This is a genomic window from Filomicrobium insigne, from assembly GCF_900104305.1.
GTDB classification, from domain to species: domain Bacteria; phylum Pseudomonadota; class Alphaproteobacteria; order Rhizobiales; family Hyphomicrobiaceae; genus Filomicrobium; species Filomicrobium insigne.
In genome coordinates this window covers 574157-631827 of sequence record NZ_FNJC01000003.1, presented here as the reverse complement: position 1 = coordinate 631827, position 57671 = coordinate 574157, and the positions used below count along the sequence as shown (strand labels likewise).

The window sequence follows — 57671 nt, the reverse complement described above, 5'->3', positions numbered from 1 at the left end:
AGTCACTGACAATCTTAATTTTGGCAACCCGGAGCGACCCGAAATTATGGGGCAGATCGTCGGTGCCATTAAGGGAATTGGGGAAGCTTGTCGGACGCTCGACTACCCGGTCGTGTCCGGGAACGTCTCCCTTTATAATGAAACAAATGGCGTTGGGATTCCGCCGACGCCGGCCATTGGCGGCGTGGGGCTCATTCCTGATGTCCAAAAAATGGCTTCCGTCGATCTCAAGCGGGAAGGTGAGCTTCTCGTCCTGATCGGCGAAGAGAAGGGTTGGCTTGGCCAATCGCTCTACCAACAGCACGCTGCGGGAAAGCTCGAGGGCGCCCCGCCGCCGGTCGATCTAGCTGCGGAGCTCAAGGCGGGGCGGCTTGTGCGCGCGCTGATCCGTGAGCGCGTGTGCGATACCGTGCACGACTGCTCGGACGGTGGTTTGTTGGTTGCCGTAGCGGAAATGGCTCTGGCGGGTGACATGGGTGCAGAGCTTTTCGTTTATGAAGGCAAGCTACCGGGGCATAGCGTCTGGTTCGGTGAGGATCAGGGGCGCTATGTGGTTTCTGTTGCTCCGGCGGCGGCTGAAGAAGTTCTCGGCCGGGCGCGTCTGCTGGAGTTGCCAGCCCGGATCGTTGGGCGTACCGGAGGGGCGTCGTTGACGCTGGCGGTTGAGGCGTCATTGCCGCTCAGTGAGCTTCGCATGGCACATGACTCCTGGCTTCCCAATTATATGGCTGGTGTTTAAGGCTTTTTACTTGGCCTGGCAGTGACGGTGGCTCGCTTTGCTCTAGCGACATCTCTATAATTTGAGGCCAAGGGGTGCTTTGCGCCCGTATGCTAATCAGCTAGAGGAGAAACGGTACGATATGCCGATGACAGCCAATGAAATCGAGCATCTGATCAAGGAAGCGTTTCCCGACGCTGTCATCGAAATTCGGGATCTGGCGGGCGATGGCGATCACTTCGCTGCGCACGTCGTAACGTCAGCTTTTAAGGGCAAAAACCGCGTCCAGCAGCACCAGATGGTTTACAGCGCGTTGCAGGGACGAATGGGTGGCGTGTTGCACGCGCTGGCATTGACCACGGCGGTGCCCCAAGATTGACTTTAACTGAAGCGACACCCAAGTTCGATGCTGGCGGATTGTCGAGATCCTATCGGCGAATTACGCCGGTGCAGATTTTTAAGGAAGGGCGGAGATGAGTAGCCAAGACGTCAATGACTGGATCCGCAAGCAGATCGCGAATCACGACGTGGTCTTGTTTATGAAGGGGACGAAGCAGTTTCCGCAGTGCGGATTTTCGGGCCAAGTTGCGCAGATCCTCGGTTATCTGGGCGTTGATTATCAAGACATCAACGTTCTCGACGACATGAGTGTGCGTGATGGCGTCAAAGCCTTTTCCAATTGGCCGACGATCCCGCAGCTCTACATCAAAGGCGAGTTCCAGGGCGGTTGTGACATCGTCCGTGAGATGTTCCAGGACGGCTCACTGATGCAGGTGCTCGACGAAAAAGGCATCCTCTACGACAAGTCGAAATTGATGGCCTGATCGGCTGTCATCCGCCTCATATCTGCTCGTTATCTTGACCTCGGGGAGTGCAGTTGTCGCTATTTGCTCTCCCCGGACGTCGTTACCGTTGAATCGTCCTAATTTTATCCCTCAGCATGCTTTAATGGATGTGGTCGTTTCGACGGCCGCGTACAGTCGCGCGCACTTTCAGGATTGTGGGGAGGACGAACTCAGAGGATGTGGCTTGGAGGCCGGCGTTTTTTCCTAAGCCTGGCTATACTCGGTGCGAGCGTATGTCTTGCGCTTGGGATCACATTGCCGGTCATCCGACTTACCCAATACATGTTCTGGTCGACCCAGCACTCCTTGCTTTCGACTGTCGAGGTTCTGCTTGCTGATGGCCAGCTCTTCCTCGGGCTGACGGTGCTGGTCTTCTCGATTATCTTTCCCGTAGTGAAGCTCTTGTACTTGTTGCTCGTTTCGACGCTTCCACATGAGGAGATTCTTCGTCAGCGCTGGCGTTTGAGGGCTCTCGAATGGCTCGGCAAATGGTCAATGCATGACGTGCTCGTACTGGCGTTGATGATTTTCTTCATCAAGAGCCAGGGTGTTTACGACGCGACGAGCCTTAACGGCGTGTACTTTTTCACCGCTGCCATCGTTCTCATGATCCTAGCCTACGCGTGGCTTCCAGCCGTGGCCAAGGACAGGGCTTTGATCGCTGCGCGTGCTTCCGGCACCGTACTGCCTGACATGACGCCGGCGGGCGCTTCCAGCCGAAGCCAGCTTCCGCAGATTTCAACGCAGGAAAAACCGGTTCAGCGCCGAACTACGATGCGCAATTTCGTGCTGTCGTTTTTGATCATCCTGGCGACTGTGTTCTTCGCGCTCGGGGTGATCCTGCCCGTCATCCGCTTCACGACGGTCTATGTCTGGACCAACGAACATTCTCTTGCGACGATCATCTACGCACTCTATCGGAACGAGGAGTTTTTCCTTTGCGCCGTTTTGTTTGTCTTTTCGGTGCTCTTTCCGTTCCTGAAGCTGTTCTACCTGCTGACGCTCGTTACCTCTCCAGACCTCAGTCCCGAATTTCGCGACAAGTCGATTTCGACGATGGAATGGCTTGGGCGTTATTCCATGACCGACGTCATGGTACTGGCGTTGATGATCTTTTATGTGAACTCGTCGGGATATACGGAGGCGCGCGTTCTTCCGGGCGTCTATTTCTTTGCAGCCTCGGCGCTTATCACCATGCTCGCTTACGGCTGGGCCAGCACGACTGCACCCGTTCCTTCTCCGTCGGCGAGCAGCCGTGTGGATGTGGAGCCCGACACCGATAGCAGTCGTAGCCCGCAGCGGCGTCCTGCGCAGGTTCCTGAGCTTTAATTCGGAGAGAGAATTGGCGGCGGAGCCGTTAAGTCACTCCGCCGGCCAGACGAAATATCAGTCTTCGCGATAGACGCGTTCACGACGTTCGTGACGCTCTTGCGCTTCGAGCGAGAGCGTCGCAATGGGCCGTGCGTCCAGACGCTTCAACCCGATCGGTTCGCCGGTCTCCTCGCAATAGCCATAGCTTCCGTCATCGATCCGGGCCAGGGCCGCGTCGATCTTGGAAACGAGCTTGCGCTGGCGATCGCGTGCGCGGAGTTCTAGCGCCCGGTCGGTTTCAGACGTTGCTCGGTCTGCAAGGTCAGCATGCTGCGTTGCATCCTCATACATGCCCGCCAGAGTCTCGCGCGTTTCGCGGATAATCTCCTCTTTCCAGTTTAGTAGTTTCCGCCGGAAATAGGCGCGCTGGCGATCGTTCATGAACGGCTCGTCGTCGCTTGGGCGATAGCCCTCTTCGAGCACTATCGACGACGCCGCAGCGCGCTGCGCGTCTTGGCCGCGCGGGGCATTCTCACTTGCCGTCTTAGTCGTGTCCCGCTTGCTCATCAAAGCCTCCAGGAGCAGATCGTTGACGTTCCTGTACCCATCAACAAGGGCTCCGTGCATGTTTTGTGCCCGGTATGTATGTGAACCTCTGTGACTGTCAAGAATTTGTAGATGGGGCAAGAAATATCGTTGAATTCTGGTGCAGCGCTACAATGCGAAGCGCGCACGCTCAAGGTATTTTTCTGCCCTCCCCCTCACATGCGGGTGATCCCTTGGTGGCATGTTCGCCTGCTGCGCTGGCGTTCTGAGTATTTCGCGGGGGTGGCGTTTTCTCCAATTGGGTCATAAAAGTGGAATTAACGAGGCTGGCAGCTCCGATAGTGGGAAACCGGCCCATATAAGGGATGACCATGAAATTCGAAGGTAGCTCGTCGTACGTCGCGACGGATGATCTGCGTATCGCTGTGAATGCCGCCATCATGTTGGAGCGGCCACTGCTCATCAAGGGTGAGCCGGGAACGGGAAAAACGGTTCTCGCACTTGAAGTTGCGAAGGCGCTCGGGCTGCCGATTATCGAATGGCACGTTAAATCCACGACAAAAGCGCAACAAGGCCTCTACGAGTATGATGCCGTCTCGCGGCTGCGTGATAGTCAGCTCGGAGAGTCGCGGGTTAATGACATCAAGAACTACATCCGCAAAGGCAAACTCTGGGAAGCGTTCGACAGTGAAGTGCGGCCCGTTCTGCTGATCGATGAGATCGATAAAGCAGATATCGAGTTCCCCAACGATCTTCTTCAGGAACTCGACCGGATGGAGTTTCACGTCTACGAAACGGGGGAAGTTGTGCGTGCCGCGCAACGCCCCGTCGTCATCATTACCTCGAACAATGAGAAAGAGCTCCCCGACGCCTTTCTGCGGCGGTGCTTCTTTCATTTCATCAAATTTCCGGACCCGGACACGATGCGTGAAATCGTGGATGTCCATTTTCCCAATCTCAAACAACAGCTCGTTTCGGAGGCGCTCCGGGTATTTTACGAACTCCGTGATGTTCCAGGCGTGAAGAAAAAGCCGTCGACGTCAGAGCTCCTTGATTGGATTAAGTTGCTCTTGAACGAGGACATCGGTCCGGAAACGCTACGTGAAAGCGATCCACGCAAGCTCATTCCACCGCTTCACGGGGCCCTGCTCAAGAACGAGCAGGATGTTCATCTGTTCGAACGGTTGGCGTTCATGGCGCGGCGCAAGGGCGAAGCTTAAGGCGTTTGTCTGCCCTGGACTACATCTTAAACATACGCACAAGCGCGCTCATCCTACGTTCAGGATCAGCGTGATATTTCTTTGTCATCACAAGTTCTTGAGAGCCAAAGGAGCTCAATACTCGGATGGCGGGAGAAATTATCCGTAACAGCATCATTCTGATTGTCGGCTTAATCGTGATTGGAGCCGGGATCCTCGTGTTACTGCCAGCTTGAAGGTCGAACGTGCGTTGCAGTGCATATCCGTCGCTGGATCTTGCACTGCGTCACGACATTAGCGACTTATGGGGAGGTATGAGCGAGGCCTTCTATTGAGACTCCCCCAAATTTCCCGAGACACCCGTTTCACGCTAGAGCACGCCGGTGCGTATGTTGGCGACTTGATCACGCCCACTCTGCGGTTGGGTGTGACCGGGCTTTCGCGTGCCGGTAAGACCGTTTTCATCACGGCCCTCGTCAAATGTCTCTGTGAGGGTGGTGCCAATCCACCTTTCGCTCGGCTCTCCGGTATCGAAGGATTGCGCGCCTATCTTGAGCCGCAACCGGACGACGATGTCCCGCGCTTCCAGTATGAGGATCACCTCAATGCGCTTCAGAGTGAACCGCCTCATTGGCCGCAAAGTACGCGCCGTATCAGTGAACTGCGGCTTACGTTGGAGTGGCCTTCGCGCGGCGGACTATTCGAGTTTCTCGGACTTTCTCAACGGTTGCATATCGACATCGTCGATTATCCGGGTGAATGGCTGATTGATCTGGCGCTGCTGGACCAATCCTATCAAGAGTGGTCCCAACACGCGCTTTATACGGTTCAGCGGCCGGTCTTTTCCGCCTTGGCCAAGCCGTTTTTGGAATTTCTGTCGACCGTTGATCCGGAAGGCGTCGCGGATGAGCAAGTGGCGATCCGAGGCGCGGAACTTTACACTCAATTTCTTCAGTCGGCGCGCAATTCAGGCACGCCCTATGCGGGACTTGGCCCTGGTCGTTTTCTTTTGCCGGGGGATCTTGAGGGGTCGCCACAGCTCACGTTCTTTCCCACGAAGACGGAAGGCGGCGCGGTTGAGTCTGAAAGCCTGCTGGCGCTACTCGAAAGGCGTTTTGCCAGCTATCGCAAGAATATCGTCAAACCGTTTTTTGAAGCACACTTCAGCCGGATCGACCGTCAGATCGTCCTTGTCGATGTGCTCAGTGCTTTAAACGGGGGGGCAGAAGGGTTACGCGCCCTCGAAGACGGCCTTGAAGGCGTTATGCGTGCCATACGTCCGCGTTCGGAGAGTTGGCTGGCCTATATCCTGGGGCGACGTATTGATCGCATCGCCTTCGCCGCAACAAAAGCTGATCACGTGCACCGCAACGCTCATAGGCAATTGGAAGATATTCTTTCCAAGTCGGTCTCTCGGGCTGCAAAGCGCGCGGAAGCAGCGGGAAGTGCTTTCCAGTGCATTGCTTTGGCCGCTCTGCAGGCGACAACCGATGTTCATAAGGACATTCAAGGGGAGCACCTTTTTGGAGTGCGTGGGATACCGGAAGCTGGCGAGCGGATTGGTGGGAGAACGTTCGATGGTTCACGCGGCGCCGTCGTATTTCCCGGTGACCTCCCGGAAGATGCGCTTGACGCTTTTGATGAGGATCGGGCCCGCCCGGAACATTTCGGGTTCGTAAAATTCAGGCCGCCGACGCTTGAGCGTCGGGAAGCCGGAGCCCAGGTAAACGCCTGGCCACACATTGGGCTAGATAAGGCTTTTGCGTTCTTGTTCGAGGATCATTTGCCATGACCGGTGGTGCACGCGGAGGACGAAAGCCACAAGCCTTCGCCCCCGACGATCCCGATTTCATCGTTACAGAAGAGATTCCGCACAGGCAAAGCGATGCCGGCGGGGCGCCTTCAGATGCGACAAACACGGATGCCGGTGACACCAGCGTTTCTTCACTTCGGACGACGACGCGTAGGAGCCTTGGCTGGGGAACCTTGTTGCTGGGCTCGCTTGTGAGCCTCGGGCTTCTCGCCGCCACGCTTTGGGTAACGGACTTTGTCACCGCCACCCTGGCGAGAGACGATTGGGTTGGCTGGCTCGCGCTTGGACTTGCGTCTTTGGCAGCGCTAGCGGCAACAGCACTCATTCTTAGAGAGCTCATTGGATTTTTCCGCATGGCGCGTCTGGCGCGATTGCGCCGCGATGCGGAAACGGCTTTGCGCACGCGCGACGCGGCGATGGAGCGACGCGTTGTCCAAAGCCTGAAGACCCACGTGGCGCGGTCGCGAGACGGCCGCTGGGATGTTCGGCGGTTTCGCGAAGAAGAACGTCACATGCGGGCACCGGGAGCCTTGCTTAGCTTAGGGGAGCGGGTTCTTCTCGCTCGGCCAGACGCTCAAGCCCGCCGGCTTGTGTATGAATCCGCGCGCCGCGTCGGGGCTGTAACGGCTCTTGTTCCGATCGGGTTTATCGTTGTGGGGTTCGTACTTTTTGAAAATCTTCGCATGGTGCGGCGGCTGGCAGGCGCTTACGGGGGGCGTCCAGGGTTTTTCGGGGGCCTGCGTTTGTTTGGCTGGATTATCGGGCATATGGCGGCGACGGGCGTGATCGCCTTGACTGATGACCTTTGGGGGCAAGTGCTCGGGCAGGATATGCTGCGCCGAATATCTCGGAAATTAGGGGAAGGCGCCTTTAATGGCGCCATGACAGCACGGCTTGGGGTTGCGGCGATTTCAGTCTGTCGGCCGGTTCCCTTTACCGAAACCAAGCCGCCGCGGGCTCGTCACATTTTTTATGAGGCTTTTCCAGAGCTACGACCGGCCTTCGGCGCAAAGGGCACATCCAAAAACCGCGACAGTCAGGGGGAAGACTAAACTTTTGGTCGCCGTGGCCTGATTTTCCTAAATGGTACACCCTCACGACAAGCGTGACTTGTGTGCAACTGAGGCGAATCATTCAGGCTTACAAATAGTAGGCGCCTATTTCCTCATTGTCATTATTCTGCATAAGTCGTGGGCGAGCGGTGATTGTGTTGGGAGGAAGCCTCACATCGCTTTGGGACCTTGGGTTGCGTTGCATCGCGTGCTCCGCGCTTAAGAGTAGAGTAGACGGGAGAAGGTAAATGCATAAGTTTAGCTTAGGCGCGCTGGTCGCAGCCGGCCTTCTGGCAGGCGGCCTGACATCCGGCAGCGCATCCGCGGCAGATCTTGGGGGAGACTGCTGTGCAGACCTCGAAGAGCGTGTTGCAGAACTCGAAGCGACCACGGCCCGCAAGGGTAACCGCAAGGTGTCGCTCACAGTCTCCGGCTGGGTCGGGCAGCAGGTGATGTTCTGGGACGACGGTGTAGAATCCAACACCTACGTAACAGACCTGGGCACCACGCTGGGTTCTCATTTCAAGTTCACTGGCCAAGCACAAATTTCGTCAGAGTGGAGCGCCGGTTACGTGCTGCACATCGAAGCGATTTCGAATGACAGCTTGGGTGTCAGCCAGGACGTTCCCAACACGGGAGGCTCGGTTCTCGGCAACAGCGCGCAGCTTCTTCAGTCCTACTGGTTCTTGAAGAGTGAGCGTCTGGGTAAGCTGTCTGTCGGTCAGCAATCTCAGGCCTCTGACAACGCGGCGATCCTCGTGGACGGTTCGGGCTCACTGGTTCCGGCGAACTGGGTGGCGTTCGACGTCAACAGCTTCTTCATCCGCGACAGCGCTGGCAACCTTACGGACGTTACGTGGGGTGCGGCCGGTCCTTGCCATGGCATGGGCGGCGCTTGGGGTGACTGCAACGGCCTGACAACGAATTCCGTTCGCTACGACACGCCCGTATTCGGTGGCTTCTCGGCGTCTGCCTCCTGGGGCGAAGACGACTTCTGGGATGTTGCCATCCGCTACGCCGGCGAATTCAGCGGCGTAAAGATCGCTGCAACTGCTGCCTATAACCAAGTTACCGATGCGGGCATGGGTGCTGGTAACAACGAGACGCTGAGCTATTTCCAGGCCGGCCTCTATTTGCAGCACATGCCTTCAGGTTTGTTTGTTCTCGGCAACTACGGATATCTCGAGTCCGAAGACTTTGCTGAAGAATCCGAAACTTGGTACGTCAAAGCTGGTTGGCGCACGCGCTTTAACTCGCTTGGCCACACGGTCTTCTACGGCGAATACCTGAACAATCAGGCTGATGATCTAGCAGGCGGCCTTATCAAGGATCCTTTTGCTGGCTTTAACGCCACGAGTTCAGAGCTCGATGTCTGGGGTCTGGGTGTCGTGCAGGAGATCGACGCAGCTGCGATGTCAGTCTGGGTCAAGTATCGTAACCTTGAGTATGATGATAACTCGGGTGTCGGTTACGATGACTTCCACTACGTCGGTGCAGGTGCTCTGATCTCCTTCTAATCAGAGCGCAAACCACCAGAAGCGAATAACGTTGAAGCGGTTCCCAGATTTTGGGGACCGCTTCTTTCTATTTTAGAGCGCGGTGATTGTTTTATGGCGCGGGCTCACGGTTTCCCCATGCAAGCTCGATTGTCACGCTGCTCGAAACGTGAGCGATCCATACGATCCTTATGTTCGGCGTCGGAGTTGTGCAGTTCCATTTCTTTATTCGAAGCGAGATCCGTCATAGCGCTGCGCTATTCGCATGTGCGCGCAGTGCTTTCTGTCGTAAGAGACACTCTCGTTAGCTGGCCTGCATGACGTCCTTGTTTCCGTGCTCACATGCCGAGGTGTGCATTTGTGCATCACTTTTCGGCTTTTCAGGACGTTCAAGCACCTTCTGCGGCATACGCCATGCTCATATTTTGCACAGCATTCCGCATTTATTACCCAACTCTTAACCGATTTGAGTCTGTCGTTGATGTTGCCGGTTGGTTTTCTCTTTTTCCTTCGGCGCCAACGCGTTGCGTGATTTTCGTTTGAAGCGAGTGGTGAAACCCCTCAAACGTTATGTTGCTGCCTTGCCACTATTTCATCCACCGGCGATTTAATTCACCACTCATTGTTTGTGGCGGGAATGAGAATCAACCAACCTCCGGGCAAGCGGTATTGCCATCTTTAGATTGATTTGGATGCCGCGTTACGAGAGCGCGGCATAGTTTTGCGTTTGTGTATTCGGCGTCCGCCATCTTGAAGCCAACGCTGACTAGGAGACGGTCAATGAATAAATTTAGTCTGAGCGCCCTGGTGGCCGCCGGCCTGTTAATAGGCTGGCTGACGCCGAGCGCGTCGGCTGCAGACCTTGGGGGAGACTGCTGCGCCGATCTTGAGGAGCGCATTGCTGAACTCGAGGCCACGACAGCCCGTAAAGGCAACCGCAAGGTGTCCCTTACGATTTCCGGCTGGGTCGGACAGCAGGTGATGTTCTGGGACGACGGTTTGGAATCCAACACTTACGTCCACGACCTCGGCACCACGCTGGGTTCGCACTTTAAGTTCACTGGCGGCGCTCAGATCAACTCTGAGTGGAGCGCTGGTTATGTGCTGCACATCGAAGCGATTTCCAGCGACAGTTTGACGATCAGCCAAAATGTCGACAACGGCCCTGCTGCTCTGACTGGCCGTCCGCAGGATGCTCAGGTTCTTCAGTCCTACTGGTTCTTGAAGAGCGAACGGCTCGGTAAATTGGGCGTCGGTCTTCAATCTCAGGCGACCGACAACCTCGCAATTCTGGTTGACGGCTCCGGTTCGCTGGTTCCAGCCAACTGGGTGGCCTTCGACGTCAACAGCTTCTTCATCCGTGACGGTGCCGGTAATCTTACTGACGTTACGTGGGGTGCTGCTGGGCCCTGCGCCGGCATGGGTGGTGCCTGGGGTGACTGTAACGGTATTCCCCGGAACGTCGTTCGCTACGATACGCCGACCTTCGCCGGCTTCTCGGCTTCGGCATCGTGGGGCGAAGATGACATGTGGGATGTCGCTGCGCGTTACGCGGGCGAGCATGGTCGCCTTAAGTTGGCTGCCGCCATCGGCTACAACGAAACGACCGACATGGATATGGGCGCTCTCAACAACGAGACGACGCGTTACTTCCAGGCAGGTCTCTACGTTCAAGACATCTCTTCTGGCCTGTTCGTGCTGGGTAACTACGGATACCTGGACTCGAGTGAATTCAGCGGAGATTCACAGACTTGGTACGTCAAGGCCGGTCTGCGTCGGAAATGGCACGCACTTGGCCACACCGTGCTTTATGGCGAATACCTGAACAACGAAGCAGATGGTACACGCTTCGTAGCTGACCCCGGCGTAGCTGGTTTCGGTATCCCGTCTGACTCCGGTCTCGACGTCTGGGGCCTGGGTGTCGTGCAGGAAATCGATGCTGCCGCAATGTCGATGTGGATCAAGTATCGCAACCTCGAGTATGATGATAACTCGGGCGTTTCCTATGACGACTTCCACTACGTTGGCGCGGGTGCTCTGATCAACTTCTGATCTTAGACACGCACAAGCACTTAAACGAGAAGCCGCTCATTTGAGCGGCTTCTTTGTTTTGTGATAGGGGTCGATACCCTGTATTCTTGATGCGTTCTCAGTTTTGTATGGCAAGGTGCGATAGCTCGTGTTCGTAGACTTCTTCCATCAACTCAAGGCCGCAAAGGTCCCGGTCACTTTGCGTGAGTACCTCACTCTGATGGAGGGTCTTGCTGCGGATATCGCCGGTCGGCGGGTGGAGGATTTCTATTATTTGGCGAGAGCAACTCTCGTGAAAGACGAGCGCCATCTCGATCGCTTTGATCAGGTTTTCGGACAGACCTTCAAAGGCTTGGAAACCTTATCTGATGGCGTGGCGGAAGTTGAGATCCCCGAAGAGTGGTTGCGCTCTCAAGCCGAACGCTACTTCTCCGAAGAGGAGAAGGCGCAGATCGAAGCTCTCGGCGGCTGGGAAAAGATTATGGAGGAGCTCCGTAAGCGTCTCGCCGAACAAAAGGGGCGTCACTCCGGCGGGTCAAAGTGGATCGGCACCGGGGGAAAATCACCGTTCGGCGCGGATGGCTACAACCCCGCCGGCGTGCGGATCGGTCAGAAGGGCAACAGGAATTTTCGCGCCGTCAAAGTCTGGGACAAGCGCGAGTTTCGCGATTTCGATGACACGCGGGAACTTGGGACCCGGAACATCAAGGTGGCGCTCAGGAAGTTGCGCCAGTTTGCTCGAGCGGGCGCTGCGGAAGAACTCGATCTTGAAAGCACGATCCGCCACAGCGCCGATAAGGGCTATATCGATGTTCGGTTGCGCCCGGAGCGCCGCAACGCAATCAAGGTACTGATGCTCTTTGACGTCGGCGGGTCTATGGACTGGCACGTCCAAGGCGCTGAGGAACTGTTTTCAGCCGCCCGGAGCGAGTTCAAACATCTTGAGTACTACTACTTCCACAATTGTCCTTACGAGTTTGTTTGGCGGGACAACGAACGTCGTTGGACGGAGCGCACACCAACGTGGGACGTGCTTCATACTTACCCTTCTGACTACAAAGTGATCTTCGTCGGAGATGCCTCGATGAGCCCATACGAGGTCAGTATCGCCGGCGGCTCTGTTGAGCATATGAACCCGGAAGCTGGCGCCGTCTGGCTTCAACGTGTCCGGGATACCTTTCCCAGCTGTGTTTGGCTCAACCCTGTAAGCGAAGATGTTTGGGATTGGACGCCGTCCATCAAAATGGTCCGGCAGCTAATGGGGGGACACATGTATCCCCTTAATCTGGATGGCTTGGAACGGGCTATCCGCGAGTTGATGCGGTGACCGTGTCGCAACTTTACGTAACGAAAAGTTACTTCTCAGCCCTCTGAAATGGCGATTCTGGGGAAGGTTCGTGGCTTGTTCGCCCATACTCATTGACGCCTTCAAGGAGCTAGGGCAAACCTTTGCGACGCCTAAAATTCTCGGAGGACCTCCCATGTCTGCTCGGTTGGTGATGAGCGCATTTCTCGTGCTCGGGCTTGCAGCCTGTTCCTCCGCAGGTGGCGTGACCACGGGCTCACTGATTGGTGGCGATGATCAGAAAGCCGCAGCGGCTGCGCCCCAAGTCAGCAATGACCCAACAGCACGCGCACTGCAGGTAGGGAGCCTGTCAGCCCGGGCGTCCAAATGCGGCTATAACTTTGATGCTGCGGCCTTGAAGTCGAATTACCTCGCGTATGAAGCCGCACAGGGCGTTCAAGTCACGGATCTTGGCCGGCTCGAGGTGATCTACGAGACGGGTTACAACGGCGTCGGGAAAGCTGCGGCAGCTGACCCCAATTACTGCAATGCCACCCGGACGGCGCAGATCAAGACGGATCTCGCACGGCATCTCGCGGGAGATTATTCTGCACCGCCTCAACAGGTTGCAAAGGCCGAGGAGCAGGGTTTTCTGGGCGGGTTCTTTGACGGCGATACCGTCGATAGCGGCCCATCATTTGGCTCTGAGAGCTGGTGGGAGAGCCAGCGCGACAAGCTTCCCTGATTGCATTGCTATTTGCTGGCGCGCATCTCGCTCGGCTCTACTCTTAGCGAACCCGTCGAATTGGGCGCGAGGGACTTTTGCAGCAATTACTGTGGCTGGAAACTCTGCTGAAGGCGACGGGCGGGGCTGTGTTGCTGCTGCTGCCGCTGACGGCCTGTCGCATACTGGGACTTCCTAAGCCTCAAACGGGTTTTTGGCCGCGCCTTCTCGGCGCGCTGCTTCTTGGTGTTGCTGCGGCATCGTACGCCGAGGGTGTTGGCTGGCGTGGCATCGGGCCTACGGGCTTAATCCTTATTAACTTCATCTCGGCTAGCGCGATCTTCGCGCTCTTGGTCCTCCAACGCGCGGCAGAGACTGCCCGTGGCCGGCTGGTGCTGAGCGTACTCGCCGGGTTGCTTGTGCTGCTGAGCCTCTTGGAAATCGCTCATATCTAGCGCACCCCAGCGGCTGCACGGCGTTTCCTTTCCGGGTTGTGTGTACGCGTGACGCGACGGCATGAAGTTTGCCGGGTTCATGGGCAGATGTTCCAAAGTAATACGGACAGCCCCCATGTACGCCTTCGCTTCCGCAGACAGCTTTTTCGGCTCCTCTAATTTCGATCGCGCCGATAGCCCGATCTTTACGCGAACTTGTGAAAGTTGCCGTAATCTGCAGAACGGCTCCTGCCTCGGGTCGAGGTGCCACAATCGCAAAGGACAGCGCAAAGGCGCACCACAGTATGAGGCAAGTCTCTTGCTCGAACTTGTTACGGACCGCGCCGAATTTGATGCGCTGGCTGAGGAATGGGCGGAGCTCTATGACCGCTCCGGGGCCTTCAGCAATCCGTTTCTTTCTTTTGGCTGGTGTTGGAACTGGTGCAATCACTTCCTTGGTGAAGGCTCCGGCACGGAGCTGTGCATCCTGACGGGACGTCGGTTCGGACGGCTTGTGATGGTCTGGCCCATGGTGCGCCAGCGTGTTTTCGGAATGACCAATCTGACCTGGCTCGGAGCGCCCGTATCTCAGTATGGCGATGTGCTCGCCGAGAAGTCTTCCGATGATCTCGAATTGCTGGAGATGGGCTGGGACTATCTGCGCCGTGAAGTGAGCGCGGATTTCATCTCGCTTGGACGGGTGCGCGACGACGGCACCATCACGCCGCTTCTAAAGAAGCTCGGCGTACAGGTTACGCGACAGGATTCGGCGCCTTACGTCGATCTGGCGAGCGCGGACAGCTTTGATGCTTACGCGGAACGTTATTCGTCCCGTCATCGGAAAAAGCGCCGGCGCTCGCTGCGGCAGCTGGAAGAGAAAGGCGTTGTCAATCACGCGTTTCATTACGACGGCGCCGAGGCGCGCGTGCTGACGGAGCGCATCATTGAGATGAAGCATCGTTGGCTCAAGGAAAAAGGCATCGTTTCGAGCGGGCTGTCAGATCAGCGGACGACAGCGTTCTTCGCCGACGTTGCCGAAGGGGTTGGCGGGTATTCTACGGGTTGCCGTGTCATCGCGCTTACCTGTGGCGACGAGCTCGTTGCGGGAGAGATTTCCTTCGCGAGCAAAGACAACGTCAGCGGCCATATCGTTGTGTTCAACAGCGACTACGACAAGCAAAGCCCTGGGCTGCTGATGACGGAAGATAATCTGCGGCTCTGCAAAGAGTTTGGCTATGAGCGTTATGACTTCATGGGCCCCTGCGAGCAGCACAAGCTGGACTGGGCCGATGGTGTGGTTGACATGAACGACTATGCGAAGGCTTCAAGTCTTCGCGGCTATCTCTGGGTCAATGGATATCTCGGCTGGGGCCGCCCGCGCCTCAAGACGCTCGTGAACTCAATTCCACCGGGCGTTCGAGCCCGGGTCGCAAAGCTGCATCCGGCGCTTGCTCGGTTCGCTTAAGGGATCGCCCAATATTCCGCAAACGTCGGTGTCCGTAACACGGCATTACCCGCCCAATACGTTGTTACGTCCAGCAACGATTAGGCGTTCTTACTCTGTATCTAATGGACGTTGTTAGCCATACCTGCCGCTAGCCCGTGCTCGCGTTGCGCATGCCGCCTATGGTTGCGGCGCGAAGACCCATCATTTCTAGTGGCCTGGCAAATACGGAGGATGGACTTATGACGTCGACGTCCGTGGCCAATTACGTTTTGGCAGCTCTCATTTTTTCTCTGGTTGCTACGGGCAACGCCTCAGCAAAATCGCAATCGATGACTGAGGATGAAGCCAACGCGATCGCGACTAACGCCTACATTTATTTTTATCCCATCGTCACGATGGACGTTACGCGCAAGCAATTGACGAACCTGAAGCCTGACTCCGGTTCGTATGGTGGACCGCCTAACTGGTTCGCGAACGTCCGCGCGTATCCTAAAGCGGAAGACAGGGGCGTCGTGCGGCCCAATTTCGATACGCTTTATTCCAGCGCATGGCTCGATCTCAGCAAGGAGCCCGTCGTTATATCGGTTCCAGATACCGACGGCCGTTATTACCTGCTTCCCATGCTCGATATGTGGACGGACGTGTTTGCATCGCCGGGTTGGCGGACCACAGGCACCGAAGCTGCAAATTTCCTCATTGCACCGCCAGGGTGGCGGCCGGATCTGCGGGATCGGTTTGCGGAAGAATTCAAGCTGCCGGCAGGCACGCAGCGGATCGACGCGCTGACGCCTCATGTCTGGGTCATCGGACGCACCAAGACGGACGGCCCCTCGGATTACGAGGCCGTCCACAAAATTCAGGACGGCTTTAAGGTCACGCCTCTGACGCAGTGGGGCAGAGAGACAAAAGTGCCGGAACATAAGATCGATCAAAGCGTCGACATGAAAACGCCGCCAAAGGAGCAGGTCGATACGATGCCCGCCGGCAAGTACTTTGCCTATGCTGCCGAGCTGCTGAAGGAAAACCCACCCCATGGCACGGACCAGCCGATCCTGGCGCGGATGAAACGGCTGGGTATCGAACCCGGCAAGAGCTTCGACATTGCGAACGTTGATCCCGTCATCAGAACGGCGTTGGAGAACGCTCCGAAGGCTGCACGGCAGTTGATGGATTGGAAGTTGCCGACGCTTGCCCGGGTAGCCAATCATTGGTCGTTGAACACTGACACGATGGGCGTCTATGGGAATTACTACCTGAAGCGCGCAATCGTGGCTCAGCTCGGTCTCGGCGCCAATGTGCCGGAGGATGCGATCTATCCGCTCAGCCTGGGCGATAGCGAGGGCAAGCCCCTCGACGGCAGTAACGCCTACGTTCTGCATTTCGACAAGGCGGATATCCCGCCGGTCGATGCGTTCTGGTCAGTAACCCTTTACGACAAGGAGGGCTTTCAGGTCGCCAACAGTCTAAATAGGTTCGCCATTTCGAGCTGGATGCCATTGCAGCGGAATGCCGATGGATCTCTCGATCTGTATTTCCAGCGCGAGAACCCCGGCAAGGACAAGGAAGCAAACTGGCTGCCGGCACCAGAAGGGCCGTTCAACCTGACGATGCGTCTGTATGCGCCGAAGACGAAAGCACTGACGGGTGAATGGACGCCGCCGGCGATCAAGAAGATGGATGCGATTCCCAGTCTTGCGATTCAGTGAGGCAGAGTCGGGACGCTGTGACTTCAATGGTCACAGTGTCCAGTTGCGGCGTGAAGTCAGCTTTGCACGGGCCACTGCTCGGCAGATCTGGAGATGTTCAGTTACTCGGGACCTAAGACCTTTTTGACGCGATCGCGGAGAAAGAGTCCGACAGATAGACCCAAGCCGATGATGCTGATGAGCGCGAGCCAGTACGACGTGTTCGTGGCTTCACCGCTCGCAGCGGAAACAATGCGCTCCTCCACATTTTCAAGCGTTTCACCGATCAGATACTCGGCGTCGAGTGTGCCGTCAGGCGTGACGGTACCAACAGCGATCACGGGACCGCCAGGCACGAAACCGCGAAAGCGTCGTGCACGGGTCCACGTTCCCGGAGGTTCCGTTGTTCTTGCTTGGGTGTGGTCCCATTCCGAAATCACGGGATCGTTTGACCAACTTACGCGGGGCGAGAAAGTGTAGTTGGGTCGCGCAAGGCGCATTGCCCCAGTGGATGTGTCGATGCGGAATGTCTTTTTCCAGCTGGTTTCCTCTTGCCAGGTTCTGGTTTGGTGTCTGCCACAACCGTGGTAGGACTCTTCCACGTAGGCGACAAAGTGCTGGAATATCGGTTCTTCATCACGCGCGATCGTTCCTGTTAGCACGGCCCGTGTGCCTGATGGCTGTCCGACTGCATCCGGCAGGGCTGCCAGATCGCTTTTTACGGTTTCGGCCTTCGATGTCACTCCGTAGTGATCGGCCGCCGAGCCCGCGAGAATGATCAGGAACATCAGCGCAAACATTCCGTAGGCAATGAGGTCATTACCGAGGTTATCCGTGAGGCGGCCCCAAGTGCCCGCTCCGGAAGAATTGTCAGGTGCTGATTGTCCGGGATCGCGACTTTGCATCGTCCTGCGGCTTTGGAGGTAGAGTGTTTCGCTACGCTCCTTATACGCCTTTTTTCTTCTTTTGCGCGCCGGCAGGTCGAGAATTAGCGTGGGACGTGTTCAGGGTGACGGCGGCGCGGATGAGTGCCTTCAATGCCTTTTCGTCGATCTTGTCGCCCTCTTGGAGATCGATGGCACGCCTCGCATTGCCTTCGAGGCTGGCGTTGAAGAGGCCTGACGGGTCGTCCAAGGACGCGCCCTTGGCGAAGGTCAGCTTCACTTTGTCCTTATAGGTTTCGCCGGTGCAGATGATGCCGCTGTGCTCCCACACCGGAACGCCATTCGGGTTCGACGGCTTTCGCCATTTCACCTCTTCGACGATTTCGGGATCGGCCTTTTTGATGACGCTGCGGACCCGCACGAGCATCGCGCCGCGCCAGTCGTCGAGCGCTTCGATTTTGGCGTCGATGAGCTGGGAGGGGGAGGGTGATGCGGGATTTTTTTGGGGCCTGGCAATGTTGCGTTTCCCGTCAGGATCTAGCTCAGGTCCATTGCGATCCGACCATTCGGTCTGACTATCCTTGGACGCAGCTTGATGCCGCAATCTCGCCTCCGCTTTCTCTAGCTCCTGTTCACCAGGGAGCTTTGGGATTGCCATCCAAAATGTAGGCTTGAAGCTCTTTCTTCCTTTTTGGGGCGCAAACGGATCGGAAATGGCGTGATCCGATAGGTCTAATTGCAACAATGGCAATGTGTTGTCTGCGAGCACTGTGGTTATTAGTGCGCGCACTCCTGCATAGCAGTTGTATGCATCGACTTCCGCAGGATGAACGCCAGAATGTGATAGGTTGTTACGGGCCTTTCGGGCCTTGGATAGCGCCTTCAACACCGCCAAATCAAAGGCGCCTTTTTGATGTAACATCTCGATGCGTGTTGCGGCGGTCCAGATGCGATTGTCATTTAGCTGATCTCTTCGCATTTTACTATTATCGAGAAAGCGAGTTGGTTTAACAATCTCCCGATTCCAAAGTGCTTCTATCAATTGTTCTGTCACGATCCAGAGATTGGCAAGTGCAGTGCCCCAGTCACGTCTCGCCAGTCCCGTCGCGCCCTTTAGAAGATATTCGCCGCGCATGGGCTCCAATCGCTTCAACGCGTCTAGTCCTGTTCGCATCGCGGAGTAGAGCGCGCTAAGTTTTACCGATCGCGGCCTATAGAGATGGATTGCTTCAAGTGCCGAAGCGTTTTGATAACGGATATGGTTGTGAAAATTATTTGCGGCTGAAGTGCCGGTGCGTTGGCTACGAACGTATTTCCAGTCGATGATACAGCCAAGCTCTAAACTGTCGAGATTGATCGCCTCGCAATAGATGCCACCGAGAAGTAGAGCGGCAAGACAGCGGTTGAAGTATTCGACGGCGACTTGGTCCGATCGCAGTTCGGGAATCGGTGGAAGCGCTAGGGCACCGTCGCGTGCGACGACCATGTGATAAGGGGTTTCAAGTCCGACGTTTACGCCGCCCATGATCTCATGCAGCGCAACGTAGTCCCAACTACCTCTGTTCACTTGCTGGATTGTGGCAGACCACGGTTCAGCGGCATCATCCTTCTCGACGATGCGGAAAGGACTTAAATATGTGATCAGCGCAGGAACGCGACGCTTGGCTAAGTCATCTTTGGTTGTCTCTGACATTTAGAACAATATACATTCCCTGAGGCTAAAACGCCCTACCTCACATCCTCTCCCCCGGCAACTTGCTCGCTTGTTTCACCCAATCCGCGAATTGGGTTTCGTCGAGTTCGTCGTGCTCGTAGATGTCGAGATAGCGCACATCTTTTTGTTTCGATGTGCCGGGCGGCATGGGCTTCAGCGATGCGCCGCGGAAGAACGCCACTTTGATGTACTTCGTGAAGCAGTGAAAGCTGAGGAACCAACCGTTGTCTTCGAGACCATAGAAGGGAGAGTTCCATTTGACGGCTTTGTTCACGTTAGGGACGGCGCTTTCGATGAGCGCGTCAAGGCGGCGGCCCACGTCGCTTTTCCATCCGGGCATGGCCGCGATGTAAGCCTGGACCGGCGCATCACCATAGCCCTTGGCGATTTGCGGATTGCCGCCTGACAGCAGGACGACTTCGCGGGGCTTCGGTTTCGGCATCGCCTTGGGCGGTTTGGCGGCTTTCTTTGCTGCGGGCTTCTTCGCGGCCGTCGTTGATTTCTTGGGTGTCTTGTCAGCCATCCGCGATCATCCCTGCCCGACGGTTTGCCCTTCGCGGCGCCACTTGGCGGCATACGGAGCCACGAACATATACAGGCCGGTCAAAAGGAGCAGGAACAGCGGCGGCAGCGGCATGTAGACCACGAAGGCGGGAGGTTCGCCCAGCCCCACGGCGACGAAGTTGGCGATGACGGTCGCCGTGAAGATGATGGACACCCAGCGATGAAATTGCCGAATCCAATTGTTCCGGGTCATGCGAAGCTCCTTTTGATTGTGAGGCACCTGTTTGGCGGCGGCATTCATTTCAAGCCAACTGACTTCAGTCCGTCCTCGCCAAAACTTGCTCCAAGTTCGCGAAGAACTTCTGCCACCCGGCTTGAGCGCCGCCGAAAGCCTGCTTCTGATCCGGCCGGAAGCCCGACTGCTCCATGCGCAGGAGGGTGCCTGAGCTCGTGGGTGTGAGTGTAAAGGTCACCACGCTCTTGAGATTGTAGGCCGCATCATCGTGCGCAAAATTCCAGGTGTAGGACAACGCCTTGTTCGGCTCGATGGCGAGAACCTCGCAGTCCAGGACGCCGCCCCAGTCCCCGCGAAGATTGAACTGGTGACCAACGACCGGCTTGAAGTCGTTCTTCATGAGCCATTCCTCAATCAGGTGCGGTTGCGTGAGCGCGCGCCAGATCTTTTCCGGCGGATGGGGGATCTCACGTTCGACAGCGACAGAACGCGTTTCGGTCATTGATCCATCCTTCTCAGTAAGTCTTCGAGGTCGTCGAACCGGCTCTCCCAGAATCCAGCCATCTGGCTTGTCCAATCGATCAGTGGGGCCAACGCTTCAACCTGGGCGCTGTAATGCGTTTGGCGGCCTTCATGGCGGTCATGCACCAGGCCGGCCTGCTTCAGGATTGCAAGATGCTTTGAGACGGCCGGTTGTGAGATTCCCGCGTGAGCCGTCAGGGCCCCGACGGTCTGCTCTCCGTTGCGGCACAACCGCTCGAAGATGGCCCGCCGCGTCGGATCGGCGAGCGTTTTGAAGAGCTGGTCGGGAGCGTTCGACATTGATATCCATAACTCAGCGGTTATGGATTGACGTATAACCGTTGGATTATACGTGAGTCAAACGGGTGCTAGGAGCGGCACTCCCTACATCGCGGCATCGCGGAGTGGACGCAGCGGTGCGGATGTGACGTCGAGCTTTCTCTGGAGGCGTTCGGCAACCAATATCATCGCGCGTTCCGCCAGCGCGGTAATCGTCAAGAGCGGGCTGACGCCGATCGCGGATGGGGCGGCTGCGCCGTCGCATACGTAAAGCCCATCGTGAACACCTGTGGGTCCCTTTGCCGGGTCAAATACCCGACCGTCGTGTGCGACGACGCCGTTCTCCACCGTGTCACCCATTCCACATCCGCCGAGGGGGTGGGCTATGATCCGGTTGCCGCCGAAAGCCCTCATCGTAAACGGATTGGGGCTGAATACGCCTCCGACGCCTTCGATCAACGCCTTGACCTTCTGCTCCGCTCTTTGGCGTTCCGGTGCGCTGCTGTAGCCTGGCCAGTCGACGATTACGCGGTCGTTTTGAAGTTTCAGGCGGCCGCTGGCGTCGTCATGCGCGACGACGTAGAGGAGCTGTGTCCGGCTCATTTCGTTGCCGTAAATGCCGTCCTTGAGAAGCTTACGGGCACGCGTGATGTTCAGTTGCAGCAAATTCTTGACGGGGGCGAGCCCGGCCATGACGGTCAACATGGTACCGTCGTGAATCCACAACGGCCCATCATCGTCGCCGAGATCGATCAGCGCCATGCTGTGAGGTCCAACCGTTGCGGCTCCTCGTGGTGCCTGAGACGGGAAGCCCGTGGCAATGGCATTGACCGGTTCGTCAAGGCCGCTCGCGATGACGAGGTCGTCTCCGTTCGCTGAAAAATTCTCACCCAGCTTTGTCGAAAGTTTGAGGCCATGCTCCTGCGCGCGCAAAAGCAATTCCGTGGTGCCCAGCGTGCCGGCAGCGAGAACGACGATCGGCGCCTCGATGCGCCTGGGCGCGCAAGCGTTTTCGCCGGACAGATCCTGGACAACGACCGCCCAGCCGTTTGCTGCCTTGGAGATCATCTGGACACGGCTCTCGCAAAGGACCGTCGCTCCATGGTCCACCGCATCGGCAATGTAGGTGATGCCAACGGTGTTCTTCGCACCTACGTTGCACCCCGACCAGCAGTCTCCGCAGTACTTGCAGGCGTACTGCATGACGCCCGCAGCGTTCGGTCCGGGACGATGCGAGATCGTCATGGGCGGCAACTGAACCTTGCAGCCGACAGCTTCGGCCGCCCGGCGCATCCCGGCATATTTGGCAAAGCGCTGCGGATGAGGGACTGGCGCGACGCCCAGCATCGTCTCTGCTCTGGAAAGCCCTTCGCGCAGACGTCCGTCGCCGATGACCGCCTCAGGCCAGCCGGCCTTGCGCAATCTGTTCAGATCGGGTCGCAGAACAACGCCGGCGTTGATCAGCGATCCACCGCCGAGCCCAGATGCGCCGAACACGGTCAGTCCTTTGCCAACGGAGAGGTAGTACAGGCCCGTGGGATCACCGAGTCTCGGTGCGCGGCCTGTTAACCGTGTCGTCTTGCGCCGCGCCTTGGCCGTGATCGGAAAGTCGCCGGGACGCCAAAGCCGCCCCTGTTCCAGGATCGCCACGCGCAGCCCCATGCGCGCGAGGCGGGATGCGGCGACGCCACCGCCGTAGCCAGAACCGATGACGACCGCATCGTAGGCTGGCATCGCATCGCCGATTGTTCTGTTTGCAAAGACCATGAACCGCGTGATCCGCCTTCGGAAAGAACTCGTTCGTCCCTTCCACAAGTAGTTCACGGAGACGCGGATGCCCACCAGTGCGAGCGAATTTGACTAATAGCTTTGTTTTGAGTGGACAAAAATAAACCGTTACCCGGGATATTTTCCGGAACTGCCGACTTAGTACGGAGCGGGCTCGTACGGGGCTGGCCCTTTAGCGCACACCGAGCTTCTTCTGAAGGCTGGAGGACGATGTGGTGTATTGGAACAGCAGCTTCTTATCCGGGTAGATGATGTGGTGTGCTTGCTGTGCCATCAACGCGGCTTCGTGGAAGCCGGACAGGATCAGCTTCAGTTTTCCCGGATAGGAGTTGATATCGCCGATGGCGAAGATGCCCGGCTCGTTCGTCTCGAACTTTTCCGTATCAACCGGGATGAGGTTTTCTTCGAGATTGAGGCCCCAGTCCGCAACGGGGCCGAGCTTCATGGTCAAACCGAAGAAGGGCAGCATCGTATCGACGTCGAGACGTTCTTCGCCTTCCTTGGTTTTGATTGTGACGCCTTCAAGCCGGCCGTCGCTGCCTTGTAACGCGGTGACCTGTCCAATTCGCAGCTGCATTTGATCGCCGGCCACCAGCTCGCGCATTTTGGCGACCGAATGCGGCGCGCCGCGGAATTCGTCGCGCCGATGCAAAAGCGTCAGGCTTTTCGCGATCGGCTGAAGGTTTAGGGTCCAGTCGAGCGCAGAATCTCCGCCGCCAACGATGAGAATCTTGCGGTCGCGGAAGTCCTCCATTCGGCGAACAGAGTAGTGGACGGATGTTCCTTCATAGCCTTCGATCCCTTCCAGTGGCGGGCGCTTAGGCGTGAAGGACCCGCCACCAGCGGCGATAACGACCACCTTGGCGAGAAAGCGATTGCCGATATCCGTCTTGAGCAAGAACCGCCCATCGGGCTGACGCGTTAGCTCGTCGATGCGTTGACCGAAATGGAAGGTCGGTTCGAACGGCTTGATCTGCTCAAGCAGACGGTCGGTCAACTCCTGCCCGGTAACGATCGGAAGGGCAGGAATGTCGTAAATTGGCTTTTCCGGATAGAGCTCGGCACACTGTCCCCCGGGCTTGTCCAGGATGTCGATGACATGCGCACGAATGTCGAGAAGTCCGAGCTCGAAAACCGCAAACAGGCCGACCGGACCAGCGCCGATGATCATGACATCGGTTTCGATCAATTCGTTCGCGGCCGACGTATCAATTGCAGCCATGTCTTGCTCGTTCTCTTCAATAGCCTGACGAAGCGGGGCGCCCCGATGTCACATCGCGGATGAGATCAAAATTGCTTGGCGGGGACAGAAAGCACAAGTCCATCCAATGCATCCGTCACCTTTATTTGACAGCTCAGGCGGCTCGACTCGCGGACATCGAAGGCGAAGTCGAGCATATCCTCTTCCATCTCCGAAGGTGCGCCAACCTGCTCGCGCCAATCGTCAGAAACGTAGACATGGCAGGTCGCGCAGGCGCAGGCTCCACCGCATTCAGCCTCAATTCCAGGCACGCCGTTCAGTTTGGCTGCCTCCATCACCGTGGTTCCTGGCGTCGCCTCGACGACCTGAGTGCTGCCATCGGGCTGGATGAACGTAATTTTCGCCATAACCGGGCACGGGCTCCATTCGGTTTAAGACTGAGGATCACACGGATGCGCGCCGCTCCTGTCGCCACACGCAACCAGCGGACGGGTAACAGCGCAAATAAGCTTGGGAAGACTTGCTCCACACTTAACGGCCGATGGCCCTGACATCAAGTCCAACGACGGCCGGCGCGGCGGCATGGCGCGCTGCTGAGCGGTGTGATTTTTACGGTCTATGTGCGCTGAGGAAGGCCGCAACGGCTTGAGCCTCGCGCTCGATGACCACGAAGGCTTTATGGCGACTGTCCGGATCGGAAGGGTCAGAAATCGATTCAGCGGCTTGAGCGGAATCTGCAAGTGATCCAGCACCGACCGTCCGTGCCGAACCTTTCAAGGTATGGGCGGCGCGTAGCCACTCCTGCGCCGTTTCGGCACTTTTCAGTTTGCCGAGAGATGTTTCGAGTTGTGCAGCAAACAACTCAAGTATTTCTTTTTGAAGATCTGCATCGCCGAGCGTGTAACGCTGCAAAAATGCGAGATCTATCGCTGGGGAGGGTGTGTCATCCAAAGGAGACATAGACGCTCGGCCTCTCATTCGCTTCCACTTCGGTGCAGGGTTGGGAGGCCTTCAAGCGGACCATCAATTTAGAGGAGCATGCCGCGTGTTTGGTAACTTCTGGTAAACGAGATTGCGCAATTTTGGGTGCTCTGGTGTAGATTTCATTAACTGTGGGTCTGCTCCAAGGAGTCGTGGATAATCTTGGTTTTGCCCAAAATTCCTCCTAGACTCAAACTTTAACGGGGTGTGTGAGTGGGGCGTTCTTCAGGTGCATGGCGAGATTCGTCTGCGTACAACCACGACAAGCTGTTTGAGCCTGTCTGGCTGATTGACTATCCTGCTTCGTGAGGGATTGCTGAGGGACTGCGATTCCATTCGGACGGGCGGATGGCAAAAGACAAGCAAAATAACCTCAAGGGTTCAGGCGCGGCAAAGGCCGACGCCGGCAAACCACGCTCATCAAGCCTAGAGGCGCGATTGGCTACGGTGAGTTCGGCTACGGTTGGCAATACTGCCGTATCCCTGCCGCCGCCTCTGCCCATTCCAACCGGGGAGTTCAACCCCGGTGAAACTAAGGATGTTTCCGACTCGCCTATGACCAATTCAGTTTCCGCAGCGGCGGCGAAATCCGAAACATCTCTGCCAAAGAATTCTCCATCCGAGGGCGACGACGCGCCGGCGAAGCCGCCGCTTCCGCCGCCACTCCAGGATGCGCCTGACGCATCCAGCTCGGCTGCGCCAAAGCGGGAGGATCCGGAGACGGCTCCTCGCCGGCGTGCTGCGCGCCGGCGCCCCGCTGGTCCCGTCCGTGGCCGTATGGCGGCCAACGATGATGCGCCGTCTATCGGCGGGCTTATCTTCGCACTCCAGCAGACGCCATCATCAAAGCCCTTCAAGTACGCGACCATCGCAAGTGTCGTATGGGTCGTGTTGGGAACGGCGTTCCTTTGGTTGACGCTGTCAGCAGACCTTGACCAAGGTGAGACGCTGCTGCGCGTGCTCTCCAAGCCCACAACCTTCCTGATGCTTACGGCTGTAGCGGTTCCGATCGCCGTAATCTGGTTCCTCGCGCTTTTGGCGTGGCGCTCAGAGGAATTGCGTTTGCGCTCCTCAACCATGGCGGAAGTGGCGGTGCGGCTTGCCGAACCCGACCGCATGGCTGAGCAATCGGTAGCGTCGTTGGGGCAGGCTGTGCGCCGGCAGGTCTCCTTCATGAACGACGCCGTGAGCCGTGCTCTGGGCCGCGCTGGTGAATTGGAAGCGCTTGTCCATAACGAAGTTACGGCTCTGGAGCGCTCTTACGAAGAGAACGAACAGAAAATTCGTGGTTTGATCAACGAGTTGTCCAGCGAGCGCGGTGCGCTTGTTCGCACGGGGGACGACTTTGCGGTGACCTTGCGGGCCCTGGGTTCTGAGGTTCCAGCTCTGATTGAGAGCCTTTCGGCACAACAGACAAAGCTTGCTTCGATCATCCAGGGTGCAGGAGAAAACCTGACGAGTCTCGAATCGTCCCTGGCCCAAAGTGCAGGCAAGTTGGAAACTTCGCTTGGTGCCCGTGCAGAAGAAGTTAAGGGTGTCATCGGTCAGTATACGACCGCTCTTGATAGCGCGCTGACGTCACGAACGGAGCAGCTTCAGGAAGTTCTCGCAGAGCACTCCAAGGAGCTTGGAGCCACGTTGGGCACGCGTTCGGAGGAAATCCGCGGCGCGTTGGAGCATCATACGGACAAGCTCGGCAGTACCCTCGGCGACACCAGCCAAAAAATGCAGGGTATGCTGGAGGACTACACGGCTGGTCTTGCTGCCGCGTTGGGCTCGCGTACTGAGCAGATGCAGCAGGCTTTCGACGATTACATGTCATCGCTCGACGAGTCGATTGCGACAAGGACCGACAATCTCCAGGCGGTGTTTGAGGAATACGCGCGTGCGCTGGACACGACGCTTTCAAATCGCGCCCAGGCTCTCGACACGCAGCTTGTTCAACGTACACGCGCATTGGACAATGCGTTCAATGAGCGCCTGCGCTTGTTTGACGAGTCCGTCATGCGCAGTACGTCAGCCATCGACGAGGCGGTGGGTGAACGTGCTCATGCACTGACAACTGCGCTCGATGCGCACGCCAAAACGTTCCGCGAAACGATCTCCCGGCAATCGGCCGACTTCGACGACTCGCTGGCCCAAGGCATTAACGCTGTTCGCCGTTCGAGCGAGAACATCACGCGCCAGTCTCTCAAGGCGATCGAGGGGCTCGCGAACCAGTCGGATCTCCTCAAGAACGTATCGGAGAATCTGCTCGGCCAGATCAACACGGTTACCAATCGCTTCGAAAACCAGGGCCAATCCATTATGCGTGCGGCCAATGCGTTGGAGAGTGCGAACCACAAGATCGATTCCACGCTGCAGCTGCGGCACACGGAGCTTTCCGATACGCTCGACCGTCTATCAGGGAAAGCTGACGAATTCTCCAACTTCATCGAAGGCTACTCGACGACGCTCGTCGGCTCACTCAATGAAGCCGATGCCCGCGCCCGAGAAACTGCGGAGCAATTGCGCAAGGGTACGGAGACCCAACAGCGCGCTGCCATGGAGGACATTCGGCGCTTCAAGGCCGAAGCCGACGCAGAAAGCACGCGCGCGCTGCAGGACCTTCGCAAGCGCTTTTCGACAGTCTCTCGCGAAGTCACCTCACATCTCGGCAACCTGTCAACGCAGTTCGATGTGAGCTCCGAGAAATTGCGGGAACGCGCGCAGCAAGCCACGCAGGCTATCGAGGAAGAACAGGCGCGTTTACAAGCGGAACTCGCCAGCATTCCCACGAGCACAAAAGAGAGTGCGGAGGCTATGCGCCGGGCGCTGCAAGACCAGCTGCGTGCCCTCGAGCAATTGTCTCAGCTCACGACGCGGGAAGCCTCTCAGCGCGACGTCTCGACACCGCAAAATGCCGCCCGGCCCGGTGAAGCTGGGGGAGAACGTCGGCTCGCTTCAGAGCGCCAACTTTCGAGCCTTACGTCGAGCCTCGCGCGAGAAATGCAATCACAAGTTCAAACCGCGCATACCCCGGCTCAGGGCCATTCGCAACAGCCTGGCGGTCCTGCCCGGCAAGGCGGTGGTACAAACCTCCCCGTAGCTACAGGTTCTTCGCCTTCACAGTATGATGCTGGGGGCGATCGCTGGGCTCTAGGAGATCTGCTCAAGCGCGCTTCGGTAGAAGAAGAAGCTAGCGCACCTCATGAGGCTGCCCCGGTCGCACCTCGCAGTGGCCCTGTGCTTCCAGATGTCGAACTGATGGTGCACGCAATCGACCCGGCAACCGCGTCAGCCGTCTGGCAACGTTTGCGCGCCGGCCAGCGTGGCATCATGGTACCGAGCATGTACAATGGCGCTGCGCGGTCTGCATTCGATGAGCTGTCTCGCCGCTACCATTCCGACGCGGAGCTACAGCAAGCCGTGAGCCGGTTCCTGGTAGACTTCGAGCGCACGCTGCGCGACGCCGAACAGCGTGATCCCAGCGGGCGACTTTTGCAAAGCCATCTCGTCTCTGAGATGGGCCGGGTGTATCTATTCCTTGGTCATGCGAGCGGGCGGCTGGGTTAAGTCCGTTGCCGTAATCGCGTCTCTGCTTCAGCTGGACCAAATTCGGATTTCCTAGCCTCATGGCGGACAATGGCAAGCTTCGCATTGATGCCGCAGCAGAGGATTGGCGGCTTGCGCAAGCATTCGTCATCTCCCGCGGCGCTAAAACCGAAGCGCGTGTCATCGTTGCCCATATTAGTGACGGCGAGGTCTGCGGGCGCGGTGAGGCCGTGCCTTATGCGCGCTACGGAGAAGACGTCGAAGCATCACTTAATCTGATCAAGTCGTGTCATGCTCGCAGTCGCGAAGAGCTACAATCCGCGATGCCAGCGGGCGCAGCGCGTAATGCGTTAGATTGTGCTTTCTGGGATTTTGAAGCCAAACGTGCGGGCGTTGCTGTCTCCGAATTGGCTGGCGTGCCCGAGGTTCGGCCGGTGGAGACAGCCTACACGCTGTCGCTGGACAGCCCGTCTGCGATGGCGGAGCAAGCCCGACGCGTGGCGCATCTGAATATTCTCAAGCTCAAGTTGGGTGCAGATGGTGACGCTGAGCGCATGCGCGCCGTGCGTGACGCTCGACCTGACGCCCGCATGATCATCGATGCGAACGAGGGATGGGCTGTTGACGCGCTCTCCGGCTTGATGGCCGTTGCGGCGGATGTCGGCGTTGAGTTGATCGAGCAGCCGTTGCCAGCGGGTCGCGATAACGTTCTGAGCCAGGTTCAACGACCCGTGGCTGTTTGCGCTGATGAAAGCGCGCTGACATCTTCCGATCTCGGCCGACTTGTCGGATGCTACGACGCGGTCAATATCAAACTCGACAAGGCCGGGGGACTTACCGAAGCGTTGACGATGCGAGATGCCGCCCGCGCAAAGCGTTTCAAGATTATGGTCGGATCAATGGTGGCGACGTCGTTGGCCGTGGCTCCTGCCCTAATCCTTGCGCAAGGGGCAGATTGGGTCGATCTCGATGGTCCCTTGCTCCTGGCCGAAGACCGGCCGCACGGACTTGCCATTCGCGATGGTTGGGTCACGCCCGCGTCTCCCGATTTGTGGGGCTGATGATCACGCTTTTTGGATGTGGAGCTCAATGACATAGCCACCACGCCAGAGACGTGCCATCGCCAAAGCGGCTATGAGCCCGAGCGCCGCAAGGCCAGCCATTCCGAGATAAGCGCCACCGGCAAAGCGCTCATAAAGAACACCAGAGATGAGTGTCGCGATGGCCATCGCGAGCCCCATGCCCACGCTCGCATAAAGCGCCTGTGCCGTACCTGCCAATTTTTCGGGTACCGCTTGCGACATGAAGTGAATGGCAGCGATATGGGCGGCCCCGAATGTCATGCCATGAAGAAGTTGCAGCGGGAAAAGCGCCCAAAGCGGCGGATCAACACTCATGGCGGTCCATCGGATGACGGCGCTGGCGGCTGCCGTGATGAGAAGGCCACGAATGCCGATCCAGGCAACGACGCGACCTGAAAAGGCGAAGAGCACCACTTCCGCGATTACGCCCAATGCCCAGAGCGCTCCTATGATCAGCGGCGTAATACCCTGGCTTGTCCAGTGGAGGGTCGCGAAGGTGTAATAGGTTGCATGAGCGGCCTGAACAGTGCCTCCTGCTATGAGGAACAACACGAAGAGTGGTGTCACAGCCAGTCGTGCGGCCATGCCTAAGCTCAAGGCGTGTGTGCCTTCGCTTTGCGACATATCGCGATCCGCTCTGGGAAGAAAATGCGCCGCTATCAACGTTATTGCGAACGCTGCCGCCAGCATCCAAACCACACTGGAGCTACCTGTTCGGGCAATGACTTCCGCTGCGCCGACGTTGGCCACGACGAACGTCAGCGATCCCCACAAACGCACGCGGCCATAGTCGTAACCTGTCGTCTTCATGCCGTGCAGTGCGATCACTTCGCTCAGCGGCATGGTGGTCGTCATCGCTATCGAGGTCGCAACGGCGAAGATCAATATCGGCCAGAACCCCGACGTCTGGCTTAGTGCCAACGTCGCAGCCACGCCGATCCAGGCGAGCATTATGATGGTCCGGCGATGGTTTGCTGTCCGGTCCGCATAGAACGCGACAGCTGGCGTCACGAGGTCACGCAGAATGTAGGGCGTGGCTGTAATGATCGCGATCTGGCCGACGCTGAGGCCTTGCCCCTTCAGCCACAACGGCATGTAAGGGAGATATACGCCGTAGATGAGAAAGAGGGCTCCGAAGAAAACGGAGACGCGCACCGCATAGCCGGTGGACAGGTGAGGTGGAGTTTGCGGTTTGGGCTTTGCAGGACGGTGCATGCTTACAATGTGAGGTGTCGCGGGCGATCCGTCCAAATCGGATAACGTTCCAGATTAAACGGCCCGATTTGTAATTAATGTAAAAAGCCGGCCCGGAGTATCTCCGAACCGGCTTTCTTTGCCGAGGTGCGGCCTTTTCGGCGCTCCCAGCCTCCCCCGTCAGCCCCCATCAGATCTACGTTGGCGATCTGAAACTGACGCTGGTTAATCTGCTGGATTGTGCGGGAGATTCAAGTCTAACTGCACAGTTAGTGTCAAAGCGGTTGGGCGGCGATGCAAACAGGTCACATGCAGGTGCGCGTGCCAAGGGCGTGCATGTGGTCAAGCGGGCCTGATCCGTGCCCCAGCTTTTGCTGCGTAGCGCTTTCCAGCGCATGCCAGACAAACTCTTTCGCACATCCTACCGCGCTTCTGAGGTCTTGCCCCATCGCAAGATAGGCTGTGATGGCTGCAGACAGGGTGCATCCAGTGCCGTGGGTGTTTTGCGTTATGAGGCGCGGCCGCTCGAAGATCTGGCAGCCTGCTTTATCGACCAATAGATCGATCGCGACGTCGCCGCTGCCGTGACCACCTTTAATCAGCACAGCGCCGCAGCCGAGCTTCAAGAGCCGGCGGGCCTGATCTTCAACGGCATGGATGTCTTCAACCGGCTGTTCTTGAAGTAAATCGGCCGCTTCAATCAGGTTCGGCGTCAGCAGATCCACGCGCGGGATTAGCTCTTCGCGTAGCGCTGCGATTGCGTCGGCTGCAAGTAATCGATCGCCGCTCGTCGCCACCATGACAGGATCAAGGACAATGGGATGAAGCCGGTAGGTCTCAATCGCGGCGGCGACGGTCTTGATGATTTCCGCGTTGGCCAACATTCCGATCTTGCTGGCATTGACCTTCAAGTCATCAAGGACGGCGGCAATCTGCGCTTTGAGGAACTCGACCGGCGTTGTGTGAACTCCTCGAACACCAACGGTGTTTTGTGCGGTAAGCGCAGTAATCGCAGAAGCGCCGTAAACCCCAAGAACGGTGAAGGTCTTCAGGTCGGCCTGTATGCCGGCGCCCCCGGAACTATCAGATCCTGCAATCGTCAGAGCGACGGCCGGCGTCTTAGCGTGGTCGATCAATTCTCCAAGCTCTTCTTCATGATGTCATGCTGCAACGAATCCGGCGTTGCCCACGCTTCCACCTGTGCAAGCCAAGGGAATGTTTCAAGCATCCATTGACCGAAGAAATTCATGGAGCCAGTTAGGAACAGGACGCCGGTGAGCACTAATAGCACACCCATTCCTTTTTCAACGACGCCAAGATGGCGACGAAAGCGCTGCATGAATGACAGGAATGGTCGGATCGCGACGGCTGCCAGGATGAACGGCACGCCAAGCCCTAGCGAATAAGCCAGAAGTAGACTGACCCCGGCACCAAGTGTCCCTTCATTGGCGGCGACCGCGAGGACAGTTGCCAGAATAGGGCCGACGCATGGGGTCCAGCCAAAGGCGAATGCCAGTCCAATCAGATAGGCGCCAAGGAAACTCGCGCCTGTCATTTCTGCATGGTAGCGCTTTTCAGCGTACAGGAACGGGATTTTGAAAATGCCGAGAAAATGAAGCCCGAAGAGAATGATCACCACACCGGCGATCATCGATAGCGTGCTCTTATGTGCCTGGATGAGCTGACCAAAAACCGATGCGCCGGCGCCCAAGCCGACAAAAACGGTGGTGAACCCCAGAACAAAGAATATCGAGGCTGCCACGACGCGACGCCACACCCGAGCTTCCAGGCCTTTTTCCGCCGTCATCTGATCGATGGTTGTGCCACCGAGATACCCAAGGTAAGGCGGCACAAGCGGCAGGACGCATGGACTTAGGAAGCTGACAAGGCCCGCAAGGGCAACGCCCAGATAGATGTGTAGGTCGGCAAACATCCCGCACCATTCTCCCCGATCGCTCGATTATCTGAGCAACTGCAATAAATCCGCCGGCCCTCACAACGTGTTCAGCGGTCGCAAGCTTATGTATGCGGCGCGAGACGGGCGCAACACTGCGCCCATCACTTCGCCGGGAGTTGTGCGTGAGTTTGGACCTTTCGGTCGTAACTCACGGTGTGCCCATTGGGTCTTAGCGCCTGACGGATGGTGTTTCGATCGGCAGTCCCTGACCGCGCCAAGCCAAGTAAAGCTCCAGATTGACGTACTCGTCGGAGCCGCGGTCGAAAGCTTTGGACCGCACCTGTTCGTTGCAGCCACGGAAACGACGATGAAGCGTCCCGGGCTTTTGCCACTTCAGCCGGTAGGTTGGAAAGCCGTTGGACTGCCCCTGGCTCAGGGTCTCTGCGCGGATGTGCTGGCCGTAGTTGCCCTCGTGGCAATGTTTGCAAGCCATGTCGAGCTGGCCACGCCGCTGATAGTAGAACTCTTTGCCTTTTTCGAAGAAGGGGGCTGCGGGCCCATCGATCTTGACGTCCACCGGCATGCCGCGCGATTGCGACTTAACGTGGATCATCATGCCGATCATCTGATCGCTTTCCCACTTGTAGGGCTTTGCCTTCATATTGTTTTCGCGGCAGTAGTTGATGCGCTGTTCAAGCACCATCATCTTCTTCCACGGTTCGAAGTAGACGGGATAGCGCGCGCCCACACCTTTCATGGATTGCGCTGCGTCGTCGTGGCAGCTGGCGCAGGATTTACCTGCTTCGCCTTCGACTTTGCTCCACTCTTCCTCGCCGATGGCCTGCCAGGGTCCCGACGGATTTGCGAACTCGTCGTCCTGCATTTCCTGCGTCGTTTCCGATGCCCATTTTTTTCCGGACCAGAGCTCTTTTAGCGGATTGTCCTTAGACGCTGGCTTAACCGCCTCGGTCACCCCATCCGCTGCGGACAGCGCGCCAACACCCGCAAAGCTTGCTGCCACTAAGATCGCTACCGGAAGTGCAATTGATTTGAAAATATTCATCTTCGTTATCCTCCCACAGCTCACATCGGTCTGTGTGTCATTGTCACTTCAGCGTTTTCAGGAACGCCACAACGTCTTCAACCTGTTGAGCGTTGAAGATCGCCAAGCCCTGACAATCTGGGTGAACACGCGTGAAACCGGAGTTCTTGTGAAAGGCCGGCATGATGGTGTCGGGGAACGCCGTCTTTGGGTCGACAACCAGCATGCGTAGTTCGCCCTCGGTGTAGCGGTTAGCTACGCCGTCTAACGGAGGGCCGATTTCTCCGTGAATGCCGAGAGGCATGGATGATGTCTTGCCATTCAGAGCCGTGACCTTAATGCTCGGGGTCTTTTCGGCCATGGCCAAGACCTTGGAGATCTTGTGGCAGGCGAGGCAGTTACCCAGTCGCCGATGCGCCATCCATCCCAGACCTTTATCGGCATCGCCCGTCTTCCCATCGAGCGGTTCGTTGATTGCCTTTTCGAGCGTTTCGCCCTTGCTGATTTTATATGTTGCGACCTCGGAGGGTTCGCCATCCTGGCAACGGTCTTTAGCCTTCGGTGGTGCCTTTGCTTCGCTCTTTGCCGCAGCAGCCGGTGCATCCTTAGCTGCGGTTGGCGCAGTCTGTGCCGATGCTGGAATGGCGAATCCAAACATCGCCGCGGCCAGCACGGCCATTGCAATACGTACCATTCGGCAATCCTCCCCTTTATCCCTGCGCACTTTGGCGCCGACGTTTTCCTATATATCCAACGAAACCTGCCGAAAATCCATTGGCAGATCGTCAATCGGGCATAACGGCGGTCTGTGATTGGCGTGGGGGTGAGTTTAGCCGTATTTCAGTGTTGCACAATTCTATTGCAAACGTTGTCGAACCGAAGCGTGTCGCAACGTGCGTTTTATTCGCTCAGAAGAGCGGCGACGCCTGGTAATTCGCGACCTTCCAGCCACTCCAGGAACGCGCCGCCTGCTGTCGATACGTAGGTGAAATTCTTACCCACACCTGCAGCGTTCAATGCTGCGACGGTGTCGCCGCCGCCTGCAACGGAAACCAGGGCGCCAGCCTTCGTTAGGGCCGCGGCGGCTCTAGCAAGTGCGAACGTTCCTTCGCCGAAGGGTTCGATTTCAAAGGCGCCCAGGGGGCCATTCCATAACAACGTCTGGCAGCTGCCGAGGACGTGAGTCAGGTGGGCAACCGATTTTGGGCCAACGTCGAGGATCATGGCGTCGGCTGGTACGGCGTCGATCGGGACCGTGTTGCATTCCGCCTGCACCTTGAATTCTCGCGCCACTACGGCGTCATCGGGCAGAAGAATCTCGCAGCCACTCTCCGCTGCAGCGGCCATGATCTGACGGGCTGTGTCGTGAAAATCTGGCTCCGCAAGGGATTTGCCGACTTCCACGCCCTTGGCCTGAAGGAACGTGTTGGCCATACCGCCACCGATGATCAGCTTGTCCACCTTTGCAACGAGGTGCGTGAGGATCGGTATCTTGGTCGAGACCTTTGCGCCTCCAACAACGGCTACCGTCGGTCGCTTCGGTTCTTCGAGCGCGGCTCGCAGCGCGTTGATTTCCTCAAGCATCAGAGGCCCTGCGTAGGAGGGCAGCAAATGCGTAATTGCTTCCGTCGATGCGTGAGCACGATGTGAGGTGGAAAATGCTTCGCCAACAAAGATATCTGCGTTTCGCGCCAGCTCTTGGGCGAATGCGGGATCGTTGGCTTCTTCCCCTGGGTGGAACCGCAGATTCTCAAAAAGCGCGATATCGCCAGGCGCAAGGTGTTCAACGGCATCGCGCGCCTCCGGGCCAATACAGTCTGCAGCGAAACGGATGGGTTTCTGCAGGACCTCTCCCATTCGCCCGGCTACGGGCACGAGGGAGAACTCTTTCAGAGGCTTACCTTTCGGGCGGCCGAAGTGGGAGATGACGATAACCTTGGCGCCGCGCGACGCGAGGTCGAGCAAACAGGGGGCGATGCGGACAATACGAGTTGCGTCGGTGACAACGCCATCGCGCAAGGGCACGTTGAGATCTACGCGCACCATGACGCGCTTCCCGTCGACGTCGAGGCCTTCGGTTGTTCTCAGTTTTGAAAAGTCCATTTTCCCGCCCTGCGCATATTTTTCTGAGGCGCTTGCCGGGATCCCGCACAAGCGCCTCTCGTTTGTTTATTTGACGAGTTCAGTGGCAATGCCGGCGATATGGTCCGCGGTCAGGCCAAATTGCTTGTAGAGCTCACCGGCCGGCGCGGATGCGCCGAAATCTTTGAGGCCAACGAAACGGTCGCCAGGGCGCAGCCACTCGTACCAGCTCTGAGCAATTGCAGCTTCGATGGCGATGCGCGGTGCAGCGCCTAAGGTCTCCTCCCGGTATGCGTCATCCTGAGCCCGGAAAAGTTCCATCGATGGCATAGATACGACGGCCGCTTTGATGCCGCGTTCTGCCAGCTGCTTGGCTGCACTGCGTGCGAGGCCGACTTCTGTACCCGTGGCGATGAGAGTGACGTCACGTGCTCCCTCGGCCTCATTGAGAACGTAGGCACCCTTCGCGCAACGGTTTACGCTGCTTGCGTCGGTTCGCAGACGCGGCACGCCCTGACGCGAAAGAGCAAGGATCGTTGGAGTTTTCGTGGCGCCGATGGCGAGTTCCCAACATTCGGCGGTCTCGACGCCATCTGCCGGCCTCATAACGTGCAAATTGGGAATCGCACGCAGCGCCGAAAGGTGCTCAACAGGCTGGTGAGTCGGCCCGTCTTCGCCAAGACCAATGGAATCGTGCGTCATGACGTAAATGACGCGTTGATGCATCAGCGCGGACAGGCGGATTGAAGGACGGCAATAATCCGTAAACACCAGGAAGGTGGCGCCGTAAGGGATGATGCTTCCCGACAGAGCCAATCCGTTCATTGCGGCAGCCATGCCGTGTTCGCGGACGCCGTAGTGAATGTAGTTCGCGGAAAAGTCGTCGGGCGTCACAGATTTATGGTGAGACGTTCGTGTGCCGTTAGACCCCGTCAGATCGGCGGAGCCGCCGATAAGTTCGGGAAGTGCAGGGACGAGATGTTCCAGCGTCAGCTGCGACCAGACGCGCGTTGCCTTCTGGCTTTCGTCCGCCGCGAACTGTGTTTTGGCGGCGGTCACGGCAGCTGCGAGGGCTTTCGCGCGCGGCTCGGCGACTGGCTTGGCGAACAGAGCCTGAACATCAGAGGATGCTGAGGCTACTCGCTTGTCCCACGCTTCAACTTCGCCCTTGTGAGCGGCCCCAAGTGCCCGCCAAGCGTTGAGGACGTCCTCGGGCACTTCGAAGGGCTGATACGGCCAGCCGAGCTTTTCTCGGGTCGCAGTGATTTCGTCGGGACCCAGCGGTTCACCATGGGCCTTGGCGGTGCCAGCCCGTGCTGGCGAGCCGTATCCGATGACGGTGCGGCAGGCGATGAGCCACGGTTTGGAACTGTCCGCACGCGCCGCGGCGAGCGCCTTGCTGATCGCCTCGGGATCATGGCCGTCGATCCGCATCGTATTCCAGCCGCTCGCCGCGAACCGGGCAACTTGATCGTCAGAAACAGCTAGGCTCGTTGACCCATCGATCGATATGCCGTTGTCGTCAAAGAGCACAATTAGTTTGCCGAGACGCAGATGGCCCGCGAGCGAGATCGCTTCCTGCGAAATGCCTTCCATGAGGCAGCCATCACCAGCGATACAATAGATGTGGTGATTGATGAGATCGTTACCTGCGCGCGCGTTGAGCAAGCGCTCAGATAAGGCCATGCCGACAGCATTAGCGATGCCCTGCCCCAACGGGCCGGTCGTCGTTTCGATGCCTGCGGCGTGACCATATTCAGGGTGACCGGCGGTATTGGAGCCCCATTGGCGGAAATTCTTGATTTCCTCGATGGTCATACCCGGATAGCCGGTGAGGTAGAGCAGGGAATAAAGCAGCATCGAACCGTGACCGGCCGATAGAACGAAACGGTCGCGGTTTGGCCAATCCGGAGCGTTCGCGGAAAAGCGCAAAACGTCCCTGTAAAGAACGGTGGCAACATCGGCCATTCCCATCGGCATGCCGGGGTGGCCGGACTTTGCGGCCTGTACGGCATCCATCGACAAGGCCCGAATGGCATTGGCCATGTCGGCATGGCTGACCGCTTCGGTGGCGCCCGTGCGGGTCTGCGCCTCGTTCATTTGCTCTCCCTTCCAGGTCTCTCAGGTCTCGTATCGGCGACCTTTAGCGAGGTCGCGGGCGGGCGTCTATGCCGTTGCAATCAGACTTTGTGCCCGGCAATGCAATATTAGCGGCTGCGGCGACAGTGGCCGCATACGGGTTTCACCCATACTCTCAATGAATGAGTTCGTGTCTTTGCGTGCCAGTTTACACCGGCGCGCGTGCCGACTTAACCACGCGATCAATCGCCTGCAAGTCTTTCATGAGAGCTTCGAAGTCGCACAACGGGACCATGTTGGGACCGTCCGACGGCGCGTGGTCTGGATCTGGATGCGTTTCAATAAAGAGACCCGCGACGCCGACAGCTACTGCTGCGCGAGCCAAAACCGGCACGTATCGCCGGTCTCCGCCCGACGATGCGCCTTGGCCACCAGGCTGCTGTACAGAGTGTGTCGCGTCGAAAATTACAGGGCATCCGGTCTCGGCCATGATCGGCAGGGCTCTCATATCGCTTACGAGAGTGTTGTAGCCGAAAGATGCGCCACGTTCCGTCAGAAGGACGTTGGCGTTGCCGGACCCAACGACTTTGTCGACCGCATTCTTCATATCCCAAGGAGCAAGGAACTGCCCCTTCTTGATCTTGATGATCCGGCCCGTCTTGGCGGCGGCAATCAACAGGTCCGTCTGGCGGCATAAAAAGGCCGGGATCTGCAAAACGTCGATGACTTCGGCAACCACGGCGCACTGCTCGGGTTCATGTACGTCTGTCACAACGGGAAGACCCAAGGTTTCTCGGATCTCTGCGAAGACGGGGAGCGCAGCTGCGAGCCCCATGCCCCGTTTGCCACTCAACGACGTACGATTAGCCTTGTCGAACGACGACTTGTAGATCAGGCCGATGCCAAGCCGCTCGGCGATCTCCTTTAGCGCGGAAGCACATTCCAGCGCGTGTTCACGGCTTTCCATCTGACACGGGCCAGCAAATACGGCAATCGGAGCTGCGTTGGCTAGCGTGACGCCCGCAATCGAGACGGAGCTATTAGGACGGGGTGGGTGCATGGACATGGCGGACTTATAGCGCCCGTGTCGCGCCATGACGAGAGCGTTAATCGCTCCGCAGCTGTTCCCCACATCGCAATTTCGTGCGAACGCCACGCACTATGTTGCACAAATCCCACTGAATACTTTCGTCGCAGGCTGGCGTCCAAGTGGATTTTATTAAAAAGCGCAAGGACCCCTTTGAAAACGGGGCCTTGCATCTTCTTACGGCTTCGCAATTCGCGCGCATGAGCCTCTGATAAATCTAGCCATTTTGTCGCACTTTGCACGCTTCGTCTCGTTGCTGCCGCATTTCGGTTCGACCTGCCCGCCGCGCCTCGATGAGTGGGGGACAAAAATAGAACACGCCCATCGAGCGCCAACGGGAACAAAATCGGAGTGATTGTAGCAATGTGTAAACTGAGCGGGCTGTCGCGCCTGGGCGCGATCCTTTTTGCCCTAACTTGTTTTGCTTTTGTCGAGGCTTCTACTGTTACGGCGCAGGCCTCCTGCCTGCCGAGCGGCCTCAAAGCAAAGCTCAGCCAAATCCGTGCGAAGTTCGGCCCCGTACGTATCGTTTCAACCCATCGGCCGGGCGCCCGAATCGCCGGTTCCGGTAAGCGCAGCTATCACGCGTCCTGCCGTGCGGTAGACTTCCACCCGCCCAAGGGTAAGCACAGTCAAGTCGTTGCTTGGCTAAAGGCCAACCATGGTGGCGGTGTCGGAACGTATAGCTGCGGAATGCACCACATCCATATCGACAATGGACCGCGTGTGCGTTTCCACCATTGTGTGAATGCCAAAGGTACGCCCATCGGCAAGGGTCGCAGTTACGCTTCGAAAAAGCGTTCAGGCAATAAGAAGTACGCTTCTTACAAAGGTAAGAAGAAGAGCCCAGGTGCGCGTTACGCCAAGAAGGGTACCACGCGTCCGAGCATCGGCTATGCCGCGCCGAAGCGTTCAAACTTCAAGATTACCGCTTATGCTCACTGACATCTGGCGACTCAACCTCTGTTGAGCCGGCTAAAAAAATACGGGCGGGGGACTTCCCTCGCCCGTACGCATTTTCAGATCGCTCTAACTCGAGAAAGATCAAACAAGCCGGCTTTGCTCGAGCGCTGCGTGGATAAAGCTCTTGAACAGCGGATGCGGTTCAAAGGGGCGTGATTTCAGCTCTGGGTGGAACTGGACGCCAATGAACCATGGGTGGCCCTTGAACTCGACGATTTCCGGTAGGAGCCCGTCGGGCGAGACCCCGGAAAATATGAGACCGGCGTTTTCAAGCAATTCCCGGTAGCGCATGTTGACTTCGTAGCGGTGACGGTGACGTTCCGAAATCTTGGTCGAACCGTAGATTTCTGCGACGGCACTGCCAGGCTTTAGCTCAGCAGCGTAGGCGCCGAGGCGCATCGTTCCGCCAAGATCATCCCTGCCGGTGCGTTGTTCCATTTCGTTACCGCGCATCCATTCCGTCATAAGGCCGACAACGGGTTCGTCGGTCGGTCCGAATTCAGTGGATGAGGCATTCGTAAGGCCAGCTGAACGAGCCACTTCGACGGTGGCCATCTGCATACCGAAGCAGATTCCGAAGTAGGGAACCCCTCGGCTGCGCGCAAAGCGCGCTGCGAGCATCTTACCTTCCGAGCCGCGCTCACCGAAGCCGCCAGGAACAAGGATGCCGTTTACGCCTTCAAGGTAAGGCGCAGGGTCCTCGCGTTCGAAGACTTCCGATTCGATCCATTCCAGCTTTACCCGCACCCGGTTGGCGATGGCGCCGTGAATAAGCGCCTCGTTCAATGATTTGTAGGCGTCTTTGAGCCCCGTGTACTTGCCGACGATGGCAATCGTCACTTCGCCCTCAGGGGTCGCAATGGCTTCTGAGATCGTCTGCCAGCGGCTCAAATCTGGTTCTTTGGCATCCGTGATACCGAAAGCGGCAAGGACCTGTTTGTCCAACCCCTCACGATGGTAAGCCAGAGGAACGTCATAGATCGAAGCTACGTCCAAAGCCTGGATTACAGCATCCTCGCGGACATTGCAGAACAGCGCGATCTTCTTGCGTTCCGACAGCGGGATGTGCGTGTTGGCCCGGCACATCAGGATGTCTGGCTGAATACCGATGCCGCGAAGCTCTTTGACGGAGTGCTGCGTCGGCTTAGTCTTCAACTCGCCGGCCGATGGGATGAACGGCAGAAGCGTCAGATGGATGAAGATCGACGCGCCGCGCGGCAAATCGTTACCCAACTGACGGATAGCTTCGAAGAATGGCAGACCTTCGATGTCGCCGACCGTTCCGCCGATTTCAACCAAGACGAAATCAACGCCTTCATTGCCCTTCAGCACGAATTCTTTGATGGCATCGGTGACATGCGGGATTACCTGGACGGTAGCGCCCAAGTACTCGCCGCGGCGCTCCTTGGCCAGAATGTCCTGATAGATACGTCCGGTTGTCACGTTGTCGGCTTTGGACGCCGGCACTCCGGTAAAGCGTTCGTAGTGACCGAGGTCGAGGTCCGTTTCGGCACCATCATCGGTAACGAACACTTCGCCGTGTTGATACGGGCTCATCGTGCCCGGATCGACGTTCAGGTAAGGGTCAAGCTTGCGCAGGCGCACGGAATATCCGCGAGCCTGGAGCAGAGCTCCCAGCGCGGCTGATGCGAGGCCTTTGCCGAGTGAGGAGACCACGCCGCCGGTAATGAAAATGTACCGTTGCATGGGCTTTGGGTTTCGCATGGATCGGCCATGATTCGTAGCGGCATTATCGCCACATCCACGAGACTTGGTAGGTCGGGGTGCAACCGGATGACAACTTTAGGTCGCCCAAGACCAGCCGCGATGACCTCTGGTAAGAACAGAGGCCATATTTCCGCCTACCGCGAAAAATCAGCTTTTAGCGCGTGCCAGGAACGGTCGGCAGCGGCGCACGTCCGCGTTCCAGATCATCAAGCAGTCCGCCTCCACCGCCATCGGTGGGCGCTGACGGGGCCGATTTCTCTGTGCCGGCTTTCGTATCCGTCGCCGCAGGTTGGCCCGCGTTATCGAATACCGAGCCCCGCGGGCCGCCGGAATTGGCAAGCAATGTCAGAACAATGCTGGTCGCAAAGAAGCACATTGCCAAAACGGCGGTCGTTCGGGTGAGCAGGTTGGCCGTGCCGCGTCCGGTCAGAAAGCCGCCTCCGCCTCCGCCTCCTCCACCCATACCAAGTGCCCCGCCTTCCGAACGCTGCATAAGCACAACGACGATCAGCGCGACGGCGATCATGATGTGGACGACAAGGATGACGGTTATCATAAGGTTGCAGATCCCAATTCAAGGCGCTGTCGGTCGGGCAGCAGGTTGCTGGATGGGCGGCTTCTACACCAGCCGCACTCATGCCGCCACCCCCTGCGATTAATTGGACGGTCCAGCCGAACTCTTAGTCCTCAGCGGGTCGCCCGCTCCGGTAGCGGTGGCCCTGGGGGTGCAGGTTGCGGCTTTGCACGTGCCATCGTCACGGGCTTTCTCTCCGGCAGCATGGGGTTCTTGGCAAATTCCGCCAAGCGTTCTGCCCAACGTTTTGCCTCGAGAGCCTCCTGACGTGCCCGCTCCTCTTCGGCTTTCACCGCTGCAGAAGCAAAAACTTCTGGGCAGCGAAACTTCAATTGTTCGTCTAGGTGGATATAGCGCATGATTTGCTGCAGCCGGTTCGCTGGCAGGTTGGACCGCGCCCACTCCGGCCCTTTTTGCATATCCGCATCGACTCCCGTCGCCACGAGTGTTGTACGCTCGGTCTCATAGGCACGGCATTGGGCGACATCGGCTTCAAGATCTCCAGCCGTTGCGGCTGTGCTTAAAAGCACGAAAAATACGGGAGTTATCCTGCTGAGACGCATGGTGCCTCTACTCTGATCGCCGCCTGCCAAGGACTTATTATGGGGGTTCTCGCTGCCCCCTGCAACGAAGGCCGTTCGCATTACCTTAGGTGCCAGAGGCCGACGTTACGCACTGAATTGCAAAGAAAGTGTGGGAGGCGGAAGCTGGTTACCTGCCTACGGTTTGGGTTGAACCCTATTACCGATTGCCATGCGATATACATGCGCTCTTTGCCAGAGGATTAATTTTCAGAGGCGGCCAGTTGCTTGAACACCTGAAAGCTTGGGCAAAAGCGGTCAAGCGTGACGTGATCGCTCTTTGGATCGCGGCTCGCGACCGACGCACACCTTGTCTCGCGAAACTTCTGGCTGCGCTGGTTGCGGGCTATGCCCTTTCTCCAATCGACCTGATCCCCGATTTTATCCCGGTCCTGGGATACCTCGATGACGTCGTAATTCTTCCGCTTGGCATCGTCGCCGCAGTATCATTGATCCCCGCGGCTCTGATGGCTGAATTTCGCGTCGAGGCGGAGAAAATCTCTGCTCGACCGAAAAACCGAATTGCCGTTGCGGTGATTATCGCTGCCTGGATCGGGACGACCATTTTGGCGGGCTGGCTCGTTTCCCGGTATCTCGCGGCATAGCCCTCGCCAGCCAATTACTTGCAGTAGGTTTCCAGGATTTGGATCAAATCCGCGGCTTTAAGGCTGGCGCCGCCGACCAAAGCTCCATTTACGTTTGCGACGCTCATCAATTCGGCGGCGTTCGAGCCCTTTACGGAGCCTCCATACAGGATCCGCATGCGGATCCCCGCGACATCGAAGCGTTTCTGTAAGGCCTCGCGGATCATCGCGTGCACTTCGGCGACATCGTCGGCTGTCGGCGTCAGTCCCGTGCCGATTGCCCAGACCGGCTCATAAGCAACGATTGTATTTTCCGCCGTCACTGCGTCGGGAATGGAGCCTTCCAACTGACGGGCAACGACTGGAAGCGTTAGCCCAGCCCCGCGCTGGCCTGCGGTTTCGCCGACACAGACGATGGCCGTCAATCCGGCACGGTGGGCAGCTTCTACTTTGGCGCGAACACCATTGTCGGTTTCCGCGTGGTCGGAACGGCGTTCAGAGTGGCCGAGAATGACAGCACTGGCCCCTGCATCGGCCAACATTTCAGCGGAGATGTCGCCGGTGTGGGCGCCTGATGCCAGGGGATGACAGTCCTGCCCGCCAATCAAAACCTTACCGTTGGAGCACAATTCGGCCATGACCATCGTCAATGTGGCTGGAGGGCAGATCATCGTATCCGCCTTCAAAGTGTTACCCGCGCTATCGATCCAATCCGATATCGCAATCACTTCAGCCAGAGCGGCCTTGGTCCCGTTCATTTTCCAGTTTCCCGCCACAAGCGGCTGGATGGCGGGGAGAGGGGAACCGGCGTCCGTCATTCGTTAATCCTTGTTTTGCGCAGTGATGGCAGGCGTAGGAATGATCTAAGTGCCAAAAAACGCCCATTTCGCAAAGTGCCATATCGTACGCACCCTTGCTTTCGCGGACAGCCTGCGCTTGATATCACCCACGAAATGCTCAGGTTGCGCGGATTGGGATGATCGCGCATAGGGCCGTCGCTGGCGCGGTTCAGCGTCAGGCAATATCTAGAAGTCAGCGAACACAGCGGAAAATTACGCGCAATGCTCGAATCACTCAAACGCTGGGCCTCCGGTTGGGTCGCCTTTTTCATGATGTCTCTTTTGATCCTCAGCTTCGCGATCTGGGGCATCGCCGATTACATTACCGGCGTAGACCGCTCTGCTTTGGCAACCGTCGGCAGTGACGAGATTTCCGCGGACCAATTCCAGCAGGCCTTCCAGAACGAGTTGAACGCGATTTCCCAGCAAGCCGGTCAGCGCATCAGCTATGAGCAGGCGCGCGCCGTCGGTCTTGACCAACGGGTCCTCTCGCAGCTCGTTGGGTCGGCCGCCGTCGCAGAACATGCGCGCTCACTCAATCTGGCGCTCTCGCAAGAGGCCATTGTCGAAGGCCTGATGCGGGACCCTGCGTTCGAAGGTCCCGATGGAAAGTTTTCGCGGACGGCCTTGAATGCGGCTCTTCGCGAGCTTGGTCTTAGCGAAGCGCAGCTGCTTCAACGGCGTCGCCGCGATGAACTCCAGCAGCATCTAACCACGGCGCTGCTGCGCAGCACGGTTGTGCCGAGCCCGATGATCGACCTGCTTCACCAGCGGCGCGAAGAGAAGCGGGCGATTGAACACTTCACCATAGTAGCGGAAAAGGCCATCATCATCCCTGAGCCGACGGAAGAGCAGCTGAAAGAAACGTATGATCAGAACAAATCGCGTTTTATGACAGCGCCCACCCGACATCTGTCCGTTCTGATGTTGTCCGTCGATGGTATTAAGAAGCAGGCGGATATTACAGACGAACAGCTGAAGGAGAGCTACGAGCAGACGAAAGCCAGCTACGACAAGCCCGAAAAACGGCAGGTCCAGCAAATCTCTTTCAAGGATAAGGCTGCTGCGGAAGCGGCTAAAGCTGAAATAGCTGGCGGCAAAGACTTTCTTGAGGTTGCGAAGGCCAACGGCGCCGATGCCAGCGATGTTGACCTTGGCCTGTTGGAACGCGGCCAGCTGATTGATTCCAAGATCGCAGAGGCGGCCTTCTCCCTGGAGAAGGACCAAGTGTCCGACGTCATCGAAGGGACGTTTGCGACTGTGCTCCTTCGGGTTACGGAAATTCAGCCGGGAGAGCAGAGCACGTTCGAGGGCTCGAAAGATCAAGTGCGCAATCATCTCGCCGAGACCTGGGCCCGCAATCAACTGCAAACGCTCTACTATAAAGTCGACGACGGTCGCGCAGCCGGCAAGCCTCTGAAGGAAATCGCGTCGGAGATGCAGCTGCCGTTTTATGACATCGAGTCTGTCACGCGCGATAACACAACGCCCGATGGCAAGCGTGCGCTTGATGTTGCAGACGCTTCCGCGATCATCACTGAAGGCTTCCGCGGTGAGGTGGGCATCGAGTCCGATCCAGTTCGTTTGCAAGATGGCGGTTACGCGTGGGTCGACGTTCTTGATCAAACGCCGTCGACTCAGCGCCCGTTCGAAGAGGTGCAAGACGACGTCAAGAAACTCTGGTCCGACACCCAGCGCCGTCAGAAACTGTCGGCCCTTGCCAAGACTTTGACCGATCGGGTCAAGGGCGGTGAAGACATGGCCAAGGTCGCCGAAGAGGTTGGCGGAAGCGTTGTGATGGCTCCCCCAACAACACGTGCACGTCTTCCCGATGGTCTCACACAGGCAGCTATGGGACAGGCGTTCGTGCTCCCGCAGGGCGGCGTCGGCAATGCAGAAACATCTGACGGAAAGTCACGCACCGTGTTTCGCGTCGCGGAAATTACGGCGGCCGGCCCGGCGACGGAGGCCCAACGCAAAGCTCTGCAGACCGAGCTGCAACAGCAGCTTCGCGCGGACCAGATCGCTGAGTATGTGGGCGCCCTGCGTAACCGTTATGGGGTGAAAATCAACGAATCGGCCTTCCGGCGTATTACCGGCGCAGATACGGACGATCCGTCGGGGAGGGCATTTTGAGCACATTTGAGCGGCGTAGCGGGGCACCAGAAGCCTTACCGTCGCTGGCGGCCTTTAGCGAGCGTTTCGATAACGGCACGGCACAGGTCGTTTATACGCGCCTTGTCGCGGACCTCGAGACCCCGGTCTCCGCTTATCTCAAGCTCGCGGGTAAACCCGGCACGATCGGGTTTCTCCTTGAATCGGTGGAAGGCGGCGCTCAGCGCGGACGGTATTCGATCATCGGGTTGGAACCCGATCTGATCTGGCGCGCGCATGGAGATGCGGCGGAAATCAATCGCACGGCGCAAACAGATATCGAGACGTTTACGCCTGAAGATAAGCCGACGCTGGAAGCTCTGCGTTCGCTTCTGGCTGAAAGCTCGATCTCACTCCCAGACGAACTCCCTCCCATGGCTGCCGGGGTGTTCGGCTACATGGGATACGATACCGTCCGTTTGATCGAACGGCTTCCCGATGAACCGCAGGATGATCTGGGCGTGCCCGATGCCCTGTTCGTTCGTCCGACAATCATGGTGATCTTCGACAACGTGCGGGACGAGATGACCCTCGTTACTCCAGTACGTCCAGAGGGTCGCGATAATGCGGCTGCGGCGTACAAAGCAGCATGTTCACGGCTTGAGAAGGTCGTGTCAGCGTTGGAAGCGCCCCTCGCTCACGAAACGGCATCAATCGAGCGGGAGCTAGCCGCACCGGACCCTGTCTCCAACACTTCTTCTGCTGAATACCTCGATATGGTAGCCCGGGCGAAGGAATACATCGTCGCCGGCGATATCTTCCAGGTTGTTCTGTCTCAGAGATTTTCGGCACCATTTGATCTGCCGTCGTTCGCTCTCTATCGCGTATTGCGGCGGCTCAATCCGTCTCCGTTTCTCTTTCACCTCGACTTCGGTGACTTTTCGCTCGTCGGGTCTTCGCCAGAAATCCTGGTGCGCGTGCGCGATGGCGAAGTTACGATTCGTCCCATTGCCGGAACACGACGTCGCGGCGAAACCTCCACCGAGGACGCCCATCTTGAGGCAGATCTTCTGGCCGACCCAAAGGAGCGGGCAGAACACCTCATGTTGCTCGATCTAGGCCGGAACGATGTCGGACGAGTTGCAGAAGTCGGCACCGTCAACGTCACCGCTCAGTTTGTTATCGAGCGTTACAGTCATGTGATGCACATCGTCTCGAACGTTGTCGGACGTTTGGACAGCAAGACCCATGATGCTGTTGACGCGTTGATGGCCGGTTTTCCAGCGGGCACCGTGTCGGGCGCGCCCAAAGTTCGCGCGATGGAGATCATCGACGAATTGGAGAAATCCAAGCGCGGTCCTTATGCCGGTTGCGTGGGCTACTTCTCCGCGGACGGAAACATGGACACGTGCATCGTGTTGCGAACGGCGTTGGTAAAGGACGGTATGCTGCACGTTCAAGCCGGCGCCGGCATCGTGCACGACTCCGTCCCTGAAAGTGAACAGCAGGAATGCGTGAACAAGGCCAAAGCTATCGTGCGTGCAGCAGAAGTCGCCGTGCGATTTGCGTCCGGGACGGCACGCTCAGCGCCGGAAGCCTCCAGCAGCAATGGCGGATTGTTCGGGTGATCGGCACATGCTGACGTTATCCTTGTTGCGCCATGCAAAATCGAGTTGGGATGAGCCTGATCTGCCCGATCACGAGCGGACGCTCTCAAAGCGGGGCACAAAGGCGGCGACGGAGATCGGACGCTACATTGAGCGCAATGAGGGCCGTCCTGAACTCATCTTGTCGTCAGATTCGGTACGGACCCGCGCAACTGTGTCCCTGGTTCTGGCAGAACTCTCCGGCAATCCGCCCGAAGTCGTGTTCGACGAGGGTCTTTATCTCGCCTTACCCGCGATGATTTTGGAACGGCTGCGCAAGGTAAAGGGCGGGCAAAAGCACGTCATGGTCGTCGGGCATAACCCCGGGTTGCATGCGCTTGCATTGTCCTTGACCGGAAGCGGGGATCGCAAGGCGATTCAGAAAATGGCGATGAAATTTCCAACTGCCGGGCTTGCCGTAATCACCTTCGATGCCGACGATTGGAATGCCATAAAACCGGCTGCCGGCACACTGAAGGACTTCATTATCCCTCGCGAGCTGGCTTGACGCGCTAGGGCCCGCTTTCTACAGCTTTGAGCTGGACTTTTGGAGTGCCGCCAAAGATGCTGCTGCTCATCGATAACTACGACAGTTTTACCTATAACCTCGTGCATTTTCTGGGTGAACTTGGCGCGGAAAGCACCGTGCGCCGGAACGACCAGATTAGCGTCGATGAGGCGTTGAAGCTCAAGCCGCAGGCGATTGTTCTCTCGCCTGGGCCTTGCACGCCCAACGAAGCCGGGGTTTGCCTCGACCTCATCGAAAAGGCGGCGGGGAGAATCCCACTGCTCGGCGTATGCCTAGGTCACCAGTCGATAGGTCAAGCCTATGGCGGCAAGGTGGTGCGTGCGCCCATTCCGATGCACGGCAAGTTATCGACGATCCGTAGGCGTGATACCGGCATCTTCAAAGGACTGCCGGAAACCTTCGAGGTCACTCGCTATCATTCGCTGATTGTCGAACGGGAGAGCCTGCCGGACTGCCTCGAGATCACAGCTGAGACTGATGACGGCATCATCATGGGACTTCAGCACCGCGAGCATCCTGTGCACGGCGTTCAGTTTCACCCTGAGAGCATCGCGTCAGAGAAAGGGCACGATCTGCTGGCGAATTTCCTCGAACTCGCAGGCTTCACGCCCAATCGGCGTGACACGGTCACGCCGCGGCCGCGCGCCGCCTAACCAACCGGGAATGCGATGGGGCAAGTAGACATAGCTGCGGCGCGTGGAGACGGTATCAAGACCGTTCTCGACAAAGTGGCTAGCGGCACGACCTTTAGCGAGGACGAAATCAGAACAGCGCTCGAGCTGTTGATGACAAGTGCCGCTAGCGATGTGCACCGCGCCGCTTTCCTGATGGGGCTGCGCGTGCGCGGTGAAACCATCGCAGAGATCACCGGCGCTGCACGCCTGCTGCGCGCGCGCATGCATGCGGTGTCCGCGCCGCCAGGCACCATCGATATCGTGGGGACGGGCGGCGACGGTCATGGGACTTATAACGTGTCGACATGCGCCGCGCTCGTTGCTGCCGGTGCCGGCGCTACAGTCGCCAAGCACGGCAATCGCTCGGTATCTTCGCGCTCCGGAGCCTCGGACGTTCTCAGTGCGCTTGGCGTCAAGATCGACATTGATGCCGATAAGGTCGCGGACGCTATTCGACAAGCGGGCATCGGCTTCATGTGGGCGCCGATGCATCATCCGGCGATGAAGACGTGGGCGCCGGCTCGCGCGGAACTCAAAGTACGGACATTGTTCAACGTGCTCGGTCCGATTGCGAATCCGGCGAACGTCAAACGACAGGTCGTTGGCGTGTACGATGTGCGGTGGGTGGAACCTATCGCAGATGCCTTGAAGGGCTTGGGGTCGGAGCACGCATGGGTCGTGCATGGATCTGATGGGCTCGATGAATTGACGACCACTGGCCCGTCAACCGTGGCAGAGGTCAAAGATGGGGCCGTTTCTGTGTTTGAAATTTCCCCCGAGCAGGCGGGGCTTGAACGCACATCACTTTCGTCCCTGCAAGGGGGGGATGCGCAAGAGAACGCCGCGGCGATCCGTGCGGTGCTCGATGGTGCGGCCGGACCCTTCCGGGATATCGTGTTGTTGAACACGGCCGCTGCCCTGGTGGTTGCAGACAAGGCGGCCAATCTCATTGACGGCGTTGAGATTGCGTCGCGCGCAATCGATAGCGGTGCGGCGCGTGCCGTGCTTGATAAGCTCGTCGCCGTTACCAACGCGGACGCATGACATATGGCTGCTGACATTTTGGAAAAAATCACCGCGTACAAGCGGGAAGAAGTCGCGGCGGCTAAAGCAGAAGCTCCGCTGCAGATCATCGCCGAGTATGCACGTAGCGCCGGACGGCCGCGTGGTTTCGTTGCCGCGATCAACGCGCGCATGGCATCGGGACAGCCCGCGCTTATTGCCGAGATCAAGAAGGCAAGTCCATCAAAGGGGCTTATTCGCGCAGACTTCGATCCCCCCGCGCTTGCCGAAGCCTATGCCGCGGGCGGCGCAACCTGTCTGTCCGTGCTAACCGACGCACCCTCGTTCCAAGGTTCGCCGGACTATCTGAGGGCTGCACGTGCAGCATGCACGCTCCCCGCTCTACGCAAGGACTTCATGATCGACACGTATCAGGTCGTCGAGGCACGAGCATGGGGCGCGGATTGCATCCTCATCATCCTGGCGCAGGTCGACGATGAAACGGCTGCGAAGCTCATCGCCGCCGCGGCGGACTGGGGTATGGACGCGCTCGTTGAAGTGCATGACTCCGCGGAATTGGCGCGCGCCGCATCGCTTGGCGCGACTTTCATTGGAATCAACAATCGCAATCTGCGCACATTCGAGACGACGCTAGAGACCACCGAGCGTCTCGTGCCCGAGGCTCCGGCGGGGGCCACGCTCGTGACGGAAAGCGGCATCTTTACCGCTGCCGATGTCGCACGGATGCAGCGCGTCGGGGTGAACGCTTTTCTGGTGGGCGAAAGCCTTATGCGGCAAGCCGATGTGCGTCGTGCGACCGAGGCTTTGATTGGCAGGACGGAGGCCGCGTGAAAAAGCTTTCCCATCTCAACGAGAAGGGCGAAGCCCGTATGGTCGACGTCTCCGAAAAGGGCGTCACCAGCCGGACGGCCATTGCGGTGGGTTTCGTCGCGATGCAGCCCGAGACGCTGGCACTTGTCGAATCCGGAGAAGCCAAGAAGGGTGACGTTCTCGCGACTGCGCGCATCGCCGGCATCATGGCGGCCAAGCGGACGCACGAGTTGATCCCGCTATGCCATCCGCTCGCGATCACCAAGGCCAGCGTCGAATTTGAAGCGTCTCACGCCCCCGCAGGGATTCGCGTTCGGGCCGAGGTTAAAGTCGCCGGTCAGACAGGCGTTGAGATGGAGGCGCTGACTGCTGTTTCGGTTGCCTGTCTGACGATCTACGACATGCTGAAGGCTGCCGATAAGGGCATGGTATTCAAAGACATCCGACTGATTGAAAAAACGGGCGGACGGTCGGGAACATTCCGCGCAGAAGGACAATAATAATGGCGCCGCTTTCCGTGCCCGAAGCCCTCGCGCGCATTCTCGACGGCGTTCGCGCAACCGAGATGGAAGAGGTTGATCTGTTTGGGGGACGCGGACGCATTCTTGCCAGCACGTTGACCGCGCAATTCTCCCAGCCGCCGTTTGATGCGTCCGCGATGGACGGCTACGCTGTGCGTGATGCAGATGTGGCAACGCTTCCAGCCCGTTTGACGGTGATCGGCGAAGCTGCGGCTGGACATCCCTTCGCCGGCACGGTCGCAGAGGGACAGGCCGTTAGAATTTTCACAGGCGCGCCGGTTCCAGAAGGAGCCGATGCGATCGTCATCCAGGAAAATACCGATCGCGAGGGTGATGTTGTCGTTGTCCGCGAGGGCAAACCGGATCCTGCGCATGTCCGCAAACGCGGAGGTGATTTCACGAAGGGCGATGAACTTCTTCCTGCAGGCCTGAAACTTGCCCCGAGGCATTTGTCGCTGGCCGCAGCCATGGGCTACGGCAAACTCCCGGTGATGCGCCGTCCGGTCGTTGCAATCCTGGCAACGGGCGACGAGTTGGTCGAGCCCGGGACACCGGTTGCGGCAGGACAGATTGTCTGCTCCAACCCATACGGCATTGCGGCGATGGCTGAAGCCGTGGGTGCGGAAGCGCGATTGATCGGCATTGCACGTGACACAGTGGACAGTCTGACTGAAAAGATCGCTACCGCTGAAGGTGCAGACATCCTTGTCACGATCGGCGGAGCGTCCGTCGGCGATCACGACCTCGTCGCCAAAGTTCTCCAAGCGAACGGCATGACGCTCGATTTTTGGAAGATCGCTATGCGGCCAGGCAAGCCGTTGATCTTCGGACATCGTGGCGCGCAACGCGTGATCGGCGTACCAGGTAATCCTGTGTCGTCCTTGATCTGTACGCGCGTCTTCGTTGTTCCCCTCATCCGCAAACTGCTGGGCCTCGATACTGGAACCGACGCTCTCATGACTGCGCGGCTAACCCACGCAATCGAGAAAAACGGGCCGCGACAGCACTATATGCGCGCACGTCTCATGACGGGCGAAAATGGTGTCATGGAAGTTCGCGCCGCGGGATCGCAGGACTCATCGCTGTTGGAGCCGCTGTCGGCTGCGAATTGTCTGATCGTGCGCCCGGCCGATGCTGAAGCGCTTCCGGAAGGCGCGTCCGTCAACGTGCTGCGTATTGATTTTTGAGCGTTTTACATCGTCATTTTGCGAGATCCTCTTTGCGCCCTCTTGTAGAACGTGTCAAGAACGGTTAGTGTCTGTTCATGGTTTGTACAGATTCTGTCCTAAACGCGGCGAGAGAGTTGAGGGATGTTCTCCACGCCCATTCGGGCTTGGTTTTGAGAACGCCTGAAGCTCGCGTCGCCGATGAGAAAGCGGCTAGCGGGGCGCGCTGAAATTATGCTGACACAAAAACAAAAAGAGCTTCTTCTGTTCATTCATGAGCGCATGAGTGAGACGGGTGTTCCGCCGTCGTTCGATGAAATGAAGGACGCGCTCGAACTCAAATCGAAGTCTGGTATCCATCGGCTCATTACGGCATTGGTGGAGCGTGGCTTCATTCGACGGCTTCCTCATCGAGCACGCGCTATCGAGGTCATCAAGCTTCCTGAAGGCTCAGAATCGGGTGGTGTCAAAGTCGGCGGCTTCAGGCCAAGCGTGATCGAAGGCGGAGGCGGCTCCAAGCCAGTCGAGCTCTCAGCGCCGAGCACAACTGTGATCGACTCCCAAACGGTATCCGTGCCGATGATGGGCCGTATTGCGGCGGGCGTTCCGATTAGTGCGATCCAGAACCATACCCATGATATTTCCTGCCCACCCGACCTTCTGGCTAAGGGCGAACATTTCGCGCTGGAAGTCCACGGCGATTCGATGATCGACGCCGGCATCCATGACGGCGATATCGTCATTATCAAGCGGTGCCATACGGCGGAGAACGGCGACATCGTTGTGGCTCTTGTCGATCGGGAAGAGGCGACGCTTAAGCGCTTGCGTAAGAAAGGCTCCACCGTCGCTCTCGAAGCTGCCAATCCGCAATTCAAGACGCGTATTTTTGGTCCCGATCAAGTGGATGTGCAGGGACGGCTTATCGGATTGATCCGACGGTATTGATATGTTGTTTGGCGGATAGAAATTGCCGAAGCCCTTTCGCTAATCATCATCCTGGCATTCATTGCCGAGATCCAATCTGGCACTGGGGAGGCCGTTGTCTGGTTGTGCTTTCCCCCATTGCGTTGGCCCGGGTTGAACCGCGGATCCTGGGAATACTCCCCGAGATGACTCACGGCGCTGCTTCATCCGTGCTTTGATAGGCCGCTGTCCACGGCCTTCTTCCCCGAGCGCCTTCAACCGTTTCGACGCGTAATGCGCCAGATTTGTCGAGATAAACCGCGTGCGTTCCCTCGCGTTCTAATGCGGATCGATCGATGATGAGTTGGGGCTGCGTGCAAGATCGCGGACGTGTGCCCTGGACAATCAGTATGTGCGCTTGACGGCAATCATCACGTAACGCTGCGGGGTGGCGCGTGATGGCTACGATCTTTCCATCAATCGCACCGACGCACCCGACACCGTCGCAGGTCAAAGCGGGTACGCGGGTTACATCGGCAGGTCTTCGTGCATCTCCGTCACGCGCAAGCCAGCGTGAGAGTTCGAATTCATCGCGCGAACTGCTGAGTCCGTTGAGGAAGCCGTCCGCTCCGCGCAGGAGCACGAGATTCCCGGTTCCGCCGACAAGAAGCGCAGGGCGTTCTGCAGTTGGGGCAAGAGCAATGCCGGCAGCAATCACTAGGACGCCTAACAATCGCCAGCGGTACCGCATCAGCGCCAACCACAAGCACCCCGCCGCGACAAGAGCGATTGCGACATTGGGAACAACCGGTAGAAGGCTGACAGCGCCTTTGAGGCCGGCAACCCAGGTGGCGGCCGCGGTCATGGCTTCAATGCCGTACCCCATTACAATGAGCGGCAGCGTCTCTAAGCCCAGTGGCATCACGGCGAGCGTTGTCAACGCAGCCGGCATGACAACGATATTGCAGATCGGGATTACGGCGAGGTTGGCCAGAACCGCATAGTGCTGGTTTTGATGAAAGTGGTAGATGGCGAAGGGTGCGATCGCCGCGCTGGCAATAATGGTCGATAGAACGATCCCGCTGAAAAAATAAAAGAACCGCATGTGCACGCCGCGATGGGGAGCAGACGGCGCACGGAACCGTTGATTGATAGCTTCGTAACTTGCGACCAGAGCAATCACGGCGGCGAAGGACATCTGGAAACCGGGATCGATGACGCTTTCTGGAAATAGAATGAGAAGTATGAATGCTGCGACGGCAACGTTACGGAGGGCCACGGCCTGGCGATCTAACAGCATGGCTGAGAACATGACGGTGATCATGAGAAACGCGCGCGCCGTGGCGAAGGTACCGCCTGAGATCATGAGATAGCCAAAAGCGCCGAACATCGCGCCGACAGCAGCCCATTTCTTTATTGGGAAGCGCAGGGCGATGGACGGAAAGAGTGCAAAGAGGAAGCGTAGTGCGACGAAGACAGAGCCCCCCATGATCGCCATGTGTAGGCCTGAAATCGACAGGATGTGATAGATGCCCGACGCACGATAAATCTCGTTTGTCGCATCGGAGATGCCGCCGCGCTCGCCAGTGATCAGGGCCGTCGCGATCGCGCCGCGTTCATCCGGCAACGCGGCTGTTATGCGATCCCCGATATGTTTGCGCAGGCGTGCAACCCAAGTTTCCAGCGTCTGGGCGAGGTTTTCTGGTGCGCCGTCTTCGATGACAATTGGAGGAGAGGTGGAATACCCGACGGCTCCGATGCCTCGATACCAAGCGTATCGCGCAAAATCATAACCTCCTGGAAGTGCCGCACGCGGTGGCGGCGACAGGTTGGCTGTGAGTGTTATTTGATCTCCCAAGCTCACGCCTGCCGTTGGATTTCTCGTAGTCACGCGAATGCGCGCGGGCAGTGCGTTTGGGGTGAGCTTGTCAACGCTTAGGGGGCGTAAGGTTAAGCGCTCGCCCCCCTCCGCTTTCGGCTCGATCAGTTCCACGATTCCGCGCACCGCCACGGGCCCGATTTGCGTTTGTAACACTGGTGCGCGGACCCACTCGGTCCGCAGTTTTGCCGCAACCAATCCGAGGCTTGCTAGTCCGGTGAACGCAATCAGACTGCCGAGCAAAGTGGCGCTAGGCCGCATTATGATGAGTACCGTCGCAGCCAACGACACCGCTAAGAAGAACCAAACAGCCGGTTCAAGGGGCAGTGCAAAATATAAGGCGCAGCCTGTTCCAAAAGCCACGGGCTGCCAGTAGAACCACCCTGCCCGTTCCGCTTCGAGTTGCGCAGACATCCATGCAAAGGGCGCGCGTAAGAGCCCCGTGCGGCGCGTGGCAGCAATCACATCGCTGGGCTCGTCCCGCAAAAGCGTCATAGGCTCGGTCCCGCCTCCCCCTCACCGGCTCCTTAACCTTCGCGCTCGCCTATGCTACAGGGCCTGCAAAACAAAACCAGCCGTTGCGGCAGCTGATGTCGCGACTGCGCTCAAAACATGTGAGCTCATGACAAAACCTTCGAAGGCGGGCAGCACCGCTCCCGTCGTCCGCTTCGCTCCTTCACCCACCGGTTTTCTTCACATCGGGGGGGCCCGTACAGCGTTATTCAATTGGCTTTACGCCAAAGCGCGGGGAGGACGTTTTCTACTGCGGATCGAGGACACCGATCGTGCCCGGAACAGTCCCGAGGCCGTTGCCGCCATTCTCGACGGTTTGAAGTGGCTCGAACTGGACTGGGAAGGTGATCCCGTCTCCCAATACTCGCGCGCAGAGCGCCATCGCGAAGTCGCCCACGCTCTTCTGGAGGCGGGTGGCGCTTATCGCTGCTACCTGACACAGGACGAGCTCGCCCAGATGCGCGCGGAAGCTGAGGCGGAAAAGCGTCCATTCCAGGTGCGCTCACCGTGGCGGGACAAACCGGCCTCGGATGCCCCGCAAGACAAACCCTTTGCCATCCGCTTGAAGGCTCCGCGCGAAGGGGAGACGACGATCGCTGATCATGTGCAAGGGGACGTCACATACTCGAATAAAGAACTAGACGACCTCATCATTCTGCGATCGGACGGTTCGCCGACGTACAATCTCGCGGTCGTGGTAGATGATCACGATATGGGCGTGACGCACGTTGTTCGCGGCGTGGACCACCTCACGAACGCCGCTCGTCAAACGCAGATTTATCAGCTCATGGGATGGGACGTGCCGGAATGGGCGCATGTTCCGCTGATTCACGGGCCTGACGGTGCGAAACTGTCGAAACGGCACGGAGCCCTCGGCGTCGAGGCATACCGGGCGATGGGCTATCTTCCGGCCGCGCTGCGCAACTATCTCGTTCGGCTCGGCTGGAGCCACGGAGATGACGAAATCATCTCGACCGATCAGATGATCTCCTGGTTCGATTTGGACGGTATCGGCAAGAGCCCTGCGCGTTTTGACTTCGCCAAGCTGGAGGCCTTGAACGGTCACTACATTCGTTCAACGGACGATGCGGAGCTCGTCGCTCGAACCGAAGCGATTTTGCCTGAGATTGAACGTGGTCGCGATATTCCGACGAGCCTCGATGATCTCGGCCGCGCTCGGCTCGTTGCCTCGATGCCAGGATTGAAGGAACGCGCGAAAACACTTGTCGAACTGATCAACAGTGCGAGCTATCTGTTCGCGCAACGGCCCCTTAACCTGCAGGAAAAAGCAGAAAAACTCTTGGACACCGATACGCGGGCTATGCTGGGCCGTCTTTTGCCGCGTTTTGAATCGTTGTCCGGCTGGGAAGCGGCCGACCTTGAAACGGAAGTGCGGACCTTTAGCGAGCAAGAAAACCTGAAGCTTGGCAAGGTCGCGCAACCCTTGCGTGCCGCACTTACGGGTTCGACGGTTTCGCCGCCTGTTTTTGACGTGATGGCCGTGCTTGGCCGTGAGGAAGCGCTTGCGCGCTTACGAGATCAAGTTGCCTAGCCAATCTCTTCAAGGCTTTGAAAGCCATGGTGTATTTTTCTGCATCGGCTCAACTTATTCAGTCGATTGCTTAGAATTTCGGCACGGGCTTGCGTAAAAAGTTCGGCTGATGTTCTAGCTGACAATCCCACCATAGGTTATCTTGCCGCGCGTGCGAATGTGCAGTACGAGGGCTGCATTCTCAAGCGATGACGGCCCTTTCGACCCCCGTCGGGCCTACCTTCAATCATCGCCCCGAGCCGCAACGCCTGACTCGAGGGATACCATCATGACCGCGCAAAACGATGCCAGTGGCAACGCCACTCTCACGCTGCACGACAAGAAGACCGACCTAGCGGTTCGCGCAGGTACAATCGGTCCCGACGTCATTGACGTCGGCAAGCTCTACAAAGACACGGGTT

53 protein-coding genes (2 of these 53 running past the window's edge) are annotated in these 57671 nt (G+C 58.0%); 29 read left to right on the top strand and 24 right to left on the bottom strand.

Annotated features, from left to right (window positions below):
• From purL to BLS30_RS13020, 4 genes are all read left to right on the top strand, one after another.
• A protein-coding gene (purL, locus tag BLS30_RS13035) for a phosphoribosylformylglycinamidine synthase subunit PurL (protein ID WP_090229272.1) crosses the window boundary here: on the top strand, positions 1-739 show its final stretch. 1487 nt of this gene lie to the left of the window's left edge; 739 of the gene's 2226 nt are visible here — the last part of the coding sequence; its start codon lies off the left edge, out of view; the stop codon is at positions 737-739.
• Positions 740-860: 121 nt separating this feature from the next.
• On the top strand, positions 861-1097 hold the full coding sequence (locus BLS30_RS13030) for a BolA/IbaG family iron-sulfur metabolism protein (RefSeq protein ID WP_046478670.1): 237 nt from the start codon (positions 861-863) through the stop codon (positions 1095-1097).
• A gap of 94 nt (positions 1098-1191) precedes the next feature.
• The gene (gene grxD, locus BLS30_RS13025) at positions 1192-1542 is read left to right on the top strand and encodes a Grx4 family monothiol glutaredoxin (protein ID WP_046478671.1); all 351 of its coding nucleotides are present in this window, start codon (positions 1192-1194) and stop codon (positions 1540-1542) included.
• A gap of 198 nt (positions 1543-1740) precedes the next feature.
• Positions 1741-2892, top strand: coding sequence for a paraquat-inducible protein A (locus BLS30_RS13020; protein ID WP_090229271.1), 1152 nt, complete (start codon positions 1741-1743; stop codon positions 2890-2892).
• Between the two features lie 57 nt (positions 2893-2949).
• Here the strand turns inward: BLS30_RS13020 and dksA are convergent, their stop codons facing one another.
• Positions 2950-3315: an RNA polymerase-binding protein DksA gene (gene dksA, locus BLS30_RS13015; RefSeq protein WP_046480480.1), complete on the bottom strand. Its 366-nt coding sequence runs from the start codon at positions 3313-3315 to the stop codon at positions 2950-2952.
• A gap of 476 nt (positions 3316-3791) precedes the next feature.
• Here dksA and BLS30_RS13010 point away from each other — a divergent pair, with 476 nt between their 5' ends.
• From BLS30_RS13010 to BLS30_RS12965, 10 genes are all read left to right on the top strand, one after another.
• Positions 3792-4640 carry an AAA family ATPase gene (locus BLS30_RS13010; RefSeq protein ID WP_197540917.1) on the top strand — a complete coding sequence of 283 codons (849 nt, stop codon included), beginning with the start codon at positions 3792-3794 and terminating at the stop codon, positions 4638-4640.
• A 310-nt stretch (positions 4641-4950) separates the two neighbouring features.
• Positions 4951-6411: a YcjX family GTP-binding protein gene (locus BLS30_RS13005; RefSeq protein ID WP_244512428.1), complete on the top strand. Its 1461-nt coding sequence runs from the start codon at positions 4951-4953 to the stop codon at positions 6409-6411.
• Positions 6408-7484 (top strand): TIGR01620 family protein, encoded by a 1077-nt coding sequence (locus BLS30_RS13000; protein WP_090229267.1) that lies wholly within the window; start codon positions 6408-6410, stop codon positions 7482-7484. The genes BLS30_RS13005 and BLS30_RS13000 overlap by 4 nt, the downstream gene beginning before the upstream one ends.
• A 248-nt stretch (positions 7485-7732) precedes the next feature.
• On the top strand, positions 7733-9001 hold the full coding sequence (locus BLS30_RS12995; RefSeq protein ID WP_046478679.1) for a porin: 1269 nt from the start codon (positions 7733-7735) through the stop codon (positions 8999-9001).
• Between the two features lie 759 nt (positions 9002-9760).
• On the top strand, positions 9761-11032 hold the full coding sequence (locus tag BLS30_RS12990; protein WP_090229265.1) for a porin: 1272 nt from the start codon (positions 9761-9763) through the stop codon (positions 11030-11032).
• A gap of 127 nt (positions 11033-11159) precedes the next feature.
• The gene (locus BLS30_RS12985; RefSeq protein WP_090229262.1) at positions 11160-12338 is read left to right on the top strand and encodes a vWA domain-containing protein; all 1179 of its coding nucleotides are present in this window, start codon (positions 11160-11162) and stop codon (positions 12336-12338) included.
• 154 nt (positions 12339-12492) lie between these two features.
• Positions 12493-13041 (top strand): hypothetical protein, encoded by a 549-nt coding sequence (locus tag BLS30_RS12980; protein WP_090229260.1) that lies wholly within the window; start codon positions 12493-12495, stop codon positions 13039-13041.
• 77 nt (positions 13042-13118) lie between these two features.
• Positions 13119-13475, top strand: a complete 357-nt coding sequence (locus BLS30_RS12975) for a hypothetical protein (protein ID WP_046478686.1) — start codon at positions 13119-13121, stop codon at positions 13473-13475.
• Between the two features lie 298 nt (positions 13476-13773).
• Complete coding sequence (locus BLS30_RS12970; protein WP_170832470.1) at positions 13774-14919, top strand: GNAT family N-acetyltransferase; 1146 nt, start codon at positions 13774-13776, stop codon at positions 14917-14919.
• A 221-nt stretch (positions 14920-15140) separates the two neighbouring features.
• Positions 15141-16607 (top strand): DUF1254 domain-containing protein, encoded by a 1467-nt coding sequence (locus tag BLS30_RS12965; RefSeq protein WP_090229472.1) that lies wholly within the window; start codon positions 15141-15143, stop codon positions 16605-16607.
• A gap of 101 nt (positions 16608-16708) precedes the next feature.
• Here BLS30_RS12965 and BLS30_RS12960 read toward each other — a convergent pair whose 3' ends face one another.
• The 10 genes from BLS30_RS12960 to BLS30_RS12915 form a co-directional block, all read right to left on the bottom strand.
• Complete coding sequence (locus tag BLS30_RS12960; protein ID WP_090229257.1) at positions 16709-17491, bottom strand: hypothetical protein; 783 nt, start codon at positions 17489-17491, stop codon at positions 16709-16711.
• A 40-nt stretch (positions 17492-17531) separates the two neighbouring features.
• Positions 17532-17897, bottom strand: coding sequence for a DUF1801 domain-containing protein (locus tag BLS30_RS18335; RefSeq protein ID WP_244512437.1), 366 nt, complete (start codon positions 17895-17897; stop codon positions 17532-17534).
• A 1306-nt stretch (positions 17898-19203) separates the two neighbouring features.
• Positions 19204-19707 carry a DUF1801 domain-containing protein gene (locus BLS30_RS12950; protein ID WP_090229255.1) on the bottom strand — a complete coding sequence of 168 codons (504 nt, stop codon included), beginning with the start codon at positions 19705-19707 and terminating at the stop codon, positions 19204-19206.
• 6 nt (positions 19708-19713) lie between these two features.
• Positions 19714-19941, bottom strand: a complete 228-nt coding sequence (locus tag BLS30_RS12945; RefSeq protein WP_090229467.1) for a hypothetical protein — start codon at positions 19939-19941, stop codon at positions 19714-19716.
• A gap of 64 nt (positions 19942-20005) precedes the next feature.
• A complete protein-coding gene (locus BLS30_RS12940; RefSeq protein WP_090229253.1) occupies positions 20006-20425 on the bottom strand; it encodes an SRPBCC family protein in 420 nt (139 codons plus the stop codon).
• Positions 20422-20745: an ArsR/SmtB family transcription factor gene (locus tag BLS30_RS12935; RefSeq protein WP_046478698.1), complete on the bottom strand. Its 324-nt coding sequence runs from the start codon at positions 20743-20745 to the stop codon at positions 20422-20424. The genes BLS30_RS12940 and BLS30_RS12935 overlap by 4 nt, the downstream gene beginning before the upstream one ends.
• 84 nt (positions 20746-20829) lie before the next feature.
• Positions 20830-22491: a GMC family oxidoreductase N-terminal domain-containing protein gene (locus BLS30_RS12930; protein WP_090229251.1), complete on the bottom strand. Its 1662-nt coding sequence runs from the start codon at positions 22489-22491 to the stop codon at positions 20830-20832.
• 193 nt (positions 22492-22684) lie between these two features.
• Positions 22685-23734, bottom strand: coding sequence for an NAD(P)/FAD-dependent oxidoreductase (locus tag BLS30_RS12925; RefSeq protein ID WP_090229249.1), 1050 nt, complete (start codon positions 23732-23734; stop codon positions 22685-22687).
• Between the two features lie 65 nt (positions 23735-23799).
• On the bottom strand, positions 23800-24120 hold the full coding sequence (locus BLS30_RS12920) for a 2Fe-2S iron-sulfur cluster-binding protein (protein WP_046478704.1): 321 nt from the start codon (positions 24118-24120) through the stop codon (positions 23800-23802).
• Between the two features lie 202 nt (positions 24121-24322).
• Positions 24323-24673: an Hpt domain-containing protein gene (locus BLS30_RS12915; RefSeq protein WP_046478707.1), complete on the bottom strand. Its 351-nt coding sequence runs from the start codon at positions 24671-24673 to the stop codon at positions 24323-24325.
• A gap of 369 nt (positions 24674-25042) precedes the next feature.
• Between BLS30_RS12915 and BLS30_RS12910 the strand changes: the two genes are divergently transcribed.
• Entirely contained in the window at positions 25043-28249 is a 3207-nt protein-coding gene (locus BLS30_RS12910; RefSeq protein WP_090229247.1) for an apolipoprotein A1/A4/E domain-containing protein, read from the top strand.
• 59 nt (positions 28250-28308) lie between these two features.
• Complete coding sequence (dgcA, locus tag BLS30_RS12905; protein ID WP_090229245.1) at positions 28309-29289, top strand: N-acetyl-D-Glu racemase DgcA; 981 nt, start codon at positions 28309-28311, stop codon at positions 29287-29289.
• Positions 29290-29292: 3 nt separating this feature from the next.
• Here dgcA and BLS30_RS12900 read toward each other — a convergent pair whose 3' ends face one another.
• From BLS30_RS12900 to kdsA, 8 genes are all read right to left on the bottom strand, one after another.
• The gene (locus BLS30_RS12900; RefSeq protein ID WP_090229243.1) at positions 29293-30525 is read right to left on the bottom strand and encodes an MFS transporter; all 1233 of its coding nucleotides are present in this window, start codon (positions 30523-30525) and stop codon (positions 29293-29295) included.
• A gap of 284 nt (positions 30526-30809) precedes the next feature.
• Positions 30810-31640: a bifunctional hydroxymethylpyrimidine kinase/phosphomethylpyrimidine kinase gene (gene thiD / locus BLS30_RS12895; RefSeq protein ID WP_244464928.1), complete on the bottom strand. Its 831-nt coding sequence runs from the start codon at positions 31638-31640 to the stop codon at positions 30810-30812.
• Positions 31637-32437 (bottom strand): cytochrome c biogenesis CcdA family protein, encoded by an 801-nt coding sequence (locus BLS30_RS12890; RefSeq protein WP_046478717.1) that lies wholly within the window; start codon positions 32435-32437, stop codon positions 31637-31639. Before BLS30_RS12890 ends, thiD begins: the two co-directional genes overlap by 4 nt.
• 193 nt (positions 32438-32630) lie before the next feature.
• On the bottom strand, positions 32631-33464 hold the full coding sequence (gene soxA, locus BLS30_RS12885; RefSeq protein ID WP_046478720.1) for a sulfur oxidation c-type cytochrome SoxA: 834 nt from the start codon (positions 33462-33464) through the stop codon (positions 32631-32633).
• Between the two features lie 43 nt (positions 33465-33507).
• Positions 33508-34137 (bottom strand): c-type cytochrome, encoded by a 630-nt coding sequence (locus BLS30_RS18330; RefSeq protein ID WP_052743940.1) that lies wholly within the window; start codon positions 34135-34137, stop codon positions 33508-33510.
• Positions 34138-34343: 206 nt separating this feature from the next.
• Entirely contained in the window at positions 34344-35546 is a 1203-nt protein-coding gene (locus BLS30_RS12875) for a phosphoglycerate kinase (RefSeq protein ID WP_090229241.1), read from the bottom strand.
• A 66-nt stretch (positions 35547-35612) separates the two neighbouring features.
• Positions 35613-37625: a transketolase gene (gene tkt, locus BLS30_RS12870; protein ID WP_090229238.1), complete on the bottom strand. Its 2013-nt coding sequence runs from the start codon at positions 37623-37625 to the stop codon at positions 35613-35615.
• 187 nt (positions 37626-37812) lie between these two features.
• On the bottom strand, positions 37813-38664 hold the full coding sequence (gene kdsA / locus BLS30_RS12865; RefSeq protein WP_046480504.1) for a 3-deoxy-8-phosphooctulonate synthase: 852 nt from the start codon (positions 38662-38664) through the stop codon (positions 37813-37815).
• Positions 38665-39054: 390 nt separating this feature from the next.
• Between kdsA and BLS30_RS12860 the strand changes: the two genes are divergently transcribed.
• The gene (locus BLS30_RS12860) at positions 39055-39636 is read left to right on the top strand and encodes a YcbK family protein (RefSeq protein WP_090229236.1); all 582 of its coding nucleotides are present in this window, start codon (positions 39055-39057) and stop codon (positions 39634-39636) included.
• A gap of 99 nt (positions 39637-39735) precedes the next feature.
• Here BLS30_RS12860 and BLS30_RS12855 read toward each other — a convergent pair whose 3' ends face one another.
• From BLS30_RS12855 to BLS30_RS12845, 3 genes are all read right to left on the bottom strand, one after another.
• Positions 39736-41361 carry a CTP synthase gene (locus BLS30_RS12855; protein WP_046478731.1) on the bottom strand — a complete coding sequence of 542 codons (1626 nt, stop codon included), beginning with the start codon at positions 41359-41361 and terminating at the stop codon, positions 39736-39738.
• A 175-nt stretch (positions 41362-41536) separates the two neighbouring features.
• Entirely contained in the window at positions 41537-41938 is a 402-nt protein-coding gene (gene secG, locus BLS30_RS12850) for a preprotein translocase subunit SecG (RefSeq protein WP_046478733.1), read from the bottom strand.
• A 131-nt stretch (positions 41939-42069) separates the two neighbouring features.
• The gene (locus BLS30_RS12845) at positions 42070-42519 is read right to left on the bottom strand and encodes a hypothetical protein (RefSeq protein WP_090229233.1); all 450 of its coding nucleotides are present in this window, start codon (positions 42517-42519) and stop codon (positions 42070-42072) included.
• 242 nt (positions 42520-42761) lie between these two features.
• Between BLS30_RS12845 and BLS30_RS12840 the strand changes: the two genes are divergently transcribed.
• On the top strand, positions 42762-43142 hold the full coding sequence (locus tag BLS30_RS12840; RefSeq protein ID WP_082101270.1) for a YkvA family protein: 381 nt from the start codon (positions 42762-42764) through the stop codon (positions 43140-43142).
• 14 nt (positions 43143-43156) lie between these two features.
• On the opposite strand, the gene tpiA is transcribed toward BLS30_RS12840, so the two are convergent.
• Positions 43157-43939, bottom strand: a complete 783-nt coding sequence (gene tpiA / locus BLS30_RS12835) for a triose-phosphate isomerase (protein WP_090229231.1) — start codon at positions 43937-43939, stop codon at positions 43157-43159.
• A 243-nt stretch (positions 43940-44182) separates the two neighbouring features.
• On the opposite strand from tpiA, the gene BLS30_RS12830 reads away from it, so the two are divergent.
• From BLS30_RS12830 to lexA, 9 genes are all read left to right on the top strand, one after another.
• Positions 44183-46096, top strand: a complete 1914-nt coding sequence (locus BLS30_RS12830; RefSeq protein ID WP_090229230.1) for a SurA N-terminal domain-containing protein — start codon at positions 44183-44185, stop codon at positions 46094-46096.
• Positions 46093-47682 carry an anthranilate synthase component I gene (gene trpE / locus BLS30_RS12825; protein WP_090229228.1) on the top strand — a complete coding sequence of 530 codons (1590 nt, stop codon included), beginning with the start codon at positions 46093-46095 and terminating at the stop codon, positions 47680-47682. Before BLS30_RS12830 ends, trpE begins: the two co-directional genes overlap by 4 nt.
• Before the next feature lie 7 nt (positions 47683-47689).
• On the top strand, positions 47690-48208 hold the full coding sequence (locus tag BLS30_RS12820) for a SixA phosphatase family protein (RefSeq protein ID WP_046480515.1): 519 nt from the start codon (positions 47690-47692) through the stop codon (positions 48206-48208).
• 56 nt (positions 48209-48264) lie between these two features.
• Entirely contained in the window at positions 48265-48882 is a 618-nt protein-coding gene (locus BLS30_RS18220; RefSeq protein WP_090229225.1) for an anthranilate synthase component II, read from the top strand.
• Between the two features lie 15 nt (positions 48883-48897).
• Positions 48898-49947, top strand: coding sequence for an anthranilate phosphoribosyltransferase (trpD, locus tag BLS30_RS18215; RefSeq protein WP_046478745.1), 1050 nt, complete (start codon positions 48898-48900; stop codon positions 49945-49947).
• A 3-nt stretch (positions 49948-49950) separates the two neighbouring features.
• The gene (trpC, locus tag BLS30_RS12805) at positions 49951-50757 is read left to right on the top strand and encodes an indole-3-glycerol phosphate synthase TrpC (protein WP_046478747.1); all 807 of its coding nucleotides are present in this window, start codon (positions 49951-49953) and stop codon (positions 50755-50757) included.
• Positions 50754-51236 carry a cyclic pyranopterin monophosphate synthase MoaC gene (gene moaC, locus BLS30_RS12800; protein WP_090229223.1) on the top strand — a complete coding sequence of 161 codons (483 nt, stop codon included), beginning with the start codon at positions 50754-50756 and terminating at the stop codon, positions 51234-51236. Before trpC ends, moaC begins: the two co-directional genes overlap by 4 nt.
• 2 nt (positions 51237-51238) lie before the next feature.
• Entirely contained in the window at positions 51239-52444 is a 1206-nt protein-coding gene (locus tag BLS30_RS12795) for a molybdopterin molybdotransferase MoeA (protein WP_090229220.1), read from the top strand.
• Positions 52445-52657: 213 nt separating this feature from the next.
• Positions 52658-53368, top strand: coding sequence for a transcriptional repressor LexA (gene lexA / locus BLS30_RS12790; RefSeq protein ID WP_046480517.1), 711 nt, complete (start codon positions 52658-52660; stop codon positions 53366-53368).
• 169 nt (positions 53369-53537) lie between these two features.
• On the opposite strand, the gene BLS30_RS12785 is transcribed toward lexA, so the two are convergent.
• A complete protein-coding gene (locus tag BLS30_RS12785; protein WP_090229218.1) occupies positions 53538-55700 on the bottom strand; it encodes a ComEC/Rec2 family competence protein in 2163 nt (720 codons plus the stop codon).
• 127 nt (positions 55701-55827) lie between these two features.
• Here BLS30_RS12785 and gltX point away from each other — a divergent pair, with 127 nt between their 5' ends.
• Both gltX and gltA read left to right on the top strand, forming a co-directional pair.
• Positions 55828-57270, top strand: coding sequence for a glutamate--tRNA ligase (gene gltX / locus BLS30_RS12780; protein WP_090229215.1), 1443 nt, complete (start codon positions 55828-55830; stop codon positions 57268-57270).
• A gap of 268 nt (positions 57271-57538) precedes the next feature.
• Positions 57539-57671, top strand: the beginning of a protein-coding gene (gene gltA / locus BLS30_RS12775; protein WP_046478758.1) for a citrate synthase. It continues 1175 nt past the right edge of the window; 133 of the gene's 1308 nt are visible here — the first part of the coding sequence; it begins with the start codon at positions 57539-57541; the stop codon falls past the right edge of the window.

Bases quoted from the DNA above. Each gene is read 5' to 3' on its own strand.
- BLS30_RS12900 (WP_090229243.1), bottom strand. From the start codon at position 30,525: ATGCACCGTCCTGCAAAGCCCAAACCGCAAACTCCACCTCACCTGTCC.
- BLS30_RS12980 (WP_090229260.1), top strand. From the start codon at position 12,493: ATGTCTGCTCGGTTGGTGATGAGCGCATTTCTCGTGCTCGGGCTTGCA.
- BLS30_RS12935 (WP_046478698.1), bottom strand. From the start codon at position 20,745: ATGTCGAACGCTCCCGACCAGCTCTTCAAAACGCTCGCCGATCCGACG.
- BLS30_RS12965 (WP_090229472.1), top strand. From the start codon at position 15,141: ATGACGTCGACGTCCGTGGCCAATTACGTTTTGGCAGCTCTCATTTTT.
- BLS30_RS12845 (WP_090229233.1), bottom strand. From the start codon at position 42,519: ATGCGTCTCAGCAGGATAACTCCCGTATTTTTCGTGCTTTTAAGCACA.
- BLS30_RS12855 (WP_046478731.1), bottom strand. From the start codon at position 41,361: ATGCAACGGTACATTTTCATTACCGGCGGCGTGGTCTCCTCACTCGGC.
- trpD (WP_046478745.1), top strand. From the start codon at position 48,898: ATGGGGCAAGTAGACATAGCTGCGGCGCGTGGAGACGGTATCAAGACC.
- gltX (WP_090229215.1), top strand. From the start codon at position 55,828: ATGACAAAACCTTCGAAGGCGGGCAGCACCGCTCCCGTCGTCCGCTTC.
- lexA (WP_046480517.1), top strand. From the start codon at position 52,658: ATGCTGACACAAAAACAAAAAGAGCTTCTTCTGTTCATTCATGAGCGC.
- BLS30_RS13010 (WP_197540917.1), top strand. From the start codon at position 3,792: ATGAAATTCGAAGGTAGCTCGTCGTACGTCGCGACGGATGATCTGCGT.
- BLS30_RS12920 (WP_046478704.1), bottom strand. From the start codon at position 24,120: ATGGCGAAAATTACGTTCATCCAGCCCGATGGCAGCACTCAGGTCGTC.
- BLS30_RS18335 (WP_244512437.1), bottom strand. From the start codon at position 17,897: ATGCTCGTGCGGGTCCGCAGCGTCATCAAAAAGGCCGATCCCGAAATC.
- BLS30_RS12860 (WP_090229236.1), top strand. From the start codon at position 39,055: ATGTGTAAACTGAGCGGGCTGTCGCGCCTGGGCGCGATCCTTTTTGCC.
- BLS30_RS12995 (WP_046478679.1), top strand. From the start codon at position 7,733: ATGCATAAGTTTAGCTTAGGCGCGCTGGTCGCAGCCGGCCTTCTGGCA.
- BLS30_RS12915 (WP_046478707.1), bottom strand. From the start codon at position 24,673: ATGTCTCCTTTGGATGACACACCCTCCCCAGCGATAGATCTCGCATTT.
- BLS30_RS18220 (WP_090229225.1), top strand. From the start codon at position 48,265: ATGCTGCTGCTCATCGATAACTACGACAGTTTTACCTATAACCTCGTG.
- tpiA (WP_090229231.1), bottom strand. From the start codon at position 43,939: ATGACGGACGCCGGTTCCCCTCTCCCCGCCATCCAGCCGCTTGTGGCG.
- trpC (WP_046478747.1), top strand. From the start codon at position 49,951: ATGGCTGCTGACATTTTGGAAAAAATCACCGCGTACAAGCGGGAAGAA.
- BLS30_RS12960 (WP_090229257.1), bottom strand. From the start codon at position 17,491: ATGCAAAGTCGCGATCCCGGACAATCAGCACCTGACAATTCTTCCGGA.
- secG (WP_046478733.1), bottom strand. From the start codon at position 41,938: ATGATAACCGTCATCCTTGTCGTCCACATCATGATCGCCGTCGCGCTG.
- BLS30_RS12950 (WP_090229255.1), bottom strand. From the start codon at position 19,707: ATGGCTGACAAGACACCCAAGAAATCAACGACGGCCGCGAAGAAGCCC.
- dksA (WP_046480480.1), bottom strand. From the start codon at position 3,315: ATGAACGATCGCCAGCGCGCCTATTTCCGGCGGAAACTACTAAACTGG.
- BLS30_RS13030 (WP_046478670.1), top strand. From the start codon at position 861: ATGCCGATGACAGCCAATGAAATCGAGCATCTGATCAAGGAAGCGTTT.
- BLS30_RS12910 (WP_090229247.1), top strand. From the start codon at position 25,043: ATGGCAAAAGACAAGCAAAATAACCTCAAGGGTTCAGGCGCGGCAAAG.
- BLS30_RS13000 (WP_090229267.1), top strand. From the start codon at position 6,408: ATGACCGGTGGTGCACGCGGAGGACGAAAGCCACAAGCCTTCGCCCCC.
- tkt (WP_090229238.1), bottom strand. From the start codon at position 37,625: ATGAACGAGGCGCAGACCCGCACGGGCGCCACCGAAGCGGTCAGCCAT.
- kdsA (WP_046480504.1), bottom strand. From the start codon at position 38,664: ATGCACCCACCCCGTCCTAATAGCTCCGTCTCGATTGCGGGCGTCACG.
- BLS30_RS12945 (WP_090229467.1), bottom strand. From the start codon at position 19,941: ATGACCCGGAACAATTGGATTCGGCAATTTCATCGCTGGGTGTCCATC.
- BLS30_RS12785 (WP_090229218.1), bottom strand. From the start codon at position 55,700: ATGACGCTTTTGCGGGACGAGCCCAGCGATGTGATTGCTGCCACGCGC.
- BLS30_RS12795 (WP_090229220.1), top strand. From the start codon at position 51,239: ATGGCGCCGCTTTCCGTGCCCGAAGCCCTCGCGCGCATTCTCGACGGC.
- BLS30_RS12830 (WP_090229230.1), top strand. From the start codon at position 44,183: ATGCTCGAATCACTCAAACGCTGGGCCTCCGGTTGGGTCGCCTTTTTC.
- BLS30_RS12890 (WP_046478717.1), bottom strand. From the start codon at position 32,437: ATGTTTGCCGACCTACACATCTATCTGGGCGTTGCCCTTGCGGGCCTT.
- grxD (WP_046478671.1), top strand. From the start codon at position 1,192: ATGAGTAGCCAAGACGTCAATGACTGGATCCGCAAGCAGATCGCGAAT.
- BLS30_RS12940 (WP_090229253.1), bottom strand. From the start codon at position 20,425: ATGACCGAAACGCGTTCTGTCGCTGTCGAACGTGAGATCCCCCATCCG.
- BLS30_RS13020 (WP_090229271.1), top strand. From the start codon at position 1,741: ATGTGGCTTGGAGGCCGGCGTTTTTTCCTAAGCCTGGCTATACTCGGT.
- BLS30_RS18330 (WP_052743940.1), bottom strand. From the start codon at position 34,137: ATGGTACGTATTGCAATGGCCGTGCTGGCCGCGGCGATGTTTGGATTC.
- BLS30_RS12925 (WP_090229249.1), bottom strand. From the start codon at position 23,734: ATGGCTGCAATTGATACGTCGGCCGCGAACGAATTGATCGAAACCGAT.
- BLS30_RS12820 (WP_046480515.1), top strand. From the start codon at position 47,690: ATGCTGACGTTATCCTTGTTGCGCCATGCAAAATCGAGTTGGGATGAG.
- BLS30_RS12990 (WP_090229265.1), top strand. From the start codon at position 9,761: ATGAATAAATTTAGTCTGAGCGCCCTGGTGGCCGCCGGCCTGTTAATA.
- BLS30_RS12875 (WP_090229241.1), bottom strand. From the start codon at position 35,546: ATGGACTTTTCAAAACTGAGAACAACCGAAGGCCTCGACGTCGACGGG.
- dgcA (WP_090229245.1), top strand. From the start codon at position 28,309: ATGGCGGACAATGGCAAGCTTCGCATTGATGCCGCAGCAGAGGATTGG.
- BLS30_RS12930 (WP_090229251.1), bottom strand. From the start codon at position 22,491: ATGGTCTTTGCAAACAGAACAATCGGCGATGCGATGCCAGCCTACGAT.
- soxA (WP_046478720.1), bottom strand. From the start codon at position 33,464: ATGAATATTTTCAAATCAATTGCACTTCCGGTAGCGATCTTAGTGGCA.